Raw genomic sequence first — 57,671 nt, forward strand, 5'->3', positions numbered from 1 at the left:
TTTTAGTTAGCAATAAAAACGCTGAATGAGATATCATTCAGCGTTTTGTTATTCAGTATTTAAATTTCATATTGCCGAATTGGTGGTGGCGTATATTCTGCGATAAATTGTTCAATTTCCTGAAGATTATCTGAAAATAGCGTGTTATTTTGATCCGATTGACTTAAAAAGCCTTGAGCAACCATATGATTTAAAAAGTGTTTTAACGGCTGATAATAACCATCGCTATCAAATAAAATACAAGGATTATTATTTTGTCCAATTCTAGCCCAAGATATCACTTCACTGATTTCCTCTAAGGTTCCAAGACCACCAGCTAAAGCAATATAAGCGTCACCTAATTCAATCATTTTGAGTTTACGCTCTGACATTGAATTAACAATAACTAACTCGTTGAGACCATTGTGTGCTAATTCACGTTCTTGTAAGAATGTAGGTATAATCCCAATCACTTTACCACCATGTTCCAACACAGAATCTGCCAACAATCCCATTAATCCCGCTTTTCCTCCGCCATAAACCAACGTATGATTTTGCTCTGCAATCCATGTACCCAATGCCTTGGTTTTCTGTTGATGAATCGGATTATTACCTAAATTTGCACCGCAATAGACCGTAATATGCATTTTATTTCCTTCTTTGAGTTAAAGTAGCGCTCATATTAGCAAATCAACTAAGGGAATAAAAATGCATTTTTCCGATTATCAGCAATGGGTTCGCAACGCTATAGCAGTAATGAAAAGTAAAAGTGCGGTGCTTTTTTAGCTCATTTTACTTTTGTTGGGCAGCAATAACCGCTTGCCCTAAGCTTAAACCACCATCGTTCATTGGGAATTTATGACCAGTTAGCACATTAAAATCAGATAATTGCTGTTTTAATAAGCGGCGTAGTAGCTGGTTGTGCATCACACCGCCTGAGAACACGATTGTATCGCAGTCGTGGATTTCAGCTTGTTGTCTAGCAAGCGAAGCAAAGCCTTGAGCAAGTGCATAATGAAATATATAGGCTTTATCTGCAGGCTCGGCTTGTTCCTTTAACCAAGATTGCCAAAATACAGCTAAATCTAATTGATTATCTTTAATCGGCATTTTAACTTTAAAAATAGGCTGATTTTCCACCGCACTTTGATGACAAAATTGAGATTGGCTCGCTAATGCTTCCAATTGACAAGCAGCTTCACCTTCCCAAGAGAGATGTGTCGGTGCAATACCTAAACCATAAGCGACTGCGTCAAATAAGCGTCCAGTAGAGGAAATTAACGGTGAATTAATGCCTTTTTCTATCGCTTTACTGAGAGGCTCCCAAGGTAAATCAGCACAACTTTGTTGCATGATTTCTTGCCAATGAGGCACAAATTGTTGCAAATGAGCAAGCCAGTTACGCCATGGTTGTTTAGCTGCCAAATCGCCGCCTGCAATAGCAACTGCAGGCAATCCACCTAAATGTTTACACTCGGTTGTTGTGGCGAATAGACATTCTCCGCCCCATAGTTGCCCATTTTCCCCCATGCCAATTCCGTCCATCACAATGCCGATGACTTTGTTGTCACAATGATGTTCTGCCATTACTGCGACAATATGAGCATGATGATGTAATATTTCTATCTGTGGAATTTGATATTGTTGTGCCAATTGTTTGCCTAATTGGCTAGAAAAATAGCTTGCATGCTTATCAATGGCAATTTTATCTGCTTTGAATTGATAAATTTGTTCAAAGAGAGCGATATTTTGTTGTAATTGTTGTTGAATTTGTTCATTTGCTGTATCGCCAATATGCTGAGCAACGGTCGCTTTGTTCTGTCTTAACAAACAGAACGTATTTTTTAAGTCTGAGCCCATTGCTAGCACTGCATCTTCACTCATTTGTGAAAGTTGAATTTCATCAGGTACAAAACCTCTAGCTCGACGTATCGTTTCTAAACCATCAAAGGCAACACGCAAGATACTGTCATCAGCGCGTTGTAAAATATCTCGGTTATGACAAAGATAAAAATCAGCTAAATGTGCTAGATTTTTCACCGCACTTTGATTATCTAATTCGGGTGGTTGACCACTCGCATTGGCAGAAGTCATCACTAAGGGGATATTTATCTCGGCTAGCAACAAATGTTGCAATGGATTACTTGGTAACATCACACCAATTTCACGTAAGTTAGGCGCAATTTCATCACAAATAGACCGCACTTTATGTTTGGCTAACAAGACAATGGGGGCTGCTGAGCTTGTGAGTTGTTGCGTTTCTTCTGGCGTTAATTGCTGCAAAAAATGGTGATTTGGCACCATAATCGCTAAGGGTTTTGTGGGGCGATGTTTACGTTGGCGTAATAATTTCACCGCTTCTGAATTACTCGCATCACAGGCTAAATGAAATCCGCCCAATCCTTTAATGGCAACGATTTTTCCTTGTTGCAATAAAAGTGCGGTCTGTTTTAGTGCATTTTTTTGTGTGGCAATCTGATGTTCCTTATCTTGTAACCAAATTTGTGGGCCACACTGTGGACAAGCGTTGGGTTGCGCATGGAAACGGCGATCTGCTGGATTGTCATATTCTTGTTTACATTTTGTGCACAAAGGAAAATTTGCCATTGATGTGTTAAGGCGATCATAAGGAATGGCTTTTATAATGGTAAAACGTGGACCGCAATGGGTGCAATTTATAAAAGGATAGTAATAACGTGGGTTTTGTGGATCAAATAATTCCTTCAAACAATCGGGACAAGTCGCAGCATCAGGTACAATCTGCGTATTCATAACACTTTGTTCACTGTCTCGAATAATGAATGTATTCGTTGAAATTTGCGAAAATTGCACCGCACTTTGAATAACCTCATCAATAGTCGCTAGAGGAGGAAGGGTTGTTGTCAGCTCATTTAAAAACTGTTGTAAATGAGAAATATTAGGTTGATACAGTCGAATTAATACGCCTTGTCCGTCATTACAAACATCGCCATGAAACTGATATTTATTGGCTAATAGCCAAACAAAAGGGCGAAATCCAACCCCTTGAACTTTCCCTTTAATGCGTAATTCTATCCCTTGCATATCCTTGTTTTTCCTGTAAATAAAATAATAATTATTTTTATCTAAAACATTTTTTTTACATTAATAACGTTATTTTAACTTAATGATATTAAAAGAAAATTTCAATTTTGTTAAAAAAATATGAAAAGTAATTTTTTCATGATCTTAATCAAGGAAAAATAATTTTTCCGGTGAAATTTGGTAAATATTGGTAGTATCCTTACAAAAAAAGTGGACACTTGCGGTCAAACTTTTTTTGAATTTTATCACTAATTTTTAGTAGGGGGAAAACTATATGAACCGTTTTGTTATAGGCGATCCCAAAGACTGCATTGGCTGTAATACTTGTATGGCAGCTTGTAGTGAAGTGCATAAAGCCTTTGGATTGCAATCTTTTCCACGTCTTCAAGTGATGCGTAATGATGATGTGACTGTACCAATTTTATGTCGCCACTGTGATGATTCACCTTGTGAGACAGTTTGTCCAGTTCATGCAATTACGCACGAAGGAGATACTATTCAATTAAATGAAGGTCTATGTATCGGCTGTAAACTTTGTGGTATTGCTTGTCCGTTTGGTGCAATTACACAGCATGGTAGTGGTCCAATTGATGCACCGACCTATTACGAACATTTTACTTTTACTGATGCAGTAAAACGTGATGTTCGTGTTTCTCCAGATAATTCCAATGTTGGTAATATGTTAGCATGGCAGCCGGGTGTAAAAGCCATTGCGGTAAAATGTGACCTTTGTTACTTCCGTCCAGAAGGACCAGCTTGTGTACAAACTTGTCCAACGAAGACGCTATTTATTATTAGCGACGAAAGTATTGAAGAAGCTAATAAACGTAAACGTGAAATGGCAATGACCAGTTCGCCTGTAATTCCACGTTAATTGTTTCCAACTTTAATCAATGGAGTGACCTTATGAGTACCATAATTTTGCTCATCACTGCCTTGTTGATTTATGTCATCGGCGCGTTCATTTCTTTGTATATGAGTAAAAATGAACAGCTTTCGATCAATATATCTGGCGTGACCAGTATTTTGGGCGGAGTGTTAGGCATCTTAGCCGCAGCCCCTGTACTTATCAGCAACGAAACGGCAACCATGCTGTTTGAAACACCATTTTCTTTTGCGCCTTATTCTATCCGAGTGGATGGTTTAGCTGCATTTATGGTGTGTGTGATTTCCTTACTCGTCATTGTTACTGCGATTTATTCCTTCTCCTATGTACAAGAATATAAAGGGAAAGGTGCAGGAACAATGGGCTTTTTTATGAATATGTTTATTGCGTCAATGGTGGGATTGGCGACAACAGACAATGCATTCTTTTTCTTAGTCTTTTTTGAAATGATGTCGCTTGCTTCTTACTTCTTAGTATTAACAGAGCAAGATGATAATGCAACCAATGCAGGTTTATTATACTTCTTCATTGCCCATGCCGGTTCAGTGTTGATTATGATAGCCTTCTTTATTTTCTACTGCTACGCAGGTAGCTTTGAATTTGAAGCATTCCGTCAAACAAAACTTTCCCCAGTACTTAGTTTCATTGTCTTTATGCTTGCTTTCCTCGGTTTCGGTGCAAAAGCAGGTATGATTCCGTTACATGGCTGGTTACCAAAAGCTCACCCAGCAGCGCCTTCTCATGCGTCTGCATTAATGTCCGGTGTGATGGTTAAAATCGGTATTTTCGGTATCATTAAAGTAGGCATTGATTTACTTGGTGCAGATAACCTTTGGTTTGGTGTGATTGTTCTTGGTTTTGGTGCTGTGTCCTCTGTGTTAGGGGTACTTTACGCACTTGCAGAACATGATATCAAACGCTTACTTGCATACCATACAGTTGAAAACATCGGTATTATTATGATGGGTGTGGGTGTTGGTATGATTGGTATCGCAATTCAAAATCCAATTCTTGCAACTGTTGGTTTGTTGGGTGGTTTATATCACTTATTAAACCATGCGGTGTTTAAAGGTTTATTATTCCTTGGCGCAGGTTCTGTGATGTATCGCTTACATACTAAAGATATGGATTTAATGGGTGGCTTAGGCAAATTGATGCCTTACACCGCACTTTGCTTCCTAATTGGTACTATGGCGATTTCCGCATTACCACCATTTAATGGTTTTGTCAGTGAATGGTTTACCTATCAATCATTATTTACTTTAAGCCAAACTGATTCAGTGGTGCTCAAAATTGCAGGCCCCGTGGCAATTATTATGCTAGCGTTAACTGGTGCATTAGCGGCATTATGTTTCGTTAAAGTATATGGTATTAGCTTCGGTGGTGCGCCTCGTAGTGAAAAAGCCGCGCAAGCAAGAGAAGTCCCTCGCCCAATGTTAATCGCTATGGCGGTGCTTGCTGTATGCTGTGTGTTGTTAGGTATCGGTGCTTCAGTTATTACACCTGTAATTGCAAAAATTTCAACCGCACTTTCAGGTCTAAATGGTTTCCCTCTTGCAGAAAATGGTACTGTTGTTTCAAGTCCAGAACCATACACCGCACTTTCTACTCCTATGGTGGCTATTATGCTTATCGCGTTCTTCGCGGTACCTTTCGCGTTATATAGCTTCACCAAAGATAAACGTTTATCTGATAGTGCAAAAGGCAATCCTTGGGCTTGTGGTTATGCATATGAAGCCGAAATGGCAAGTTCAGCTGGCGGTTTCACCCGTCCATTAAGAACGATGTTTAAACCACTTTACACAATTCGTAAAACCTTTGACCCTGCACCATTAAGCCAAAAAGGTATTGATGCAGTGATTAAAGGTGCGACTCAAGCAGAGCCATTCTGGGAAGATAAAGTCACAATGCCAATTGCCCATTTTATTCCTCGTATAGCGTCTAAAATCCAAGGGCTACAAGGAGGTGACTTCCGTGTATATTGCGTTTATTTCGTAGTTGCACTGGTAATTTTATTGGCTGTAGCCGCATCTATGTAGGGGAGGGAGGATTATGATTAATTTACCTTCAGAAATTGCTACATCAGGTGGAATGTTTATTTTAGGATTAATTCAAGCGCTCATTTTGTTAGCCTTAGCGCCATTGTTTTCGGGTATTTCTCGAATGATTAGAGCTAGAATTCAATCCCGTCGTGGTCCTGGCGTATTACAAGATTATCGTGATATTGTTAAGTTGATGAAACGACAAAACATTTATCCTGAAAATGCAAGTTTAGTTTCAAAAGTAATGCCTTATGTTTTAATCAGTACTGTACTTGTAGTAGCAATGAGTTTGCCTATGTTTACTCACGCTTCTCCTTTTGGTGCTGGTGGCGACTTGATTACGGCTATTTATCTCTTTGCATTATTCCGTTTCTTCTTTTCTATTGCAGGGTTAGATAGCAACAGCTCTTTCTCTAATATTGGTGCAAGTCGTGAAGTTACTTTAGGTGTTCTTGTTGAGCCTATCTTAATGTTGTCTTTATTAGTTATCGCATTAGTTGCTGGTTCAACTAACTTTGGTGTGATTTCTACTGTATTAGGCACACAAACTTGGGGTTATCCAGGTGCAACTGTTGTTGCTCTTGTAGCCGCTGCCTTTGCTATCTTTATTGAGATGGGAAAAATTCCATTCGATTTAGCAGAAGCGGAGCAAGAGTTACAAGAAGGTCCTTTAACAGAATATTCAGGTCCAGCGTTTGCACTGATTAAAGTGGGTCTAAGCCTTAAATCAATGGTTGTTGCGTCAATCTTTGTGAGCGTATTACTTCCATTCGGTGCAGCTGAACAAATTACCATTAGCGGCGTATTTTTAGGTGCGATAGCTTTCTTCTTAAAATTAATCGTTGCTTTTGTATTGGCTTGTATATTTGAAAATACCCTTGCTCGTACACGTTTTATGTTAGCAGGACGTTTAACCATCATTGGCTTTAGCGTTTCCGTACTGGCATTTGTTTTCTATTTGATTGGATTGTAAGGAGGAAAAAATGGAAAATTTAGCTCTATTTACAATCATTCTTCCATTTATCGGTGCTTTTATCGTTGGATTGGTTAAAAATGAAAAACTTTTCCCTCGTCTAGCCGTTATTTTCTCTGCAATAGCAACGTTGGGGACTGTTATCTTAGCGTGCTTATGGAAAGGCGCTGCAACAAGCACCTTATCTATTGATGTATTGAAATTTGGCGATACAACTGTATGGGGTTTTACCTTTGATGCAGTGAGTACCTTAATTGGTTTTGTTGTGGTTGGTCTTGGGTTCTTAATTGTCCTTTATTCTTGTGGTTACTTAACAACTTTGAATAAAGAACATGCTCATGCACCAATGCCTCGCTTCTATGCTTTCTTGCTCATCTTCATCGGGGCAATGGCTGGATTGGTTTATTCATCAACTTTAATTGGTCAATTATTGTTCTTTGAAATTACCGGTGCTTGTTCTTGGTCATTAATCAGTTATTACCAAACACCAAAAGCGCAAGCTTCAGCGATGAAAGCGTTAATTATTACTCACGTCGGGGCAATTGGTTTATATATCGCAGCGGCCTTCTTGTTTAGCAAAACAGGCACATTCTCTATTATGGCGTTGGAGCAACTTGATCCAAGTGCGAAAACCATCGTCTTATTTGGTGTGATGTTTGCGGCTTGGGGTAAATCAGCACAATTACCAATGCAAATTTGGTTACCAAATGCGATGGAAGCACCAACACCTGTGAGTGCATATTTGCACGCTGCTTCTATGGTTAAAGTTGGGGTGTATATTTTTGCTCGCGCATTGATGTCAGCTGGTGATGTACCTGAAATCGTTGGTAATGTCGGTTTAATCATGGCAATGATTACCTTAATTTACGGTTTCTTAATGTACTTACCGCAAACCGATTTAAAACGCTTATTAGCTTATTCAACTATTACACAACTTTCTTATATCTTCATTGGGTTATCGCTTTTCGCCTTAGGTTCAAAATTAGCGTTGATTGCCGCAATTGCTTACATTTTCAACCATGCGTTCGCAAAAAGCTTATTCTTCCTTGTTGCAGGTTCTTTAGCTTATGCAACAGGTACACGCTCAATGCCAAGATTAAAAGGTATTATGCAAAAAATGCCATTAGTTGGTACGGGTTTTGGGATTGCCGCATTAGCAATTTCTGGGGTGCCGCCATTTAACGGATTCTTCAGTAAATTCCCATTATTCGCTGCCGGTTTTGAATTAGGTTCAGCACATAGTTGGATTGCATTCTTAATGGTGTTAGCACTCATTGAAAGTACAGCCACTTTTGTTTGGTTATTGTATAAATTTGGTCAATGTGTGGTAGGCAAACCGTCAGAAGAAGTAGAAAACGCACAGCCATTAACAACAACAATGAATATTGTATTAGTGGTATTAATGGTAATGTCTGTTTGCTCAAGCTTCATCGCGGCTTATTGGTTAGAAACCCCTTGGTTGAATTAAGGAGCGGATTATGTTGATGATAAATACGTTAGCTGGTTTGTTGATCCTGACTTCTCTTGCCGTCATTATGGAAAAAACGACGAAAAAAGCTACCGCACTTTATATGGCACAGTCTTTAGTGCTTGTGGGGACGTTTGTATTCCTAGCCGCAGAGATGGATGCCCATGAACTTTACATGTGGTCAATCAGTGCTTTTGTAACTAAAGTATTGATTGTACCAGCAATTTTATACTACACAGCGAAGAAAGTAGATGAAAGCACAGTTCCTACACTTTCATTGAATGCAGCATGGTTGTTACCAATTACAGCAGCAATTATTGTGCTATCTTACTTGGCAACAACTTCGGTTGAGCTCCCTTTGGCTGATAGTTTGAAACCTGCGTTGTCTGTATCATTGAGCCACTTTTTGATCGGTTTAATGTGCATTGTGAGCCAACGTAGCATTCTCAAACAGGTATTTGGCTATTGCTTAATGGAAAATGGTTCACATTTAACATTGGCATTATTAGCTAACAAAGCGCCTGAATTAGTCGAAATTGGTATTGCGACAGATGCCTTATTTGCTGTGGTTATTATGGCGATGTTAGTGCTTAAAATTTACCGTACTTTGCATACATTAGATGCAAAACAATTAACGGAATTACGGGGGTAACGCTATGTTGGAATGGATTAATGCGTTATTAATTATTCCCTTTTTAGTGGGATTGGCATTTTTCTTTGTTGCCAAAACAAAAAGTCATGTAATTTGTACCGCACTTCATATTACAGGATTAGGCTTAATGTTCATTTGTTCGCTCAAAGTGGTCTTTGGGGTGTTAAATGAACAAGTCCTTATCGCTTGGGGAAATTGGGTTTATATTGATAGTTTATCTGCATTGTTTGTCGGCATTATTGGTGTCGTTGGAACTTTAGCTGGTGTTTATTCTATCGGTTATATGAATACCGAATTGGAAGAAGGACATATTGATTTTAGAACCTATTCTTACTATTACGGTTTCTTGCATCTGTTCTTCGGTACTATGTTACTTGCAGTAACAACGAATAACATCATTTTAATGTGGGTGGCTATTGAGGCGACAACCTTAACTTCTGCTTTCTTAGTGGGTATCTATAACCAAAGAACTTCATTAGAAGCATCATGGAAATACATCATGATTTGTTCTGTTGGGGTAGCATTTGGTTTATACGGCACATTGTTGACTTATTCTAATGCAACGAACTTACTAACAGATCCAAGTCAGGCCATTTTCTGGTCTTCCATTAATACACAAGCTCAAGGCTTAAATCCTAACTTAATGTATTTAGCCTTTGCCTTTGTATTAGTTGGCTTTGGTACGAAATGTGGTTTATTCCCAATGCATACTTGGTTATCAGATGCACACAGTGAAGCGCCAAGCCCTGTGAGTGCGATTCTGTCAGGTATTTTACTAAACTGTGCAATGCTCGTTGTATTACGTTATTACACCATTATCTCTAAAACAGTTGGCTTTACTTATCCGCAAATGCTCATGCTTGTATTTGGCTTGCTTTCAGTGGCAATTGCGGCATTGTTTATTATCGTTCAATCAGATATTAAACGCTTATTAGCTTACTCAAGTATTGAAAATATGGGGTTAATTAGCTTTGCTTTTGGTTTAGGTGGTCCATTAGGTATCTTAGCAGGCTTATTGCATACAATTAACCATAGTTTAGCAAAAACCTTATTATTCTGTACTTCAGGGAATATCTTGTTGAAATATAAAACGCGAGATATGAACAAGATTAGAGGATTATGGAAAGTATCACCAATTACAGCCATTTTATTTGCTGCTGGCGCCTTAGCATTAGGTGGTATTCCGCCGTTTAATGTATTCGTTAGTGAATTTAGTATTGTGGTTGCGGGTATTTCGACTGAACATTTTTGGCTAATTACAATTTGTTTGATCTTGCTCACTATCGTATTGGCTGGTCTTGCTAGAATGGTACTGAAAACAGTATTAGGTAAACCAGATGATACTGTTGTTGTGGGGGATGGGAATAAGGCCTCTTTAGTTGCAATGGCATTGTTGTTATTAATCATGTTTATTATGGGCTTGCATATTGCAGAACCTATTTTACAACTTGTCAAAAACTCAGTAGGCATCATTCTTGGTCAAGATAATGTTTCTTTCGGTGATATGTTGGTATTGCCTTGGCAAGCATTAGGCAAATAACGCCGTAGGAGGAAAAAATGGAGTTAACAAAAAATAATTCAGTCAATTTGAGCCGCGCATTAGGTAAAAATTATATTGAAGCCATAAACCAAAAATTCCCAAATACTATTCTTGATGAAGAATGGTCTACGGAAAATCAAGTAACAGTTACAATTAAAACAAATATGTTACCTGATGTGGTGGAGTATTTATATTATCAGCATGAAGGTTGGTTGCCACTTGCTTTTGCTAATGATGAACGTTCTATTAACGGTCATTTTGCAGTGTACTATGTGCTTTCAATGGAAGGCATTGTAAAAAGCTTTGTTACAATAAAAGCATTAGTTGATCCCGTTAGCCTTGAGTTTCCATCTGTTACACCTCGTGTTAAAGCCGCGGTATGGGCAGAGCGTGAAATGTTCGATATGTTTGGCTTAAGAGCAGTAGGCTTACCAGACCAACGTCGTCTAGTGTTACCAGATGATTGGCCAGATGATCTTTATCCATTACGTAAAGATTCTATGGACTATCGTTTACGCCCAGATCCAACAACGGCAACAGAAACCTATGAGTTCGTCAATGATAAAGGCGAAGCTCGAGTTGTTCCTATTGGTCCATTACATATTACCTCTGATGAACCAGGGCACTTTAGATTATTTGTCGATGGTGAAGACATTGTTGATGCGGACTATCGTTTGTTCTATGTTCATCGTGGTATGGAAAAACTGGCAGAAACCAGAATGGACTACGATCAGGTTACTTTCTTAGCTGACCGCGTATGTGGTATCTGTGGTTTTACGCACAGTGTTGCTTATGCGAACTCAGTTGAAAATGCCTTAGGTATTGAAGTGCCAATTCGTGCTCAATGGATCCGCGCTATTTTATTAGAAGTTGAGCGCTTACACAGTCACTTGCTTAACCTAGGTCTTTCAAGCCACTTTACTGGGTTTGATACTGGATTCATGCAATTCTTCCGCGTACGTGAAAAATCCATGACATTAGCAGAAGTATTGACGGGAGCAAGAAAAACCTATGGTATCAACTTAATTGGTGGTATCCGTCGCGATATGTTGAAACATCAACGTGAGCAATGTCGTAAACTCATTGCTGAAATGCGTGTAGAAATTCAACAACTTTGCGATATTTTATTGAATACACCAAATATCGATCAAAGAACGAAAGGTGTTGGTATCTTAGATCGCCAAGTTGCTCGTGATTATAGCCCTGTTGGTCCAATGGTTCGTGGTAGTGGATTTGCACGCGATGTGCGTCGTGTCCATCCATTCTCAGGTTACGGCGATGTGCCATTTAATATCTTCACTGAAGAAAATGGTGATGTATTTAGTCGCGTAGCTGTACGTATCAACGAAACATTTGAAACCATGAACATCATTGATTATATGGTGGATAATTTACCATCAGGTGAATTATTGGTTGAAGGCTTCAACTATACACCGGGTCGTTTTGGTTTAGGTATCACAGAAGCACCACGTGGTGAGGATATTCACTGGTCAATGTTAGGGGATAACCAAAAATTATTCCGCTGGCGTTGTCGTGCGGCAACCTATGCGAACTGGCCAGTTTTACGCTACATGTTGCGTGGTAACACAGTTTCAGATGCACCATTAATTATTGGTAGTGTTGACCCTTGCTATTCTTGTACTGACCGCGTAACTGTTGTTGATGTGCGTAAACGTAAAGCTAAAACGGTTGATTATAAAGAAATTGAGCGTTACGGCATTGAACGTAAAAATTCGCCATTGAAATAGGGAGAGTGGATTATGTTTAAGTTATTAAAAACCGTCTTTAAAACAGGCGATGCTACAACAAAATATCCATTTAAACCATATGAAGTGGATCCTGATTTTCGTGGTAAACCTGAATTAAATTCCGATCAATGTATTGTTTGTGGTGCTTGTACTATTGCTTGCCCTGCAAATGCGTTAACGATGCGGACGAATCCAGAACAGGGTGATCGCACTTGGTCACTCTTTTTAGGACGTTGCATCTTCTGTGGTCGTTGCGAAGAAGTTTGCCCGACTAAAGCAATTCGTTTGACGCAAGAGTTTGAGCTTTCAGTGAAAAACAAACAAGATTTGTTCCAAGAAACAACTTTTGCAACGACAACTTGCCAACAATGTCATCAGCCATTTACTTCTTATAAAGAATTAAACTATGCAATTGACTTGTTGAAACAGCAAGCAGATAGTCCAGAGCAAATCAATCAAAAACTACATGTATTGCATACTTGCCCTGACTGTAAACGCCAAAATAGCTTGGAAAAAACAGCTAATATGGAACAAAAAATGAATGCAAAACTTATTGATTACAGTCATCAAAATATGTCGTTAGATTTGACCGCGCTTAAAGTAAAAGAAGCTGAATTAGTAGGGGGGGCAGAATAATGAATACGCAAATCCCAATGCCTGTAAATGGTATTTCTACGCCCTTTACCATTGATGAAAGCATTGCAAAAATGAAAGAAACATTGCTGAAAGATATTCAACGTTCAGCTTATGTTTATCGTGTGGACTGTGGTGGTTGTAACGGTTGTGAAATTGAAATTTTTAGTACAATCACACCAACCTTTGATGCGGAGCGTTTCGGTATTAAAGTGGTTGCGTCACCTCGTCATGCGGATATTTTATTGTTCACAGGTGCGGTAACTCGTGCAATGAGAACACCTGCAATGCGTGCTTATCAAGCAGCTCCAGATCCTAAAATTTGTATTTCTTACGGTGCTTGCGGTTGTGGCGGTGGTATTTTCCACGATCTTTATTGTGTATGGGGTGGATCAGATCAAATCGTACCAATTGATGTGTATATTCCTGGTTGTCCTCCAACGCCAACTGCAACAATTTATGGTTTTGCAATGGCGCTTGGTTTGCTCGATCAAAAATTAAAAGGTAAGCAAGAAATTGCTGATCCTTCAGCGGAAGCTAAAATTCGTTTCCCTGAAATTCCACATGATTTACGTGTTACCCTTGAACGTGAAGCTCGCCGTTTAGCTGGCTATCGTCAAGGTGGCGATATTGCTGATAAATTTATGGCAATGATGGTGGAAAAAGATCCTGTACCTTTTGGTGTGCGTATTGGTGAATTCTTAGAAAGAGAAGCTGATCCGCGTTTGAGCGAGATTATCAACCGCTTACATCGTATTAGCCAACCATTCTCAGGCTAGACACATAAATAATAGGTCATACTCAATAGCCCTTACTTGGTAAGGGCTATTTGAAAAGGTAAATAAAGACCAAAGCTGTATGTTAAGGAGTTCCAACTATGTCAAGCGATGTAATTTTTTATCTATTAAACCAACGTTTTGTTGAAAATGATGATCAAATGCCAACCGCAGCTCAAGAGGTGATGTATTACTCATTAGCCATCGGGCATCATGTTGGCGTTATTGATTGCTTTAAAAAATTGATTGTTGCTGATTATCAAGATTATCAACAATTTGTTGAAAGTTTCCCTGAAGGTGAAGCTCGCCGTAAATTAACCGGGTTAATAAAATTTGGGGAAATTGTCATTGATAGCAGCCATGTTAATTTATTAGCAAAAGCGTTAGATGAAAATAAGCAAAATTTCACCGCACTTCATTCTCAATGGGCTGAAATTTTGTTGGATACATTAGCTTCAATTCAACGTGAACCAGTGATGTATATCATGGTTAAACGTCGTGATAAATAGAGGGAACCGCAATGGATAATCTATTATTAGCCGTTGGTAATTCTATGATGGGCGATGATGCGGCAGGTCCTTATTTATTTCAATTAATGCAAGAGGATCCTATTGAAAATTGGGCTATTTTAGATGGTGGTTCTGCACCTGAAAATCATGCTCATACCGTTCGAGCAATGAAGCCAAAGCGTTTATTAATTGTGGATGCCACAGATATGGAGCAGGAGGTTGGAGCTATTCGAGTGATTGACAAGGAATTAATCGCCGATATGTTTTTTATGAGTACACATAATATGCCACTGAATTTTCTTATTGAACAATTAGAAGATGATATTGAAGAAGTGGTGTTTGTCGGTATTCAGCCGGATGTAGTGTCTTTCATGTTTCCTTTAACGGATAAAGTAAAAAGTGCGGTGAAAAATTTATACGTTTTAATCAAGGAAAATCAACTCGACAAAATAGAAAAATTATAGAAAAACTGTTTTGAATCAATAAAACCTTATTTTTTATGAGTGAATATAGTTAAAATTAGCGTATGATGTATTCGTAAGCTAAGCATTATTTGAGTGATTAACTTATTCTTTTATTTTTCGTTTAACAAGGGACAAGATTATGAAAAAAGTAATAACTGTCTGTCCGTATTGCGCTTCAGGTTGTAAGATCAATTTATTGGTCGAAAACAATAAAATTGTGGGTGCTGAAGGTGCAAACGGAAAAACCAATGAGGGTGAACTTTGCCTCAAAGGTTATTATGGATGGGATTTCGTCCATGATACAAAAATCCTAACTCCTCGTCTTACTCAACCAATGATTCGTTATAAACGTGGTGAACCGTTTACACCAGTAACTTGGGAAGAAGCCATTTCTTACTCAGCGAATCGTTTAAAAGAGATTCAACAAAAATACGGTAAAGAGTCGATTATGGTAACGGGTTCATCTCGTGGACCTGGTAACGAAGTAAACTACGTTATGCAAAAATTCGCTCGTGCTGTATTAGGAAATAACAACGTTGACTGTTGTGCGCGCGTTTGACATGGCCCATCTGTAGCAGGTCTGCTCAAGTCGGTCGGTAACGGCGCAATGTCCAACTCAATTGTTGAAATTGAAGATACAAAATGTCTCTTTATCTTTGGTTATAATGCTTCAACCTCACATCCAATTGTGGCGAGACGTATTAACCACGCGAAAGAAAAAGGCGCAAAAGTCATTGTTTGTGACCCTCGTAAAATTGAAACTGCTCGTATTGCGGATATTTATGCTCCGTTGGCGAACGGTAGTAACGTTGCATTCTTAAATGCAATGATGAACGTGATTTTAGAAGAAGGTTTACACGATCAAAAATTCATTGACGAACATACAGAGAACTTCGATTCTTTCTATGAAGTCGTTAAAAATTACACACCAGAAAGTACACAACATATCACAGGTATTGAGCCTGAAATGTTGCGTGAAATTGCCCGCACTTATGCTAAAGCTGAAACCGCAACTATCCTTTGGGGTATGGGGGTTTGTCAGTTCCGTCAAGGTGTTGAAACCGTACGTGCATTAGCAAGCTTGGCAATGTTAACTGGTAACTTAGGTAAACCAAATGTAGGCGTAAACCCTGTTCGTGGTCAAAACAACGTACAAGGCGCTTGTGATATGGGTGCGTTATATAACACATTACCTGGTTATCAAAGCTTAAGTGACCCAGAAGCGATGGCGAAATTTGCGAAAGCTTGGGGCGTGCCTGAATTAAATCCTAAACCAGGTGTGCCACTGAGTGAAGTACCACATGCGGTTCACGAAGGCAAATTAAAAGCATTCTATATTATGGGTGAAGACACCTTGCAAACTGAGCCAGATCTCAATGCAATGAAACAAACATTCAAAGATCTTGAATTCATCATTGTACAAGATATCTTTATGACTCAGACTGCAGCGGAAGCTGATGTTATTTTCCCAGCTACATCTTGCGCGGAACACGAAGGTGTTTATAGTGCAGCAGATCGCGGTTTCCAACGCTTCTATAAAGCAGTTGAACCAGTTGGCGATGTGAAAGATGACTGGCAAATTATTAGTGAAATGGCAACCGCAATGGGTTACCCAATGCACTATAATAACACCAAAGAAATTTGGGACGAATTACGTGAGTTATGTCCAATCTATAAAGGGGCGACTTACGAAAAAATGGAAGGCATGGGTTATATCCAATGGCCTTGCTATGATGAAGGTCCTGAAGATCAAGGTACACAATACTTGTATAAAGGCCAAGTGTTTGACCGTCCAAACGGTAAAGCGGATTTCTTTGCTTGTGATTGGGAACCACCAATGGAAGAAGTATCAGAAGAATTCCCTCTTGTACTTTCTACGGTTCGTGAAGTAGGTCACTATTCTTGCCGTTCAATGACTGGTAACTGCCGCGCATTAGCTGCATTAGCTGATGAACCAGGCTTTGTTCAAATGAATGATCAAGATGCGAAAGAACTCGGCATTAAGAACAATGACTTAGTTTGGATTGCCTCATCACGTGGTAAAGTTATTTCTCGTGCAGATGTAAGTACTCGTACTAACAGAGGCGCTTGCTACATGACTTACCAATGGTGGATCGGAAAATGTAACGAATTAACTGCAGAACATTTAAACCCAGGTTCAAGAACACCAGAGTATAAATATAGTGCAGTGAGAATCGAGAAAATTGAAGATCAAAACTGGGCAGAACATTATGTGGTAACTGAATACAGCAAACTGAAAGGTCGCTTAAAAGAAACCGCATTAGTGGCTTAATATAAAAATTATTAAAAATAGCACCGCACTTTTATTCAAGTGCGGTGTTTTTTGGTGAAGTTTTTTTAAGTATATTGTGTTAAAAAATTGTTTTTTTTTGTAAAGAATTATAATTTATTGCCTATTTGCTATCCTAAATAGGATGGAATTTTTTTATTTTTTATACAGGTTTGAATTTATGACATTTAATAAAACATCCGTAGCGATATTAGTTGCTACTATGCTTTCATCCTCAGTGCTTTATGCAAGTCCATTTACAACAGCTGAAGTGGATGAAATTAAGACATCTAACGTTTCAGAAGTAGATTTTCCTCATCCAGAGCATTATTTAAACTTCCCTCAATTTATTATTCCAGTATTAAGTGGTGATGGAAAAACCTTATTAATTAATACCCTTGGAAATGGGGAAGCTGAAGGGGCTATTTTTTACGGGGAAGGTTATTCTAACAAGCATAAAATAGGTGCTGGCGCCTTTGGCGTGCTAATGCCGAGTATTAGCGAAGATGGAAGTATTGCTATTGCGGATGAAGTAAGATTTAATAAATTTGAAAATGGTCAATGGAATGAACATCAGCTACAAAATGGTGATCTCATTATTGGCGTTGCTGGTAATGGTGCAATATATTCATCATCAGATAACCCTCTTGGCTCTCTTCCGAGAGACCCTTCTATTATCTATCGCTTAAGAGATCCTCAAAACCCAGATAATATTATTCGAGAAATAAATGCAGGCACAGCTTCTCTTACTCAAGTAAATCATGATGGCTCTGTTTGGTTATTTAATAACAATAATACACAATATAACAGTGATAGTGCGTTGGTTTATTATGGTAATAATTTAGCTTCAAATGTGGTATTAGACTTTTCTGAAGTAGTTGATCCTGAACATTTTTTTCCTAGTCTTTCTTATCCATTAGAAGCTAATGCTTTAATGAGTCCAGATGGAAAAGTTGTATATAAAGGTGGTTGGGGTAAAGCGATTCTTTATTCTGGTCAAGATTATGGTGTGAAATCTGAAATTTCAGGTCATGGTAAGAACGTATTTTTATATGCTTCAAACTATGATGGTTCTGTGTTAGGTGGTGCTATTGGTCGTGGTTGGGCAAATACATATCCCCGTATAGGCTTTAATGGGGAAGAGTTGGATTCTCTAGGTTTCCCGCTTGTTGATATGCGCCCAATAATTTGGTATGGCACAAACTGGCAACAAAGCAAAGATGTAGGAACTTTAGGTGGAAAAGTAAGTGATGGCGGCGTGATTTATTCAATGAGCTATGATGGTTCAGTCATGTCCGGTATGTCTGCTAACGCGGAAGGTAAATATGTACCAACCCTGTGGCGTGTAATCAAAAATCCAAAACCAGAGCCAGTACCTCAGCCAGAGCCAACTCCAGAAATAAAACCTGAAGAGCCATCGGTAATTATTTTAGATCCAAATAAAACCAAAGAAACAATTGCAAAAGTTGGTTTGGATAGTTTCAAAGCAATGGAGTTCCAACGTTATGGTTTAATCAGCCTGTTGAAAGGCTGTGATGTTGAACAAGGCGAAGGGCATTATTGTGTGTCTTTACGTTCAGGTTTAAGCGGTCAGGGCAAGTCACGTGATGTGCGAGTAGGGGTGAGCGCAGCTTATAAATTTACAGATAACCTTTCGGCAGGATTTGTTGTTGAACATTCTGTTTATAATCGTTTACAAGCAAGCTATGGACGTGCACATAACAATATTGGCGTAGGATTATATGCCGAATGGAAACATAAAGCGGATAACAGTGAATTCTATATTCGTCCAGCAGTAAGTTTCAGCCGCTATAATATGGATGTGCAACGTCAAGCCTTGGTTGGTACTGAATTTGCTGAAGGCAATACTAAATTAAAAGGTCGTATGTTATCTTTAACTTTGGGTCAAGAGCACAAGTTGAATGAGGACAAACTCGGTTGGTTCTTAGGTGTTCGTCATGGAAAAATTGCACAAAAAGGCTTTAGTGATAATGCGCAGGGTTTCCCAATTAGTTATGACAAAATGACTTATAAAGACACCGCACTTTTCGCAGGCGTGAACTATAATAAGGCAGTAACTGATAAATTAAATTGGTTAAGTTCTATTGAAGTGGAACAGCGTATTCACCAAGATAACCCAACTTTCCGCGCTTATAATCCTTATTTAGGTGAAGTGAAGTTGGATCACAAAATGCCAAAAACTGCTTTAACATTGGCTTCAGGCGTGGAGTATAAAATGAATGATACTTTCCGCGTATCTTTAATGCCAAGTATTACAAAAGCCTATTCAAGTCAATTATATTGGAATGTGGGTTTGAATTTAACCGGTCAATTCTAATTGTAAAACGAAGTAAAATAAAACCGCACTTTGATGAAAGTGCGGTTTTTTTATGCTTAGTTTTATTATTCGACAGCAATTTCTTTGATGCGTAATTCATTGCCTGTTTGAGCTTGTAAATGTGATGAGTTACAAATCGGGCAGCTATCATGATGTGCTTTAATTTCTACTAATTTAGCACATTGCCAACAATAAGCTTGAGCAGAAATGGGAATAAAATGTAGCTGGCAATTTTCCATTATGGTGCCTTGAGTGCTGACTTCAAAGCAAAATTCAATTGCATTTGGTTCAACACAAGAAAGTGGTCCGATTTCGAGCCAAATATCAGTCACTTTATTGGCATGATTTTCTTTACATTGTTGTTCAACAATTTCAATGATGTTTTGAGTAAGAGAGAGTTCGTGCATAGAATTCCTAGAAAATGAAATAAGATTGTGTTGATAGTATATATTAAATTCTTAATGCAATGTACAGTATGGTTAGCTTAAACTAAGCTCGTTTAAATTTTGTATTTGTGTTTTATTCAGAGGAGTATGATGAGACTTGTTAGATATTTGCTTGTTAGCTTGTGCCTTTCTATTTTTACATCTCAGTTTGTGATCGCAGCTACTGATAAAGAACAGATTGATCAAGGTAATGCCGCTTATCAGGATCAGGATTATCTTAAAGCATTAAAATTTTGGCAACCCTTGGCGGATAAAGGAATGAGTGTTGCTCAACATAATATTGGATTGCTGTACGATAGGGGAGAGGGTATCGAGCAGAATGATCAAAAAGCGATGTTATGGTATCAAAAGGCGGCAGAGCAAGGATACAGTATGTCTCAATATAATTTGGCTCTACTTTATGAAAAAGTAAAGAAAGATAGTTCAAAAGCAGCATATTGGTACCAAAAAGCAGCAGAGCAAGATTTCGCAATGGCGCAATATAATTTAGGGACAATGTATATTGAAGGAGATGGTGTTAAGAAAGACTATCTTGCTGCGGAGAAATGGTTTAGAAAAGCCGCTGAACATGGTATTCCAATGGCGCAACATAATTTAGCCGTTATGTATAAGAATGGAGTTGGTGTGAAACAGGATTTTCAACAGGCTATATTATGGTTTACAAAATCAGCTAACAACGGATTCGCAAATGCTCAGTATCAATTGGCGTTGATGTATGATGAGGGTGTTGGAGTTAAAAAAGATGTTCAACAGGCATTTCAATGGTATCAAAAAGCCGCTAAACAAGGAGTACCGTTGGCGCAATATAATTTAGCAATGTCCTATCTTTCAGGTGAAGGTGTAAAGCAAGATTATCTTGCTGCAGAGGAATGGTTCAGAAAAGCCGCGAAGCAAGGTGTCGTGATGGCTCAGCATAATTTAGCTTTTATGCTTGAGCAAGGATTAGGTGTCAACCAAGATTATCAAGAAGCTGCTGAATGGTATTACAAAGCCGCAGAACAGGGGCATACTAAAGCTCAGGTTAATTTGGGCATGATGTATAAAGCAGGTCAAGGTGTTAAACAAGATTATAAACAAGCGTTAAGTTGGTTTGAAAAAGCTGCGAGCCAAAATGATCCGAAAGGTTTAAAATTAGTTGGTATTGCTTATTTTTATGGTGAGGGAACGGACAAACAGATTCCATTAGCCAAAGATTATTTAAGACGTTCTTGTAAGGCGGGCGACGAATCGAGTTGTAAAGCACTTGAAATGATAGAAAGGAAAGGGATTAAATAACGTGAAGCTATTTTCTATTATTTCAAATAGATACTAATGAAATTAGTAACTGACCGAGGGTTAAATAAAAGGGCTGAATTATTTAATTCAGCCCTTAAAAGTGCGGTCAATTTTATTATGATTTATGTTTCATCGCTGGGAATAAAATCACATCGCGGATTGACGCGGCATTAGCAAATAACATTGCTAAGCGGTCAATACCTAAGCCTTCGCCTGCTGTTGGTGGTAAACCATGTTCTAATGCAACAACAAAGTCATCATCTTTAAACATGGCTTCATCATCGCCCGCATCTTTTGCGGCTACTTGTGCGTCAAAGCGTTCAGCTTGATCTTCAGCGTCATTTAATTCTGAGAAACCATTACCAATTTCACGACCGCCAATAAATAATTCAAAACGATCGGTCACTTCTGGATTTTCATCATTACGGCGCGCTAATGGCGAAATTTCAGCTGGATGAGCCATTAAGAATGTTGGTTGAATTAAGTGATGTTCAGCTACTTCTTCAAAAATCGCATTTACAATTGAGCCTAATCCCCAAGATTTTTGAACTTCGATTCCCAATTTATTTGCCAATGTTTTTGCACGATCCATATCATAAAGATCATCTTTTACAATGCCTTTATCTGCACCATATTTCAAGATCGCATCATGCATTGTGATACGCTCAAATGGTTTACCAAAATCAAATTCTAAATCGCCATAAGGCACAATGGTTGTACCTAAAATATCAATGGCTAATTTGCGTAATAATTCTTCAGTATTATCCATTAAATCATGATAATCCGCATAAGCTTGATAGTATTCTATCATAGTAAACTCAGGGTTATGGCGAACAGAAACCCCTTCGTTACGGAAATTACGGTTTAACTCAAACACACGCTCGAAACCACCAACTACTAAGCGTTTTAGGTAAAGCTCTGGGGCGATACGTAAATACATATCAATATCTAAAGCATTATGATGGGTAACGAATGGACGAGCTGCGGCACCACCTGGAATCACCTGTAACATTGGGGTTTCAACTTCAATAAAGCCTTTATTGATGAAATATTCACGAATACCTGCAATCACTTTTGAACGAATCACAAAAGTGCGGCGTGAATTTTCATTAGAAATCAAGTCTAAATAGCGTTGACGATAGCGGGTTTCTTGATCGCTTAAACCATGGAATTTATCTGGTAATGGACGTAATGCTTTTGTGAGCAATTCCACTTCGCTCACTTTTACTGTCAGCTCATTGGTTTTTGTTTTAAATAACGTACCTTTAACACCGACAATATCGCCTAAATCCCAGTTACCAACATCTTCAGCATAAACACCTTCTGCTAAATTATCACGTGCAACATAAAGTTGAATACGTCCACTCATATCTTGAATGGTGATGAAAGTTGCTTTACCCATAATACGACGGGTCATAATACGTCCAGCCACTGCAACTTCAATATGTTGTTCTTTTAATTGTTCGCCATCAGCTTCGTCATATTCAGTATGTAATTGTTGAGCTAATGCATCACGACGAAATGTATTTGGAAATGGATTGCCTTTTTGGCGTAACGCTTTTAATTTCTCTCTGCGTACCAACATTTCCCCATGAAAGTCTAATTCTTGATTTTGTTCTGTCATATTATTTCCTAATTTATAAAGCACAAATATTGTGCAAATTGATTATAATCCTGCTTTTAAACTGGCTTCGATAAAGCGATCTAAATCGCCATCCAATACAGCTTGCGTATTGCGATTTTCAACTCCAGTTCGTAAATCTTTAATACGTGAATCATCCAACACATAAGAGCGAATTTGGCTTCCCCAACCAATGTCAGACTTGCTGTCTTCCATCGCTTGTTTATCCGCATTTTTCTTTTGTAATTCAAGCTCATAAAGTTTTGCTTTAAGTTGCTTCATCGCTTGATCTTTGTTTTTGTGCTGTGAACGATCGTTTTGGCATTGCACGACAATTCCGCTTGGAATATGGGTAATTCGCACCGCACTTTCCGTTTTATTCACGTGCTGACCGCCTGCGCCTGAAGCACGATAGACATCAATACGTAAATCCGCTGGGTTGATTTCAATATCAATATCATCCTCAATTTCAGGATAGATAAATGCTGCAGCAAATGATGTGTGGCGACGGTTATTGCTATCAAATGGACTTTTTCGCACTAGACGGTGAATACCTGTTTCTGTGCGTAACCAACCAAATGCATATTCCCCTGAAACGCGAATAGTCGCAGATTTCAAACCTGCAACATCACCGTCAGAAACTTCCATTAATTCAGTTTTAAAGCCTTTGCTTTCTGCCCAACGTAAGTACATTCGCAATAACATTTCTGTCCAATCTTGCGCTTCTGTACCGCCAGAGCCCGCTTGTAAATCCACATAGCAATCGCAGGTGTCATGTTGACCACTAAACATACGACGGAATTCTAGCAATGCCAGCTTTTGTTCAAGTTCATCTAATTCTGCAACGGCTTCATCAAAAGTTTGTTGATCTTCGCCTTCAATGGCTAATTCTAATAAACCATCCACATCTTCTAAACCTTGCACAAGTTGCTTAATGGTATTGACTACCGCTTCTAAGCTTGCCCGTTCTTTGCCTAATGCTTGTGCTTTTTCAGGTTCATTCCATACATCAGGTTGTTCTAATTCTGCGTTGACTTCTTCTAAACGTTCAACTTTGCTATCGAAGTCAAAGATACCCCCTCAGTACGTGCGTACGCTCACTGAGATCGGCAATTTTATTTTTTATGGGATTAATTTCAAACATAAATTTGATTGAGTTTACATTGTAAAAATAAGGCGCAATTATAGGCTATTTCTGCCTTTTTTGCCACTAAGATTGTAGATGAATAGGGGGATATTTTGTGTTTTTTGCTTGCACTCTCACTTAATCATTCTATAATTCAACGTTTATACATTGATTTTATTAGGAACAAAGATGAAAAAAACAAGCAAAATATTGACCGCACTTTTTGTGGCAGCAGCTTCTAGCGCAGTTTTTGCTAATGATGCAGCGATCACCTCAAGCTTGAAAAAACTAGGTGCAACAGAGGTTGAAGTGATTGCATCGCCAGTAAAAGGTTTGAAAACGGTGATTACAAATGATGGCATTTTATATGCGAGCGAAGATGGCAGATATGTTTTGCAAGGTAAATTATTTGAATTAACAGACAAAGGCCCTGTTGATATTACAGCTAAGGCATTGATGTCAACCTTAGAAAGCTATAAAAACGAAATGATTGTTTATCCTGCGAAAAAGGAAAAACATGTGGTGACCGTATTTATGGATATCACTTGCCATTATTGTCATAAATTTCATGAACAAATTAAAGAATACAATGATTTAGGCATTACGGTGCGTTATTTAGCTTTCCCTCGTCGCGGTATGGATAAAACCGCTCAACAAATGGAAGCAATTTTTACTGCGGATGATAAAGCTCATGCATTAAACGAAGCAGAAAAAGGTAATTTACCAAAACAATTGAAAACACCTCATATTGTGGCGAAACATTATCAATTAGGTTTACAATTTGGTGTACAAGGCACACCAAGTATTATTACTGAAAATGGTGAAGTGATTGGCGGTTATTTAGCACCGAAATCTTTACTTGCCGCATTAGAAAATAATTAATTTATCGGGCGTGTTATCACGCCCAATTTGTATTTCCTCAACTTAATTCTTTGTGATTGTGAATAAAATAATTCAACGTCGAGAAGTGCCAACCGGCGATCCCTTATCTGATAATCCCTTATTAGACAGATTGTATCGCGCGCGCCATATCAAAAACACGCAACAATTAGACCGCACTTTACAGTCTATGTTATCGCCACATTTATTGCATGGCATTGAAAGTGCGGTGCAATTATTGGCAGATTCTCGCGATAAAAAAATTGTGATCGTGGGCGATTTTGATGCTGATGGGGCAACCAGTACCGCATTAGCCGTTTCAGCACTTCGTCAGTTAGGATTTACAGATGTAAATTATTTAATTCCTAATCGCTTTGAGCAAGGTTATGGCTTAAGTATTGCGGTAGCGGAAATCGCGATTCAACAAGGCGTGGAACTGTTAATTACTGTTGATAACGGCATTTCCTCATTGGAAGGCGTGGACTATTTGAAACAACGCAATGTGGCGGTGCTGATTACAGATCATCACTTAGCCCCTGAGCAATTACCGAATGCGGATGCGATTATCAATCCTAATTTGCCGCAATGCCAATTCCCTTCGAAATCTTTGGCTGGAGTGGGCGTAACATTTTATGTGATGTTAGCTTTACGTGCTAAATTGCGTGAATTAGGCGTATTTACCCCAGAAAACCAACCGAATTTTACTCAATTACTTGATTTAGTGGCATTGGGCACCATCGCAGATGTGGTGCCTTTAGATCAAAATAATCGCATTCTTGCACATCAAGGATTATTACGCATCAAGGCTGGCTATTGCTGTCATGGAATTCGTGCTTTAGCCGAAGTCGCAAACAAAGAACTCAACCGTTTGGAAGCCAGTGATCTAGGTTTTTCTATTGCACCACGTTTAAATGCCGCAGGACGTTTGGATAATATGTCTATTGGTGTGGAATTATTATTAGCCGATACTATTGAGCAGGCGCGTGCATTAGCATTAGATCTTGATAGTTTAAATCAAACGCGGAAAGAAATTGAACAAGGCATGAAGCTTGAGGCATTAGAAATTTGCCGAAATTTAACCGCACTTAAAAGCGAATTACCGCTCGGCGTGGCATTATATCAAGCGGATTGGCATCAGGGCGTACTGGGGATTTTAGCTTCTCGCATTAAAGATCAATTTCATCGTCCCATTGTGGCATTTGCGCAAGAAAGTAACGAAGTATTAAAAGGATCGGCGCGCTCTGTTGAAGGCTTGCATATGCGTGATTTATTGGAACGCATACATCAACGCTATCCTGACATGATATTAAAATTTGGTGGTCATGCCATGGCGGCGGGATTAAGTATTAAGGCGGATAAGTTTGAATTATTCCAAAAAGCCTTTAATCAAGCAGTGACCGACTGGATTGGCGATGATGAGTTAAAAGGCATTATTTGGACGGATGGCGAATTATCGCCTGCATTGTTAAATATCCAAACAGCTGAACAACTAAAACAGGCAGGTCCTTGGGGACAAGCTTTTCCTGAGCCTATGTTTGATGGTGAATTTAATGTGTTAGAACAACGTTTAGTTGCTAAACGTCATCTGAAAATGACGCTTATTTCTAAACAAGGTGGTGGATTAGTGGATGCTATTGCTTTTAATGTGGATACCCGTTATTACCCTGATCTATCAATAAAATCAGTAAGATTAGTGTATAAGCTCGCGATCAACGAATACCAAGGTGCACAACATATTCAATTATTAGTGGATTATATTGAACCTACGTCATAGAAAATGCGATATTTAGTGATTTTATGTCTCTTTTGGTCTGCTCAACTTTGGGCGTTAGAAGAGCAAGCAAATAAAACTGAATTTGAAGATGGCAAAGACTATTTTTCTTATAGCTCGCCGTTAAATGTGCCTTTGCCACAAGGAAAGGTATTGATTCAGTCTTTTTTTGATTACGATTGCCGCGTTTGTAGTAACACTCAAGATATTTTAACCTTGTATCGCGATCTTAACCCAAATAAAGTGGTGCTTGAAGAATTTCCCGTTGCCACCAAGGAATCTTATTTTTCTGCTCAAGTTTTTTCCACATTACAACATTTGAAACATAATGAGATCGCAGGATTACTATTATTTGAAACGGCTAATGTTGAGCAATTTAAGCATTTGTCCAAATTAGAAAATTTACATGCTTGGCTGGCAGAACATAAAGTTGACCCATTATCATTCGATAATGTTTTTCATTCTGAGCCTGTGACAAAAGAGGTTAACGCAAGTATTACAAGAACGGAAAAATATGGGGTGTTTACTTATCCTTTTGTGGTGATCAATGGGCAATATGTGTTGACGAATAGCACCTTGTATAATGATGATTATAGTTTTGCGGTATTAGATTATTTAGTGAATAAATTAACAATAAAGAGTAAATAATGAAAATTGGAATTGTTGGTGCAATGGCACAAGAAGTTGAAATGTTATTAAATTTAATGACAGAAAAAACACAAACTACAGTGGGAAGTGCGGTGATTTTTGAAGGAAAAATTGCGGGTAAATCTGTGGCTTTATTACAATCGGGAATTGGTAAAGTGGCCGCTGCAATTGGTACAACTGCGTTATTGCATTTAACTAAACCTGATGTAGTGATTAATACTGGTTCGGCTGGTGGTGTTGCGGAAGGACTGAATATGGGCGATATAGTGATTTCAACTCATACGGCTTACCATGATGCTGATGTGACTGCTTTTGGCTATGCTAAAGGTCAGCTGCCGAATTGCCCAGCTCGTTTTGCCTCTGATCCTCATTTAATTGAAGTAGCCGAAAAAATTGCTAAGCAGCAAGGACATCATGTCAAATTAGGTTTGATTTGTTCTGGAGATAGTTTTATTTCTTCGGAGCAAACATTGCTCCAAATCAAAACGGACTTCCCTGATGTCACAGCAGTAGAAATGGAAGCGGCTGCAATTGCCCAAGTCTGCCATTCTTTTGCTGTGCCTTTTGTGGTTGTACGTGCAATTTCAGATTCAGGCAATGGCGAAGCGAGTCTTTCGTTTGAAGAATTTTTACCTTTAGCTGCCAAAATGTCATCTCAAATGGTGGTGGGGATCCTAGAAACATTATAATTCAAAAAAGTGCGGTTAAAATTTCCCTTATTTTAATCGCACAAATCTACTGTGTTTCAATAGCGTACTCATAGCATTTTGTCCTTCAGCCTCTAAGCATTTTCTTTTTAATTCAATCAATTCCATACGCAAATGATCTAATTCATGAATCCGTTTCGCAATATCCTTGATATGTCTATCAAGTAATAGATTTATTTCTTGGGTTTGCTCAGCCGTGGCGTTATCCAAACTGAGTAATTGACGGATTTCAGCTAAAGAAATATCCAAAGTACGACAATAACAAATAAATGCAAGACGTTGTAAATGTTCGTTCGTATAGGTGCGGTAATTATTGCTGCTGCGCTGTGCTGGTTGGAGCAGTCCTTGTTTTTCATAAAAACGGATGGTTTCCACTGTGCAACCAGTGGTTTTGGCGAGTTGTCCAATTCTCATATTTTGTTAAATCATCATGATGAGCAAGAGTTGATCAATATGCCTATTAGACTATAATTTATGAAATAATTGCAATGGAACTTGCGTAAATAATATGAGGAAAAGAATGAAAAAACAGGCATTAGCGACCACTTTAGTTCATGCTGGACGACATAAACGTGTCACTCAAGGTAGTGTCAACCCTGTTGTGCAACGCGCTTCTTCTTTAGTATTCGACAGTATAGAGGATAAAAAGCAAGCAACAATCAAACGTGCGCAGCAAGCATTGTTTTATGGGCGTAGAGGTACATTAACACATTTTGCTTTGCAAGATTTAATGTGCGAAATGGAAGAGGGGGCTGGTTGCTATTTATATCCTTGTGGTGCTGCAGCTGTTACAAATAGCATTTTAGCTTTCGTCAAAACAGGTGATCATGTTCTTATGTCGGGAGCAGCTTATGAGCCAACACAGGATTTTTGCAATCATGTATTGAAACGTATGGGCGTGGAAGTGACTTATTATGATCCTATGTCGGGAGCGGATATTGCAAAATTGATGCAAAAAAATACTGCAGTTGTGTTTTTAGAAACACCTAGTTCGTTAACAATGGAAGTGCCTGATGTTCCGGCTATTGTGCAAGCAGTGAGACAGATTAATCCTGAAGTGGTGATTATGGCGGATAACACTTGGAGTGCGGGAGTTTTATTTAAGGCATTATCTTTTGGCATAGATATTTCTATCCAAGCAGGAACCAAATATTTGGTGGGGCATTCTGATGCCATGATTGGTACTGCAGTAGCGAATGCACGTTGCTGGGATCAGCTTCGAGAAAATAGTTATTTAATGGGACAAATGGTTGATGCTGATACAGCTTATACGACGGCGCGCGGTATTCGTACTTTATCTGTACGACTTAAACAACATCAAGAAAGCAGCATTGTCATTGCAAATTGGTTAGCCGAGCAACCAGAAGTAAAAGCGGTCTATCATCCTGCTTTAGTGTCTTGTCCTGGACATGAATTCTTTGTTCGAGATTTTAGTGGATGCTCAGGTTTATTTTCTTTTGAATTGAAACAAAAATTAACAACTGAACAACTTTCCGCATTTATGGACAATTTCCAATTGTTCTCTATGGCATATTCTTGGGGTGGTTTTGAAAGTTTAATTTTATATAATCAACCTGAAGAAATTGCTAAAATCCGTCCGAATATTGACCGCACTTTAACCGGCACCCTGATTCGATTACACATTGGTTTTGAAGCGGTCGATGAATTAATTGCAGATTTGAAAGCTGGATTGGCACGATTAAATTTATAAAAATATTATGAAAATGTTAAAATTTGATTATTAATTGCTCAATCTACCTCTTTTTATTTGTTTTTTTGAATTTTGGCGTGCTTCAATTTCATTAATGACTTAGAATATAACAAGTTAAAGGCTTATTTAAACTGAGTAAGCTTTAGTCTTTGAAACCTAAAATAGAGGATTTATTATGTACTCAAAAGATGTTGAAATTACAGCTCCTAGCGGTTTACACACTCGTCCAGCAGCACAATTTGTAAAGGAAGCAAAAGCATTTGCATCTGATATTACTGTGACTTCTGCTGGTAAAAGTGCTAGTGCGAAAAGCTTATTTAAGTTACAAACTTTAGGTTTAACCCAAGGTACAGTAATTACTATTTCTGCTGAAGGTGAAGATGAGCAAGCCGCTGTAGAGCACTTAGTTGCATTAGTACCTACTTTAGAATAACTATTCTCTAACCATAAAGCGCAATTTTGATCATATATATGACGAAAGCGGTGTTTTATGGTTATTTATTTTTTGTACCCCATTCAATTTAGAAGGTGAATTATGATTTCAGGAATTCTAGCTTCTCCAGGCATCGTTTTAGGTAAAGCACTTGTTCTTAAAGAAGAAAAAATTGTGCTTGATACAAGCAAAATCACAGATGAACAAGTTGATACAGAAATTGCTCGTTTTTATGATGGACGTAAAGCAGCAGTTGAACAATTAAGCTCAATTCGCGATCGTGCATTAAAAACATTAGGTGAAGACAAAGCGGAAATCTTTGAAGGTCACTTAATGATTTTAGAAGATGAAGAATTAGAAGAAGAAATTATTGATTATCTTCGTACCCATAAAGTGAATGCTGCCGTCGCTGCAAGCAAAATTATTGATCAGCAAGTTGCTGTTTTATCAGATATTGATGATGAATATTTAAAAGAACGTGCCGGTGATATTCGTGATATTGGTAATCGTCTAGTCAAAAATATTTTAGGTATGAATATTATTGATTTAGGGGATATTAATGAGGAAGTGATTTTAGTTGCTTACGATTTAACACCATCTGAAACTGCACAATTAAATTTAGATAAAGTGCTTGGTTTTGTGACAGATATTGGCGGTCGTACATCCCATACTTCTATCATGGCGCGTTCATTAGAGTTACCAGCAATTGTTGGTACAAATAATGTTACTGAATTAGTAAAATCAGGTGATATGTTGATTTTAGATGCGGTTAATAATGAAGTTCATATTAATCCAAGTGAAGAAAAAATCACCGCACTTAAAGTAGCTCAAGAAAAATTAGCACAAGAAAAAGCTGAATTAGCGAAATTAAAAGATTTACCTGCGGTAACAACTGATGGTCATCAAGTTGATGTGGTAGCGAATGTTGGGACGATTCGTGATTGCGATGGTGCGCATCGTAATGGAGCTGAAGGTATTGGTTTATATCGTACAGAATTTTTATTCATGGATCGCGATGCGTTACCAACTGAAGAAGAACAATTCTTAGCTTATAAAGAAGTTGTTGAAGCAATGAATGGTCGTATCGTTATTTTACGTACCATGGATATTGGTGGTGACAAAGAATTACCATATTTAAATTTACCAAAAGAAATGAACCCATTCTTAGGATGGCGTGCAATTCGTATTGCTTTAGATCGTCGAGAAATCTTAAATGCACAATTAAGAGCAGTATTGAGAGCGTCAGCCTTTGGTAAATTGGCAATGATGTTCCCGATGATTATTTCTGTAGAAGAGATTCGCCAATTGAAAGAAATTCTTGAAACCTTGAAGCAAGAATTACGTAACGAAGGCAAAGCATTTGATGAAAATATTCAAATTGGTGTAATGGTGGAAACCCCATCTGCTGCAGTAAATGCAAAATTCTTAGCGAAAGAAGTGGATTTCTTCAGTATTGGTACCAATGACTTAACACAATATACTTTAGCAGTGGATCGCGGCAACGAAATGATTTCACATTTATATAATCCGTTATCTCCTTCAGTGTTAAATTTAATTAAACAAGTGATTGATGCTTCACATTCTGAAGGTAAATGGACTGGTATGTGTGGTGAATTAGCCGGTGATGAACGTGCAACTGTTTTACTGCTTGGTATGGGCTTGAATGAGTTTAGTATGAGTGCGATGTCTATACCTCGTATTAAGAAAATCATTCGTAATGTAACTTATCAAGAAGCAAAAGAATTAGCAGAAAAAGCGTTGCAATTACCAACTGCTTCAGAAATTGCTCAATTAGTTGACGATTTTTTACACCAAAAAGCATTTAATTAAATACAAGGCAGAAATTTTACGTTAGAATACGTAAGATTTCTGTTTATCATTTTTAGGAGAGTAAAAATGGGATTTTTTGATAAATTATTTGGTGCTAAAGAAAGCAAGGCAGTTGAAGTGAAAATTTATGCACCACTTTCAGGGGAAATTGTTGATATTGAAGATGTACCAGATGTGGTTTTCTCTGAAAAAATCGTTGGAGATGGTGTTGCTATTCGTCCAAATGGCAATAAAATTGTCGCTCCTATTGATGGTGTGATTGGCAAAATTTTTGAAACTAACCATGCTTTTTCAATGGAATCCAAAGAAGGTGTTGAGTTATTTGTTCACTTTGGTATTGATACAGTTGAATTAAAAGGTGAAGGTTTCACAAGAGTAGCCCAGGAAGGACAAGAAGTTAAATGCGGTGATACAGTTCTTGAATTCGATTTGTCTTTATTAGAACAAAAAGCGAAATCTGTATTAACACCAATTGTCATTTCAAATATGGATGAAATTAGTAACATTACTAAGCATACAGGTGAAGTTGTTGCTGGTGAATCTGTCGTCTTAGTATTGAAAAAATAATGATTTTATAAAAAGCTCGCTTTGGCGAGCTTTTTTATTCTTTTTAATTTAATTTTCTGAATTTGTCGTTATACCAGTTAGTATTTTTAGTCAAAATACAGCACTTTATAGTAAAAGTGCGGTCAAAATTTTAGACAAAATCAGGAAAAGTAAAAATAATGTTAATTTTTCCTATCTTTGACTAAAAAAATCTAATAAAATTTACAGAATTTGTTTGTGTGGCTGGAAGTAAGTCTTTCATTCATTCAACAGTATAAGAATTTAGTTATCAATTCGTTGTTTAACCTAAGGTTAAACGTATTTTATTCATTTACTAAATAAGGAAAAGACTATGTCAGATATCGTGAAGAATGACGTAGATCCAATCGAAACTCAAGATTGGCTATTAGCTATTGATTCAATTATTCGTGAAGAAGGAACTGAGCGTGCGCAATTTATTATCGAGCAGTTAATGCAGCATGCACGTACTCAAGCTGTTTCATTACCAATGGGGATTACAACTGATTATGTAAATACTATCCCTGTTTCTGAACAACCGACTTATCCGGGTGATAAAGCTATTGAGCGTCGTATTCGTTCTGCGGTACGTTGGAATGCAATTGCAATGGTTCTACGTAGTCAGAAAAAAGATCTTGATCTTGGCGGACATATTTCAACTTTCCAAGCAGCAGCAACGATGTATGAAGTTTGTTATAACCACTTCTTCAAGGCTGCAACAGAAAAAGATGGCGGTGACTTAATTTATTCTCAAGGTCATGCTGCACCAGGACTTTATGCTCGTGCTTATCTTGAGGGCCGTTTAACAGAAGAACAAATGGATAATTTCCGCCAAGAAGCGTTTGTTGATGGTTTATCTTCTTACCCGCATCCAAAATTAATGCCTGAATTCTGGCAATTTTCAACCGTATCTATGGGGTTAGGTCCTGTAAATGCGATTTATCAAGCCCGTTTCTTAAAATATTTACATAACCGCGGTATTAAAGATACAACAGGTCAAAAAGTGTATGCTTTCTTAGGCGATGGTGAGATGGATGAAATCGAGTCTAAAGGTGGATTACTTTTAGCTTCTCGTGAAAATTTAGATAACTTAATTTTCGTAATTAGTTGTAACCTGCAACGTTTAGATGGCCCAGTAAATGGTAACGGTAAAATTGTTCAAGAATTAGAAGGTTTATTTACTGGTGCTGGTTGGGAAGTTATCAAAGTACTATGGGGTAGCAACTGGGATAAATTATTTGCTAAAGATACAACAGGTAAATTAGCTCAATTGATGATGGAAGTGGTTGATGGTGACTACTTAACATTTAAATCCAAAAATGGTGCTTATGTTCGTGAACATTTCTTTGGTCGTTATCCAGAAACCTCAGCATTAGTTGCAGATATGACTGATGATGAAATTTGGGCATTACGTCGTGGTGGTCATGATAGCGAGAAAATGTTTGCTGCATTTGAACGTGCACAGAAATCAAACAAACCAGTTGTTATCTTAGCTCAATTAATTAAAGGTTATAAGATTCCTGAAGCGGAAAGTAAAAACATTGCTCACCAATCTAAGAAAATGTCATTAGAGAGCTTAAAAGGTTTCCGCGATCATTTCCATTTACCATTAACAGACGAGCAAGTTGAGAACTTAGAATATATCAAATTTGCAGAAGGATCTGATGAATACAACTATATTCATGGTCATCGTAAAGCATTAAATGGTTACGTTCCTGCTCGTAAGCCTAAGTTTACTGTTGAATATAAAGTGCCTGCATTGTCTGAGTTCCAAGCATTATTAGAGGAACAACCTCGTGGTATTTCAACAACAATGGCGTTCTCTCGTGTGTTAAATACGCTATTAAAAGATAAAAATATTGGTAAAACCATCGTACCTATTATTGCGGATGAAGCTCGTACTTTCGGTATGGAAGGTTTATTCCGTCAAATTGGTATTTACAATCCACATGGTCAAAACTATGTACCTTCAGATCGTGATTTAGTTGCTTACTACCGCGAAGCGATTGATGGGCAAGTTTTACAAGAAGGTATCAATGAGTTAGGTGCAACTTCATCTTGGGTTGCTGCTGCAACTTCATACTCAGTGAATAACCAACCGATGATCCCATTCTTTATTTACTACTCAATGTTTGGTTTCCAACGTGTAGGCGATATGATGTGGTTAGCGGGCGACCAATTAGCACGTGGCTTTATGATTGGTGGTACTTCTGGTCGTACAACATTAAATGGTGAAGGTTTACAACACGAAGATGGTCACAGCCATATCCAAGCGGGTGTTATTCCTAACTGTGTAACCTATGATCCAGCATTTGCTTATGAAGTTGCAGTTGTTGTTCAAGATGGTATTGAGCGTATGTATGGTGAGAAACAAGAAGACGTGTTCTACTACATTACGACCTTGAATGAAATTACAGAACAACCAGCAATGCCTGCAGGTGCAGAAGAGGGTATTCGTAAAGGTTTATACAAATTCGAAACCGTTGAAGGTAAAGGTAAAGGTCATGTTCAGTTATTAGGTTCTGGTGCAATTATGCGTCATGTTCGTGCAGCAGCTCAAATTTTAGCGAATGATTATGGCGTAACCGCAGATGTATTCTCTGCGCCGTCTTTCAATGAATTAGCGCGTGATGGTCATGATGCTGCTCGTTGGAATTTATTACACCCAACTGAAACGCCACGAGTTCCTTATGTTGCTCAAGTATTAGCGGATTTACCAACAGTTGCTTCTACTGACTATATGAAACTTTATGCAGATCAAATTCGCGCATTTGTACCAAGCAAACATTACCATGTATTAGGAACTGATGGCTTTGGTCGTTCAGATAGTCGTGATAACTTACGCGAACACTTTGAAGTGAACGAATATTATGTGGTTGTAGCGGCATTATCTCAATTAGCGAAAGAAGGTGTTGTGTCAACACAGGTTGTTGCTGATGCGATTGCTAAATTTGGCTTAAATGTAGATCGTATTAATCCGTTATACGCATAATTTAAGTGAAATCATCGAACACAGTTGTTCGATAATAAAGAAGTGGGTGCATAAACGCACCCCTAACCTGATTTCAAAGAAAGGATAATTAAAATGTCAAAACAAATTCAAGTGCCAGATATCGGTAGTGATGAAGTTACAGTAACCGAAGTGATGGTCAAAGTCGGTGATACTGTTTCAGTAGATCAATCAATTATCAATGTAGAAGGTGATAAAGCTTCAATGGAAGTTCCTTCACCAGAAGCGGGTGTTGTTGAGCAAATCTTAGTAAAAGTGGGCGATAAAGTATCTACAGGCACGCCAATGTTTGTATTAGCCGCAGCAGGCGCAGCGCCAGCTGCTGAGCCGGCAAAAGTTGAAGCTGCTCCAGCAGCCGTTGCTTCAGCTGTAGTAGAAGTGAATGTGCCAGATATCGGTTCTGATGAAGTGAATGTAACCGAAATTATGGTTAAAGTAGGCGATAAAGTTGAAGTTGATCAATCAATTATCAATGTAGAAGGTGATAAAGCTTCAATGGAAGTACCTGCCCCTGTTGCTGGTATTGTTAAAGAGATCTTAATCAATGTTGGCGATAAAGTCGCTACAGGCAAATTGATTATGAAATTTGAAACAGCAAGTGCAGCACCTGTAGCTGCTGCTCCTGCTACACAACAAGCTGCACCAGCTCAAAGTGCGGTTAAAGATGTGAATGTTCCAGATATCGGTGGCGATGAAGTTAATGTTACTGAAATTATGGTTAAAGTTGGTGATAGTGTAGCAGAAGAGCAATCATTAATTACAGTTGAAGGTGATAAAGCTTCAATGGAAGTACCTGCGCCGTTTGCTGGTGTAGTAAAAGAAATTTTAGTGAAATCAGGCGATAAAGTATCTACAGGTTCACTCATTATGCGCTTTGAAGTTGAAGGTGCCGCACCTGTAGCTGCGTCAGCACCAGCAGCGCAACCTGCATCAGCTCCGGCTCCAGCCGCAGCGCCAGCACAATCATTAGCGCCAGTTAATCAAGATGCGGTAACTTCAAGTTCAACCTTCGCTCATGCAACTCCTGTAGTTCGTCGCTTAGCACGTGAATTTGGCGTGAACTTAGATAAAGTGAAAGGTACAGGACGTAAAGGTCGTATCTTAAAAGAAGACGTTCAAGAATACGTGAAGAATGCCTTAAAAGCATTAGAAAGCGGTGCAGCTTCTACTGGTGCGGCAAATGGAGCTGGTCTAGGTCTATTACCATGGCCAAAAGTTGATTTCAGCAAATTTGGTGAAACAGAAGAAGTTGAATTAGGTCGTATTCAAAAAATCTCTGGTGCAAACTTACATCGCAACTGGGTAATGATTCCACATGTTACTCAATGGGATAAAGCGGACATTACTGATTTAGAACAATTCCGTAAAGAACAAAATGCGTTATTAGAGAAAACGAAACAAGATGTTAAAGTAACGCCATTAGTGTTTATTATGAAAGCGGTAGCGAAAGCATTAGAAGCATATCCTCGTTTTAACAGTTCAATCTCAGAAGATGCACAACGTTTAACATTGAAAAAATATATCAACATTGGTGTTGCAGTTGATACGCCAAATGGGTTGGTTGTGCCAGTATTCAAAGATGTGAATAAGAAAGGCATTATTGAACTTTCTCGTGAGTTGGCTGAAGTATCGAAAAAAGCACGCGCTGGTAAATTAACCGCTTCTGATATGCAAGGTGGTTGTTTCACAATTTCAAGTTTAGGCGGTATTGGTGGTACCCACTTTACTCCTATCGTGAATGCGCCAGAAGTTGCAATTTTAGGTGTATCTAAATCTGAAATGACACCAGTTTGGAATGGTAAAGAATTTACACCACGCTTAATGCTTCCATTGTCATTATCTTATGATCACCGCGTCATTGACGGTGCAGATGGTGCACGTTTCATTACGTTTATTAATGGTGTATTGTCTGATCTACGTCGTTTAGTGATGTAATATATTCCGCAAAGTGCGGTGAAAAATCCGCACATTTTTGAGAAGGAAAAGAAATGAGCAAAGAAATTAAAACGCAAGTTGTGGTACTAGGTGCTGGTCCTGCTGGTTATTCTGCCGCATTCCGTTGCGCTGATTTAGGTTTAGAAACCGTTTTAGTGGAACGTTACTCTACATTAGGTGGTGTTTGTTTAAACGTAGGTTGTATCCCTTCAAAAGCTTTATTGCACGTTGCTAAAGTGATTGAAGATGCAAAACATGTTGAACATCATGGCGTGGTATTTGGCGAGCCAACCATTGACTTGGATAAAATTCGTGAAGGTAAAGAAGGTGTTATTAACCGCTTAACAACAGGTTTAGCGGGTATGGCGAAAATGCGTAAAGTGACTGTTGTGGAAGGTTTAGCTAAATTTACTGACAGTCATACAATGGTCGCTAAAGATCGCGAAGGTAACCCAACAACAATTAAATTTGATAATGCTATTATTGCAGCGGGTTCACGCCCAATTCAATTACCATTTATTCCACATGAAGATCCTCGTGTATGGGACTCAACTGATGCATTAGCGTTACGTGAAATTCCAGAACGTTTATTAGTGATGGGCGGTGGTATTATCGGGTTGGAAATGGGAACCGTATATAGTGCGTTAGGTTCTGAAATTGATGTAGTTGAAATGTTCGACCAAGTTATTCCAGCTGCGGATAAAGATATTGTTAAAATCTATACTAAGCAAATTGAGAAAAACTTTAATCTTTTATTAGAAACCAAAGTGACAGCTGTTGAAGCGAAAGAAGATGGCATCCATGTTTCTATGGAAGGTAAGGGCGCAAACGAAACTCGCGTTTATGATGCAGTATTAGTTGCTATTGGTCGTACGCCAAATGGTAAATTAATTGATGCTCACTTAGCGGGTGTTGAAGTTGATGAGCGTGGATTTATCCGTACCGATAAACAAATGCGTACAAATGTACCGCACATTTTTGCTATCGGCGATATTGTTGGTCAACCAATGTTAGCGCATAAAGGGGTTCATGAAGGTCATGTTGCAGCTGAAGTTATTGCCGGCAAAAAACATTATTTCGATCCGAAAGTGATTCCATCAATTGCTTATACTGAGCCTGAAGTTGCTTGGGTGGGTAAAACTGAGAAAGAATGTAAAGCTGAGAATCTCAATTATGAAGTAGCAACATTCCCTTGGGCTGCTTCAGGTCGAGCAATTGCATCTGATTGTGCTGAAGGTATGACTAAATTGATTTTCGATAAAGACAGTCATCGCATTTTAGGTGGTGCTATTGTTGGTACTAACGCAGGTGAATTATTAGGTGAAATTGGTTTAGCCATTGAAATGGGATGTGATGCAGAAGATATCGCATTAACAATTCATGCTCACCCAACCTTACATGAATCTGTTGGCTTAGCCGCAGAGGTATTTGAAGGCTCAATCACTGATTTACCAAATCCAAAGGCGAAGAAAAAATAATTCTTCGCATGGTTTATGTAAGCCTCTCTGAGTTAAGGGAGGCATTTTTATTGCATAAAAATGCGATTTTTATCACAAAATTTGCATAAAATGACAATAAAACTGGTAATTATGCAAAAACTCAGGTAGGATGACTGGGTTTTTAATTTGTAGTAATAATGAATATGTTAAAAAAGATTTTTATTTTAGCAGGCGCAATTTTATTAACTGCCTGTGCACATAGTCCCAGGAATGTTCAAACGTTGGGAATAACAGCAAAAGATGATACACAATTAACCGCATTGATTGGTAGTTTAAAAACGAATAAACCTCAGATGACGGTATTAAAGGGATCTTCAAATTCATCTGTTGAATACAAAAAGTTAATGAATTTATATAATCAATGGGCGGGAACTCGTTATCGTTTAGGTGGGACAGGATCTCGTGGAATTGATTGCTCCGCATTAATGCAAGAAGTGTTCGAGCAAGCCTATGGTATTTCATTGCCTCGCTCAACTTCTGAACAAAAATCAGTTGGAAGACAAATTAATAAGCATCAATTAAAAGAGGGCGATTTGGTTTTCTTTAGAGGAAATCGTCATGTGGGTGTTTATTTAGGAAATGGTCGCTTCATGCATGCGAGTTCTAGTCAAGGGGTCACGATTAGTTATTTGAGTGAAAACTATTGGGCAAGAACCTATACTCAAGCAAGACGAATTTTATAATTATTCAGTGATTAAAAGTGCGGTTAAAACTTTAGTTGTTTTGACCGCACTTTGTATTTTAAGCCGCAAATCTCATGGTATTTGCACGAGATTTAATTTGATGAATAGTATTTGTTACTGTTCCGATGATATCTAATTTTGTCCAATCTCTTGTTTTAATATTTTGTGCCTTGGAGCTAAGTGGAAAGAAAATAAATTCATCATTGCTATGGGTAATAAATTCATAGATTTCCATTGTGCCTTCATTATCAATTACAACTAAATCCCCAATACTTAAATTATCTTGCTTTTCAACAACTAACATATCATCTTTTTCAATTCCCCATGCTAGCATATCAGGATTAGTTACCCGAATAAAACAAGTTTGCTGTGGGCGCTTAATGCAATATAAATTAAGATCAAGTTTGCGACTGTAATTCAATGTCGTCGATTGACGATCTTCAAAATACGGCATTGGGTGGTAAGAGAAATCATTACAGATAATTGCATCATTGTTAAATTGAGTTGAGTTGATTGCATAGTTCATAATAATTTACCTTATATACATGATTATTTTTATAGCTGTATAATACTGTAAATAAAAATAGTGTGTCAACAGTATTTTTAGATATTTTTTAATTATTGTAATAAAAATATGATTTTTTCTTGTCTGTATATTTCTTTTCGTTGCAATTTCAGATATCTTTACTCGGCATAGTTGGATCTTCAGATCTGTGTGATTAACAGGGCAGGCAATCGCTTGCGTAATATAGTGAATTATTATGAAAACATCTCCTTTATTGTCATTTTTTTTCCAAGGAAGTCTGGTTAAACGCATTTCTATCGGTTTGCTCCTTGGTATTATTGTTGCAGTGATTTCACCTAGCTTGGAACCAACGTTAGGTATGAACTTAGCAGAACAATTCAATATTTTAGGTACACTTTTTGTACGCGCATTGCGTGCGGTTGCACCAATTCTTGTATTTGTATTAGTGGTTTCAGCTATTGCAAATCGTAGTATTGGTACCAAAAGTAATATGTCAACCATTATTCTGCTTTATGTTTTAGGTACTTTCCTTGCAGCTTGTACAGCGGTAATTGCAAGCTTTATGTTCCCTGTTGAAATTCCATTAACAACGGCTGAGAATTCATTAACACCTCCAGGATCAATCAGTGAAGTATTAACAACTGTTATTCTTAATATTTTTGATAACCCAATTGTAGCTTTATCAAAAGGTAACTTCATCGGCATCTTAGCTTGGGCGATTGCATTAGGTTTAGTATTACGTCACGCGAGAGAAAATACTAAAAGCGTATTTAATGATATTTCAGATGCGATTTCTAAAATTGTGCATTTAGTTATTAATTTAGCGCCATTTGGTGTGTTTGGCTTAGTTACTTCAACCCTAGCTGATAAAGGCTTAGGCGCTTTATGGGATTATGCACGTTTACTAGCGGTATTACTTGGCGCAATGGCCTTTGTGGCATTTGTGATTAATCCAATTATGGTGTATTGGAAAATTCGTCGTAACCCATATCCATTAGTTTGGGAATGTATCCGCGTGAGTGGTTTAACCGCATTCTTTACTCGTAGTTCAGCAGCAAATATTCCAGTAAATATGGAATTAGCAAAACGTTTAGAACTCGATGAAGAAACCTATTCTGTATCTATTCCATTAGGTGCAACCATCAACATGGCGGGTGCTGCAATTACTATCACTGTATTAGCTTTAGCAGCGGTAAATACTTTGAATATTGAAGTGTCTATCCCAACATCTATCTTATTAAGCGTGGTAGCGAGTGTTTGTGCTTGTGGTGCTTCAGGTGTTGCTGGTGGTTCATTATTATTAATTCCATTAGCTTGTAGCTTATTCGGTATTTCAGAAGATGTGGCTGCTCAAGTGATTGCGGTAGGTTTCGTTATTGGTGTGTTACAAGACTCAGCGGAAACTGCATTAAACTCATCAACTGACGTATTATTTACTGCGGCAGCTTGTTTAGCAAAAGATGCTAAATAATCGAGATTAAATATAAAAAAGCGACCAATTCGGTCGCTTTTTTTGTAAAAGTGCGGTGAAAAATTAGGCTTTCTTCTTTGCCAGCATTGTAACAAATTTCATCTTAATGCGATTGCCATTTTCATCGGTTTTATGCAATTCACCCATTTCTTCATTGTATTTTAATAGTTCCCAATCGGCATAATATTGCTTCAACTCATTTTCTTTAAAGGTAAATGAAAAAGGAATTGGACAAGGTACATCATCAGTATCCATTGCAGAAACAATTAAATTGTAGCCTCCTTTATTGGTATGCGACTGCATATTTTGAATGATATGAGGCACCGCTTCTCGTTTTAAGAACATAAACACAACGGTAGAAAGGATAAAGTCGTAATTCTCTTGAATATTGGCGCTGTTAATATCATAAAGTGCGGTGTTCATTTCGAGATTTTCTTTTTCCTTGGTTTCATTTAAGAAAGCCAAACTATTTTGATTATGATCCCAAGAGGTGACATCATAGCCTAATAAGCTTAAGAACAAAGAGTTCCGACCTTGCCCACAGCCTAAATCAAGCACTTTACAAGGTGAAATACTTTCTACGGCCGATTTCACTTCTGAATGTGTGGCGGTCATATTATATTTTTTAGAAAAGTAATCTTCTTTTTTACAATAAAATTCTAAGTAACATTCTAAATCATCAGATATAGCTTCGATTTTATGCCAAACTTGCGGCTCGATAAAAGTGGTATCGTTGCTGCTAAAAACAGACTCGCTAAGAATATCGCCATTTTCATCCAGCTCATAAAAATTAAGCTGACCTTTTAGAATAGTTAATTTTCCCCAAGTGCCCACCTTAGTATTATGCTTTTGCTGGAACATTTGCGGTAAACTTTCTTTTGTCCAAATAGGCATACGTTTATAACAAATTAATTCGTTTTTCATCCGTCTCATCCTTTGCTTTATAAAGTTGAGTTTGATACTAGGGTATTTGTATTTTCTATGCAATAAAAAAGGCTCAAAAATTTGAGCCTTGTCATAATTTAGTTAATTATTTTAATGAACCGACCATATCTTCCGGTCTTACCCATTCATCAAATTGTTCAGCAGTCACTAAGCCCAAGTTGATTGCTTCTTCTTTTAATGTTGTGCCATTTTTATGGGCTGTTTTAGCGATTTTCGCTGCATTTTCATAACCGATATGGGTATTAAGTGCGGTTACTAACATTAAAGAATCATCCAATTGTTTCTTAATGCGAGGGTAGTTAGGTTCAATACCTACAGCACAATGTTCATCGAATGATACGCAAACATCTGCTAATAATTGTGCTGATTGTAAGAAGTTGGCTGCCATAACAGGTTTAAACACATTTAATTGGAAATGACCTTGTGTTCCCGCAAAAGAAATCGTGGTGTCATTACCTAATACTTGTGCACAAACCATGGTCATTGCTTCGCATTGGGTTGGGTTTACTTTACCTGGCATGATTGATGAACCTGGTTCATTTTCAGGGATTAAAATTTCACCGATACCAGAACGAGGACCTGATGCTAATAAACGAATGTCATTGGCGATTTTGTATAAAGAAACCGCTAATTGTTTTAATGCGCCATGAGTTTCAACAACTGCATCATGAGTTGCTAAAGCTTCAAATTTATTTTCTGCGGTCACAAATGGTAAGCCAGTGAATTTTGCAATGTAATCTGCTACTTTTACATCATAGCCTTTTGGTGTATTTAAACCCGTACCTACCGCAGTACCACCTAAAGCTAATTGTGCTAAATGTGGTAAGGTATTTTTCAATGCACGTAAGCCAAAATCTAATTGTGCAGCATAAGCGCTGAATTCTTGACCTAATGTTAATGGTGTTGCGTCCATTAAATGAGTACGACCAATTTTCACTACATCTTTAAAGGCTTCTGCTTTTTGTGCGAAGGTTTTTTGTAAACGCTCTACGCAAGGAATGGTCACTTCAACTACTTTTTTATAAGCCGCAATGTGCATTGCAGTTGGGTAGGTGTCATTTGAAGATTGGGACTTATTCACATCATCATTTGGGTGAATAATAGATTTCTCGCCAAGTTTTCCACCATTTAACACATGTGCGCGATTTGAAATCACTTCGTTAAGGTTCATGTTTGATTGTGTACCAGAACCTGTTTGCCAAATGACAAGTGGGAATTGATCATCTAATTTGTTTGCTAGAATTTCATCACAAGCTTGTGCAATTAAATCACGTTTTTCGACTGCTAACACACCTAATTCATGGTTGGCATAAGCCGCTGCTTTTTTCAAATAACCAAAAGCTTCAATAATTTCTTTTGGCATAGAGGCTTCAGGACCAATTTTGAAATTATTACGAGAACGTTCAGTTTGTGCTGCCCAGTATTTATCTGCTGGTACTTGAACTTCGCCCATGGTGTCTTTTTCAATACGAAATGCTGTCATAGAAATAATCCTCATGAATATAAATAAACTACATGGAGTTTACCACTTGCGAGGTAGGAAGTGAATGTTAGAAGAAGGTTAAATTTCCGTTTTGTGATTTAGATCATAATAAAAGTGCGGTGTATTTTTATCGATTTTTATAACGATTAAAAATACACCGCATTTTAATTTTAACAACTGGTTTTATGTTACTCAGAACAGTCGATTATTCTTCCGAATTTTCCACCGCGCTTTCACCATCAAATTCATCTTCTTCTGGTTCAGCTACGCGTTCTAAGCTAACAACTTGTTCGTTTTCTGCAGTACGAATTAAGCGAACACCTTGCGTGTTACGTCCAATAATATTGACTTCACTCACACGAGTGCGCACAAGCGTTCCCGCGTCTGTAATCAACATAATTTGGTCTGTTTCTTCCACTTGTGTTGCAGCAACTACTTTGCCATTGCGTTCGCTTACTTTAATGGAAATAACACCTTTGGTATTACGTGATTTCGTCGGATATTCTTCTAATTTTGTACGTTTACCATAACCGTTTTGAGTTGCAGTCAGAATTTCGCCATTATTTTTTGGTACCACAAGGGAAACCACTTTGTCGATATTTAAATCTAAACTGTCTTCTACGTTATCGTCAGAAACGTCTTCAATTTCCACCGCACTTTCATCATCAGACATCTCTAAGGTAAGCGCAAGTTTGATTCCACGAACACCTGTTGCGGTTCTCCCCATTGCTCGAACAGCATTTTCACTGAATCTGACCACGCGACCTTGAGCAGAGAACAACATGATTTCATTGCTACCATCGGTGATATCTACGCCAATTAACTCATCTTCATCACGTAAATTTAATGCAATGATACCATTTGAACGTGGGCGACTAAATTCGGTGAGGGCAGTTTTCTTCACAATACCGCCAGCGGTTGCCATCACCACGAATTTATCTTCATCGTAGTTGGCTACTGGTAAAATAGCGGTAATACGTTCATTTTCTTCTAATGGTAGAATATTCACAATTGGACGTCCACGTGAACCGCGGCTTGCTTGTGGTAATTGGTAGACTTTCAACCAATAGAGGCGACCGCGACTTGAGAAGCATAAAATAGTGTCATGAGTATTTGCCACTAATAAACGCTCAATGAAATCTTCTTCTTTCATTTTGGTCGCAGATTTTCCTTTACCACCGCGACGCTGTGCTTCATAGTCAGTTAATGGCTGATATTTCACATAGCCTTCGTGAGAAAGGGTAACAACCACATCTTCCTGTGCGATGAGATCTTCTAAATTAATATCGCCAGAAGCAGCAGTAATTTCTGTTCGACGAGCGTCATTGAAATTTTGTTTAACTAATTCTAATTCTTCGCGAATCACTTCACGCAAACGATCTGTGCTGGTCAGAATGTGTAATAATTCGCCAATTTGAACTAAGATTTCTTTATACTCATCAACAATTTTTTCATGTTCTAAACCGGTTAAACGGTGTAGACGTAATTCTAAAATTGCACGAGCTTGCGCATCTGAAAGATAGTATTCGCCATTGTGAATACCACATTCTTTTGGTAAGTCGTCAGGACGTGAAGCGTCAACGCCTGCGGCTTCTAACATTGGCGCAACATTACCTAATTGCCAAGGTTGTGCTAATAAGCCTTCACGAGCTTCTTCTGCTGTTTTTGAGGCACGAATTAAATTGATAACAGGATCAATATTAGCGAGAGCAATTGCTAAACCTTCTAAAATATGTGCGCGCTCGCGAGCTTTGCGTAATTCAAACACTGTGCGGCGAGTAACGACTTCACGACGATGTTTGACGAAGGCTTCAATAATTTGTTTTAAGTTGAATAAACGCGGTTGACCATGATCTAAAGCGACCATATTGATACCGAAGGTGACTTGCATTTGTGTCAGCGCGTAAAGATGATTTAAGACCACTTCGCCGACCGCATCGCGTTTAATATCAATTTCGAGGCGGATCCCTTCTTTACTTGAGAGATCAAGCACATTAGCGATACCTTCAATTTTCTTTTCACGCACTAATTCAGCAATTTTTTCTACTAATTTTGCTTTATTGACTTGATAAGGAATTTCGGTAATAACAATTTGCTCACGTCCTTTATCATTTACTTCAACTGTCGCTTTCGCACGAACGTAAACTTTACCGCGGCCTGTTTTATATGCTTCTTCAATACCTCGACGACCATTAATCAGTGCAGCAGTTGGAAAGTCAGGACCTGGAATAAATTGCATGAGTTCATCAATGCTGATATCTTCGTTATCAATGTAAGCAAGACAGCCATCCATCACCTCGCCTAAATTATGCGGAGGAATATTGGTTGCCATACCCACAGCAATACCTGATGAACCATTGACTAAAAGTGCTGGAATCTTCGTTGGTAACACATCAGGAATCATTTCTTTGCCATCGTAGTTTGGCGAGAAATCAACGGTTTCTTTGTCTAAATCAGTTAATAATTCCTGTGTGATTTTTTGCATACGTACTTCGGTATAACGCATTGCAGCCGGCGCATCGCCATCAATTGAACCGAAGTTACCTTGACCATCCACAAGCATATAGCGTAAAGAAAAGGGCTGAGCCATACGCACAATGGTGTCATAAACCGCACTATCGCCATGTGGGTGGTATTTACCGATAACATCGCCCACAACACGCGCCGATTTTACATAGGATTTATTATGTGTATTGCCGCTTTGATCCATTGAAAAAAGAACGCGTCGGTGTACAGGTTTTAAACCATCGCGCACATCGGGTAACGCACGTCCAACAATGACCGACATGGCATAGTCAAGATAAGAAGATTTTAGTTCTTCTTCAATGCTCACAGGGATAATATCTTGTGTTAATTCAGACATTGATAATTTCCTAATCTGTATAAAAAAATTAGCGAAATTATAGCATAAAAAGGGCAATTTCGCCTAAAGGTAATTGGCTTTTTTAGGCAAAAAATAAGAAAAAAGTGCGGTGTTTTTCACCGCACTTTTGGGAGGAATTTATTTCTCACATTTGTTAATATCAGTACATTTTCCATAGAGATATAAACTGTGGTTTTCCAGTTGAATACCATGTTCTTTGCTGATCGCTTTTTGGCGTTCTTCAATGATAGTATCATTGAATTCAAAGACTTTTCCGCAATCCACACAAATGATGTGATCATGGTGTTCTGTCGGGGCTAATTCAAAGATCGATTTGTTGCCTTCAAAGTTATGACGAACCAAAATTTTTGCTTCATCAAATTGGTTTAATACACGATAAACGGTCGCTAAACCAATTTCTTCACCTTTCTCTAACAACATTTTGTATACATCTTCAGCAGAGAAATGTTCCATCTTATGCTCTTGCATAAGGGCTAAAATGGTTAAGCGAGGCTCAGTGATCTTTAACCCAGCTTTTTTTAATAGTTTGATATTTTCTTCGGACATATTAACATTCCTTATGCTAATTCAGCTAAACACATTTCATCGTAAACTTGTTTAACCCAGGTTTCAACACGAGCGGCAGTTAATTCCGGTTGACGATCTTCATCAATACATAAACCTACAAAGGTATTTTCATCTAATAATGCACGTGAAGATTCGAAACTATATCCCTCTGTTGACCAATGACCTACCACGATTGCGCCATGTGGTTCGATAATTTCACGAACAGTACCCATGGCATCGCAGAAATAATCTGCATAATCTTCTTGGTCACCACAACCGAAAATCGCGACTAATTTGTCTGTGAAATCAATTTCTTCTAAAGTTGGGAAGAAATCATCCCAATCACATTGTGCTTCGCCATAATACCAAGTCGGAATACCGAACATTAAAAAATCATATTTTTCAATGTCTTCTTTGCTACTTTTGGCGATGTCACGAATATCAACTAATTCGCTGCCTAGTTGCTTTTGGATCATTTTCGCAATATTTTCTGTGTTGCCTGTGTCACTACCGTAAAATAAACCAACAATAGCCATGTTATTTACCTATTTCCTTGAATATTGAAGTAATCTTGTAAGATGTTTTCGATCATTTCAGATCGACTTATATTATTAATTGAAGCGAGTTCTTCTAATTGCTGCACTAATTCGAGGTGTAATTTTAATTCGACACGTTTTAAACCACTTGAGCGATCGCGGCGAAGTTGATTACGTTTATTTACCCGAATTTGTTGTTCACGACTAAGTGGATTTGTTCTTGGTCTTCCTACTCGACGTTGATCAGCAAAGAGATCTAATGTAATGCAATCTGCATCTTGCTTTGCCATGTTTTAATTCACTGTTTAATTTCATACTAACAATCATGCCATTAATAATGAGAATGATTGACTACTAGAGAAAATTTGTTGAACTATACCATAATTCCACAATAAATTAAATGTTAAAAACGATTAATCTGATTGTAAAAAACGTTGAATTGCTCGAATGACAAACTCCGGTTTTTCTGCATGCACCCAATGTCCCGCGCCATTAATGGTAAATGAGGTGGCAAGAGGAAATTGCGCAAGAACAGCATTTGTATCTTGCTCTGAAATGTAGTTGGATAAACCACCTTTAATAAAGAGTGTTTTTACTTTTGTGGCAACTTGATTATCCCAGCCCATAATCTCATCATAATGCTGATAAAGTGCGGTGAAATTAAAGCGAAATTTTTGTGTAGAATTGATATCAAAAGATTTCAGCATAAATTGCTGTACGCTTTCATCTTCAATATATTTTGCCAAAATTGGTTTTGCTTGTTGGCGTGTTTCTGCGTTGCTTTCAGCGACCGCAAACAATCCTGCAAACACCTTATCATGCCAGCGATGAGAGTAAGCCACAGGCGCAATATCAATTACAACTAACTTTTCTATGAGTTCAGGAATTAGCGTCGCCACTTTCATTGCGGTTTTTCCGCCCATGGAATGACCAATCAAAATCAGCTTATCTAATTGTAAATGTTCAACTAATTTCACGATATCTTGTGCCATTGCCTCATAGTTCATTTCATCGCTATGAAAACTCTGTCCATGATTGCGCAAATCAACCCGCAAAATAGGGTAGTGATCGCTAAAAGCTCGCGCAAGCACGCCGAGATTATTCATATCGCCGAATAATCCATGAATAAAGACTAAGGTAGGTTGTTTGCTGTTTTCACAAGGTGTAAATTGGTAGTGAAGTAATTGTTGAATTGACATTATTTTTTACATGGAGAATTTACAAAGATGCGGGTATAATGCGAGAAATCCTTATTTGAATCAAGTTTTGTGAGAAGCATAAATGAAAATTATTGAAGTTGATGAAGAATTATACCAATACATTGCTAGTCATACCCAATCTATTGGCGAAAGCGCCTCCGATATTTTACGTCGTTTATTACATTTATCTTCTTCAAGTGTGAGTTCTACTGCGTTAGAAGTGACACCTGTTGTTGAGCCTGAACCCGTTCCAACTCAAACGGAAGTCAAACCTGTTGAGCAAATGGAAATGCGCTTGGAAAGTGCGGTGCAAAATCAACAAGATTTAGGTAACGACAAGGTATTATCTGATCAAAATACCTTAAATCCTATTTTGCAATTATTGGCATCAGAAGCTTTCAAACAAGAGAGTAAAGGCGTGTTACGTTTCCTTTCACTTTTAACTGCACTTTATCAAATCAACCCAACAGCCTTTGCTAATGCTATTGCTTCTGAAAATGTGCAAGGAAGAACGCGTCTTTATTTTGCGCAAGATGAGAAAACATTATTACAAGCGGGCAATCATACCAAACCGAAAGCGATTCCTAACACGCCTTATTGGGTGATTACCAATAATAATAGCGGTCGTAAAATGATCATGTTAGAAGCTGTTATGCGCGAAATGAAATTGCCACATGAAGTGATTGAAGAGGTTAAAAACGCATTCGTTGGCGGTTAATCGTGACAGATTTGTTCCCTTGGCAACAATATGCCAGCACATATCCACATAAGATTGCCTTGCGAGATTTTTCGCAGGGCATTGCTTTTACTTGGTCAGCACTGAATGAGCAAATTGCGCAAAAAGTCGCTATTCTAAAGCAATTGCCTGATTCAACTGGCTTTGCTATTGCAATTTCAGGCAAAAATAGTTTCGCCTTGTTGAGTTATTATCTCGCAGCATTGCAATGCGAAATGCCCGTATTATTGCTTAATCCTGCCTTTCCTCAAGCTAAAATCGCTACATTATGTGAGCAGAATGGCATCCGCTATTGGATCGATTGTCAATCCGATCGTATTATTCAACAATGGAACAATCCTCAATTTTCAGCGCAAAGTTTAACTTTAACGCTGACTTCAGGATCAACAGGCACCCCAAAAGCTATTATTCATCTTATGCAAAACCATTTGGATAATGCGAAAGGCGTGTGTGAGTTAATGCACTTTAGCACTGAAGACAGTTGGTTGTTTTCTTTGCCTTTATATCATGTGTCAGGACAGGGCATTGTGTGGCGTTGGTTGTTACAAGGGGCTGAGCTGATTTTGCCTAGTGATAATTTTTATGCAGATTTATTCCGCTCAACTCATGCATCTTTAGTACCAACCCAAGCGCAGCGTTTATTGGATTATTGGCAGCAACATCCGCAAAGTGCGGTGCAAATTCGCTCAGTTTTATTGGGGGGCTCACATATTCCCGCAGAATTAACGCAAAATTTAACCGCACTTGGTATCCAAGCTTATTGTGGTTATGGCATGACAGAAATGGCTTCTACAGTATTTGCAAAAAAATGTGATTCGACTTCTGGTGTGGGAAATTTATTGCAAGGGAGAGAGTTCCAAATTGTTGATAATGAAATTTGGTTAAAAGGTGCGGGATTAGGTTTGGGGTATTATGCTCAAGGAAAAATTCAACCATTAACGAATTCGCAAGGCTGGTTACAGACTAAAGACAAAGGTTATTGGAACGGTGAGGAACTTTATATCCAAGGTCGTTTGGATAATATGTTTATTTCTGGTGGTGAAAATATTCAACCAGAAGAAATTGAAAACCTCATTTTGTGTCATCCTCAAGTGAAGCAGGTATTTATTTTACCTAAAGCTGATGAAGAATTTGGTTATCGCCCAGTAGCTTTTATTGTTTTTTCCACTGAATTTTCCACCGCACTTGTAGATGAACTCAAATTATGGTTAAGTAATAGAATTGAAAAATTTAAACAACCAGTTTGTTATCTTCCGCTGCCACAACAAGTAGGTGAACAGGGCGCAATTAAAATATCAAGGGCTGCTTTAGCCAAGGAATTAACACGTTTATTAGGATAATTTTATGAATAAATTTTTAACAATCCGCCAGTTATTTTTACTCTTTACGGTGTTTATGGCATTGCCAAGCATCAGTTTTGCTGATTTGCCAACGGAGGCGGATATTCAGTCGCAGTTGAAAACTGCACAATCGGCAGATCAAAATGATCCTAATAATAAAATTGTGGTGCAAAATTTAGAAGAAACGCTGAATTTTTTAACTAGAATTAGTCAACAAAAAGCAGAAATTAAACAGCTTGAAGATAAAATTAATAATGCTCCTAGCCTAACGCTTAAAACGCAGCAGCATTTAGATAGTTTAAAGAAGACAGTTGCGACTTCTGTAGATTTGACGAAACTCAGCACAGCTGAAATGCAAGCTAAGTTAACCTCGGCACAGCAAGAATTGCAGCAAATTCAAAATGTGCTTACCACATTAAATTCTGATCTTACGATGATTAGAACTGCGCCTGAACGAGCGCAAGCCACATTAAATGCCAACTTAACGCGTACACAAGAAATTAATAAAGCCTTAGCGAATAGCACGCTCACTTCAGCCGAGAAAGTGCGGTTAGAAACAGAGCTCGTTTTTATTGAACTGCAAAACAACTTCAATAAATTGGCTTTACAAGGAAATAATGCCATCACCTCCCTTTATTCTATCCAATTAGAAGATAAAAATTTGGAGCAAACTCAGTTACAAGCGCAAGTTGCAGCGTTACAGGATGCGATTAACCAAAAATATCTTGATGAATCTAAACTGCAAGCGGATCAGCTGACCAAACAACAAGACAAAACAGATGTGAGTAATCCTTTGCTTGCGGAACAGTTAGAGCTGAATGTGAAGCTAAGCCAAGAATTAGTTCAGCAAACCACATTAATGAATACTTTATCGCAAGATAATATCCGTATTAAAAATGTGTTAGATAATTTACAGCAAACACAGCGCAACATTGATGATCAAATTAGTGCATTACAAGGCACATTGGTGTTATCTCGCATTATCAATAAGCAAAAAAATTTATTGCCGCAAGATCAAATGATTAGCGGTTTATCTAAACGTATTACCGATTTACGCGTGAAAATTTTTGATGTAACGGAAGAGCGCGATAATCTTTATGATATCCAAACTTATATTGCGAATTTAGAAGCAAAAAGTAAAACGACCTTTACTACAGCAGAAAAAACACAGTTAGGCCCAGTATTACAAGAGCGTCGTAAACTCTTATCAGATATTGTGAATTCGTTAAATAATCAATTAAATTTAGCGATTACCATTGAATTAAACCAAAAACAAGTGACAGCAATTAGTGATGAATTGCAGGGTAAATTACAACAACAGAGTTTCTGGGTAAGAAGTAATGCGCCTATTGATTTAGATTGGTTTGCTAATTTTTTGCCTGCGCTACAGCTTGAATTAACTGAAATTGTTAAATTAATTGATTTTTCCAATTGGCGTAATGATTTTATTTCAACCGGTGCATTAATTGTGGTGCTATTGGCGGTGGCATTCTTTATTCGCTCACAAAAACAAAAGATTGGTAAACATTTGCAAGAAATTGCTAAACGAGTGAATACACTTAATTCTGATAGCCATTGGAACACGCCTAAAGCCATTGCATTGGTGCTTATATTATGCTTACCAAGCACTTTATTTTTTATAGCCAGTTTATTCTTTGCCGCTTATGTGTGTTTAAAAGATCCATTCGTGGTTTTCCCTTGGATTCTGCAAATGGGGATCTATTGGTGGTTCTTCGCTTTTATGCTCGCCATGTTACATCCTGATGGCATTGCTTATCGTCATTTCAATATGCCGAAAGAAAGTGTAGAAACCTTCCATAAAGTACTTAAACGTTCAGTATGGATCTCTGCATTATGGATTAATGCTTCAATTTTCACTCATTTAGAAACAGGGATTCCAAATGATGTGATTGGTCAGGTAATGACGATCTCAGTCTTGATCATTTCGTTATTTATCATTGGGTTGCGTATGCAAAGTGCGGTGAAATCTTATGGTAATTCGGCGAAGGCACAAGAAAGCAAAACAATCCATTGGATATTCCATATTATTCGCATTTTATTAGTGATTTCGCCGATTGTACTCACTGTACTGGTAGCAATGGGCTATTATTACACCGCGCTTAATTTGATGGATCATCTGATGTCCTCTTATTTCGTGTGCGTGATTTGGTTAGTATTACGTAATGTGATTTATCGCGGTTTAGGCGTTTCTTCTCGTCGTTTAACCTATCAACGTTTTAAAGAAAAACGTGAGCAACAAGCTTTAGCGCGATCTGAATCGGAGGAAGAATTAGGCTTAAGTGTTGATTTACAACAAAATGAAAGCTTAGGCATCGCACAGGTGAAAGATCAAATCTTACGTATGACAGATTTGATTTTAATGGTCGTTCTATTTGCGATGTTATATTGGGTTTGGGCCGATTTAATTGGCGTTGCTTATTATTTACAAGGCGTGACACTTTGGCAGCAAGCCGTCGTAACGGAAACTGGCACCGTTTTAGAATCCATCACCTTACTTAATCTGCTACTGGCGATTATTATTGTGATGGTAACTTATGCCTTAGTGCGTAATATTGGCGGTATTTTGGAAATTTTAATTTTCTCTCGCTTTGATTTTTCACAGGGAACGCCTTATACCATCACCACATTATTAACCTATTTTATTATTGCATTTGGTGCGAGTTTAGCCTTTTCGACCTTGGGAATGTCTTGGTCAAAATTACAATGGCTTTTCGCTGCACTTTCTGTTGGTTTAGGTTTCGGTTTACAAGCGATTTTTGCGAATTTTGTTTCGGGCATTATTATCTTATTTGAACGTCCCGTCCGAGTCGGGGACGTAGTGACCATTGGCGAATACTCAGGTACCATTTCAAAAATTCGTATTCGTTCAACCACTATTATTGATTTTGATCGTAAGGAAGTGATTATTCCTAACCAGTCTTTCGTTACAGATCGCATTGTGAACTGGGCATTAAATGATTCAGTAACTCGAGTGGTTATTCAAGTGGGGGTCGCTTATGGCTCCGATTTGGAATTAACTAAGCAACTTTTATTACAGGCGGCAAGTGAATGTGATCGTGTACTCAAAGATCCAGAACCTGTCGTGTATTTCTTAACCTTTGGGGCAAGCACCTTAGATCACGAATTGCGTTTATATGTGGGTAAGTTAAGTGATCGTAACCCGACGGTTGATTTCTTAAATCGTCGTGTGAATGAGTTATTTAACCAAAATAATATTGATATTGCCTTTAATCAGTTGGATGTCTTTATTAAAAACAATACAACGAATGAAGAAATTAAAGTATCAGAAACCAAATTAACATTACCAAATTAAGGGAATAATATGGCAGGAAATAGTATTGGGCAGTTGTTTCGTGTAACGACTTTTGGTGAATCGCATGGTATTGCATTGGGCTGTATCGTTGACGGTGTGCCACCGGGAATGAGCCTTTCTGAAGCAGATATTCAACCCGATTTAGATCGTCGTAAGCCGGGAACATCTCGTTATACCACACCGCGTCGTGAGGATGACGAAGTGCAGATTTTGTCTGGTGTGTTTGAAGGTAAAACCACTGGCACCAGTATTGGTATGTTAATCAAAAATGGGGATCAGCGTTCGCAAGATTATGGCGAAATTAAAGATCGTTTCCGCCCAGGGCATGCTGATTTTACTTACCAACAAAAATACGGTTTGCGTGATTATCGTGGTGGTGGTCGTTCTTCTGCTCGAGAAACTGCAATGCGTGTGGCAGCAGGCGCCATTGCTAAAAAATATTTGCGTGAACAATTTGGTATTCAAATTCGTGGCTTTTTATCTCAAATTGGCGATATTCAAATTGAGCAACAGCAGTTAGAGAAAATTGATTGGAATTATGTAAATAGTAATCCCTTCTTCTGTCCGGATCAAAGTGCGGTGGAAAAATTCGATGAATTGATCCGCACTTTGAAAAAAGAAGGCGATTCAATTGGGGCGAAACTTACCGTTGTAGCAGAGAATGTGCCAGTGGGGTTAGGCGAACCTGTTTTTGACCGCCTTGATGCGGATCTTGCCCATGCATTAATGGGGATTAATGCAGTGAAAGCAGTTGAAATTGGCGATGGTTTTGCTGTGGTGGCACAACGAGGTTCAGAACATCGCGATGAAATGACACCACAAGGCTTTTTGTCAAATCATGCAGGAGGCATTTTAGGGGGGATTAGCTCGGGTCAACCGATAATTGCAACCATCGCATTAAAACCGACTTCCAGTATTACTATCCCTGGGCGCTCAGTAAATCTGAATAATGAAGAAGTTGAAGTGGTGACCAAAGGCCGTCATGATCCTTGTGTGGGCATTCGAGCAGTACCTATCGCAGAAGCGATGGTCGCAATTGTGTTATTGGATCATTTGTTACGTTTTAAAGCACAATGTAAATAATGAATAACTTATTTAAACTGGTATAAAATGAAAAAATTATATAAAACCTCTCTTTTTTTAACCGCACTTTTAGCAGCAACAATGGTATCTGCCTCACCAGTGGACTGGCAACGCGTAAAACGTCCTATTCCTACTGAAAATGGAAAAGCAGAACCAGTGGGAACTTATACCAATGGTTGTATTATTGGTGCGCAAGCATTGCCTTATAAAGGCGATGGCTATCAGGTGATCCGTATGAATAAAAACCGTTATTATGGTCATCCTGATATGATTCAATATTTACAACGCCTAGGTAAACGTGTGAAAAATGCGGGCTTGCCAAAAATGTTGGTGGGCGATATTGCTATGCCAGGTGGTGGACGTTTTTTAACGGGGCATGCTAGTCATCAAATGGGATTGGATGCAGATATTTGGTTACGCATGGGCGAAATGTCGGACTCTGACGCTTTAAATTCTGATGGTAAAGGGTTACTGGTTGTTAATCGTGCAGCGCAACGAGTGGATGAGAATATTTGGAATCAAAACCATTTTACTTTAATTAAATTAGCGGCTCAGGATCCCAAAGTGACGCGTATTTTCGTTAACCCAGCGATTAAAGTGAAACTTTGTCAGTCTGAACGAGCAGAGCGCGGTTGGTTACAAAAAATTCGTCCTTGGTATGGACATGATAGCCATTTCCATGTGCGTTTAGCTTGTCCACAGGGGGCAGCTTATTGTGAAGATCAAGCTGCGGTTCCTGCTGGCGATGGTTGTGGTGCGGAGCTTTATTCATGGTTTGAACCGAAAAAGCCATCCACTGCGTCAACTAAACCAAAAGTAACGCCACCTGAACCATTTTTATGTCAACAAATTTTAAATTCGCCAAAACGTAGCGAGTGGTTGGAATAATAGGAAAGTGCGGTGGAAATTGCTTTAGAATTAATAGCGCTTTTATTTGCAGTGGCATTTATTGCCGGCTTCATTGATGCAATTGCTGGGGGCGGAGGTTTAATTACCATTCCTGCATTATTAATGCTGGGAATTCCGCCTGCGATAGCATTAGGCACGAATAAGCTGCAGGCTTGCGGTGGTTCTTTTTCCGCTAGCTTGTATTTTATTCGTCAGAAAGCCATTAATGTAAAAGAAGTTTGGCTATTGATTGTGATGACATTTATTGGATCGTTATTAGGCAGTATTTTGATCCAACTTATTGATAGTTCGGTGATAAAAAAAGTCTTACCTTTTTTAATTCTCACCATTGGTCTGTATTTTTTATTCACTCCAACATTGGGGGAAAACGACAGACAAAAACGTATTTCTTATTCCGCTTTTGCTTTTACTATTGGCTTTGGCGTCGGATTTTATGATGGTTTTTTTGGACCTGGAACAGGATCCATTTTTAGTTTAGCCTTTGTAATGTTGCTTGGTTTTAACTTAACTAAAGCCACAGCTCATGCGAAAGTGATGAATTTTACATCAAATATTGCTTCTTTATTGGCATTTTTAGCCAGTGGGAAAATTTTATGGACGGTGGGTTTTGCCATGATGGCAGGGCAAATTATCGGCGCAAATTTAGGTGCAAAAATGGTGCTAAGTAAGGGAAAAGCCCTCATTCGTCCAATGGTTGTGCTTATGTCTTTTATCATGACGATTAAAATGGCGTTTGATCAAGGTTGGTTTAGTTAATGGATACACAACAAAATGTGCGATTAACTGCACGTGTGGGCTATGAGCCACAATTTTCATGGTCTTATTTAAAACCAAAATATTGGGGAATTTGGTTGGGAATGGCGTTCTTGGCGCTATTGGCTTTTATTCCTTATAAATTACGCGATAAATTGGCGGCTAAAATCGGTGTCATTGTAGCGCGTAAAGCGAAAAAACAAGCACACCGAGCTAGAGTAAACTTGCAATATTGTTTTCCTCAGTGGACTGAGCAATATCGCGAACAAGTGATTAATGAGATGTTTGTTACTTTAGCGCAAGTCATGCTTGGTATTGGCGAAATCGCATTAAGATCTAAAGCGCATTTACATCGTCGTAGTGAATTTATTGGTTTAGAATATATCCAACAAGCAAAGCAAGCAGGGCATAATATTATTCTGATGGT

General features: G+C 38.2%; 48 protein-coding genes (1 of these 48 running past the window's edge). 34 read left to right on the forward strand and 14 right to left on the reverse strand.

Translation table 11 applies throughout. From position 1 onward, the window contains the following. Nucleotides 1-59 precede the first annotated feature (59 nt). Both ACT2CV_RS01525 and hypF read right to left on the reverse strand, forming a co-directional pair. Nucleotides 60-626, reverse strand: a complete 567-nt coding sequence (locus tag ACT2CV_RS01525) for an LOG family protein (RefSeq protein ID WP_464972777.1) — start codon at nucleotides 624-626, stop codon at nucleotides 60-62. Between the two features lie 145 nt (nucleotides 627-771). Further along, entirely contained in the window at nucleotides 772-3,042 is a 2,271-nt protein-coding gene (hypF, locus tag ACT2CV_RS01530; RefSeq protein ID WP_464972776.1) for a carbamoyltransferase HypF, read from the reverse strand. A gap of 274 nt (nucleotides 3,043-3,316) precedes the next feature. Between hypF and ACT2CV_RS01535 the strand changes: the two genes are divergently transcribed. The 13 genes from ACT2CV_RS01535 (at nucleotide 3,317) to ACT2CV_RS01595 (ending at nucleotide 19,361) form a co-directional block, all read left to right on the forward strand. Then, nucleotides 3,317-3,916: a 4Fe-4S dicluster domain-containing protein gene (locus tag ACT2CV_RS01535; protein ID WP_464972775.1), complete on the forward strand. Its 600-nt coding sequence runs from the start codon at nucleotides 3,317-3,319 to the stop codon at nucleotides 3,914-3,916. Between the two features lie 32 nt (nucleotides 3,917-3,948). Continuing rightward, nucleotides 3,949-5,967, forward strand: a complete 2,019-nt coding sequence (gene hyfB / locus ACT2CV_RS01540; RefSeq protein ID WP_464972774.1) for a hydrogenase 4 subunit B — start codon at nucleotides 3,949-3,951, stop codon at nucleotides 5,965-5,967. Nucleotides 5,968-5,980: 13 nt separating this feature from the next. Then, nucleotides 5,981-6,943 (forward strand): respiratory chain complex I subunit 1 family protein, encoded by a 963-nt coding sequence (locus ACT2CV_RS01545; protein ID WP_464972773.1) that lies wholly within the window; start codon nucleotides 5,981-5,983, stop codon nucleotides 6,941-6,943. Between the two features lie 10 nt (nucleotides 6,944-6,953). Further along, on the forward strand, nucleotides 6,954-8,411 hold the full coding sequence (locus tag ACT2CV_RS01550; RefSeq protein WP_464972772.1) for a hydrogenase 4 subunit D: 1,458 nt from the start codon (nucleotides 6,954-6,956) through the stop codon (nucleotides 8,409-8,411). Between the two features lie 10 nt (nucleotides 8,412-8,421). After that, nucleotides 8,422-9,063 carry a hydrogenase 4 membrane subunit gene (hyfE, locus tag ACT2CV_RS01555; RefSeq protein ID WP_464972771.1) on the forward strand — a complete coding sequence of 214 codons (642 nt, stop codon included), beginning with the start codon at nucleotides 8,422-8,424 and terminating at the stop codon, nucleotides 9,061-9,063. A 4-nt stretch (nucleotides 9,064-9,067) separates the two neighbouring features. Next, a complete protein-coding gene (locus tag ACT2CV_RS01560) occupies nucleotides 9,068-10,603 on the forward strand; it encodes a hydrogenase 4 subunit F (protein WP_464972770.1) in 1,536 nt (511 codons plus the stop codon). A gap of 17 nt (nucleotides 10,604-10,620) precedes the next feature. Continuing rightward, nucleotides 10,621-12,351, forward strand: coding sequence for a hydrogenase large subunit (locus ACT2CV_RS01565; protein ID WP_464972769.1), 1,731 nt, complete (start codon nucleotides 10,621-10,623; stop codon nucleotides 12,349-12,351). A gap of 12 nt (nucleotides 12,352-12,363) precedes the next feature. Next, complete coding sequence (locus ACT2CV_RS01570) at nucleotides 12,364-12,987, forward strand: formate hydrogenlyase complex iron-sulfur subunit (protein ID WP_464972768.1); 624 nt, start codon at nucleotides 12,364-12,366, stop codon at nucleotides 12,985-12,987. Beyond that, a complete protein-coding gene (locus ACT2CV_RS01575; protein WP_464972767.1) occupies nucleotides 12,987-13,763 on the forward strand; it encodes an NADH-quinone oxidoreductase subunit B family protein in 777 nt (258 codons plus the stop codon). The genes ACT2CV_RS01570 and ACT2CV_RS01575 overlap by 1 nt, the downstream gene beginning before the upstream one ends. A 98-nt stretch (nucleotides 13,764-13,861) precedes the next feature. After that, nucleotides 13,862-14,269 carry a formate hydrogenlyase maturation HycH family protein gene (locus ACT2CV_RS01580; protein ID WP_464972766.1) on the forward strand — a complete coding sequence of 136 codons (408 nt, stop codon included), beginning with the start codon at nucleotides 13,862-13,864 and terminating at the stop codon, nucleotides 14,267-14,269. An 11-nt stretch (nucleotides 14,270-14,280) separates the two neighbouring features. Beyond that, entirely contained in the window at nucleotides 14,281-14,733 is a 453-nt protein-coding gene (hycI, locus tag ACT2CV_RS01585; RefSeq protein WP_464972765.1) for a hydrogenase maturation peptidase HycI, read from the forward strand. A 139-nt stretch (nucleotides 14,734-14,872) separates the two neighbouring features. Continuing rightward, the gene (gene fdhF / locus ACT2CV_RS01590) at nucleotides 14,873-17,026 is read left to right on the forward strand and encodes a formate dehydrogenase subunit alpha (protein WP_464974023.1); all 2,154 of its coding nucleotides are present in this window, start codon (nucleotides 14,873-14,875) and stop codon (nucleotides 17,024-17,026) included. A gap of 178 nt (nucleotides 17,027-17,204) precedes the next feature. Further along, complete coding sequence (locus ACT2CV_RS01595; RefSeq protein ID WP_464972764.1) at nucleotides 17,205-19,361, forward strand: autotransporter outer membrane beta-barrel domain-containing protein; 2,157 nt, start codon at nucleotides 17,205-17,207, stop codon at nucleotides 19,359-19,361. Nucleotides 19,362-19,426: 65 nt separating this feature from the next. On the opposite strand, the gene hypA is transcribed toward ACT2CV_RS01595, so the two are convergent. Continuing rightward, complete coding sequence (gene hypA / locus ACT2CV_RS01600; protein ID WP_464972763.1) at nucleotides 19,427-19,768, reverse strand: hydrogenase maturation nickel metallochaperone HypA; 342 nt, start codon at nucleotides 19,766-19,768, stop codon at nucleotides 19,427-19,429. Nucleotides 19,769-19,894: 126 nt separating this feature from the next. Here hypA and ACT2CV_RS01605 point away from each other — a divergent pair, with 126 nt between their 5' ends. Continuing rightward, nucleotides 19,895-21,082: an SEL1-like repeat protein gene (locus ACT2CV_RS01605; RefSeq protein WP_464972762.1), complete on the forward strand. Its 1,188-nt coding sequence runs from the start codon at nucleotides 19,895-19,897 to the stop codon at nucleotides 21,080-21,082. A 115-nt stretch (nucleotides 21,083-21,197) separates the two neighbouring features. Here the strand turns inward: ACT2CV_RS01605 and lysS are convergent, their stop codons facing one another. Both lysS and prfB read right to left on the reverse strand, forming a co-directional pair. Then, nucleotides 21,198-22,706: a lysine--tRNA ligase gene (lysS, locus tag ACT2CV_RS01610; RefSeq protein ID WP_464972761.1), complete on the reverse strand. Its 1,509-nt coding sequence runs from the start codon at nucleotides 22,704-22,706 to the stop codon at nucleotides 21,198-21,200. Between the two features lie 42 nt (nucleotides 22,707-22,748). Then, a protein-coding gene (gene prfB, locus ACT2CV_RS01615; protein ID WP_464972760.1) for a peptide chain release factor 2 occupies nucleotides 22,749-23,847 on the reverse strand; the annotation gives its coding sequence in 2 pieces (ribosomal slippage) (nucleotides 22,749-23,771 and nucleotides 23,773-23,847; 1,098 coding nt in all). Nucleotides 23,848-24,018: 171 nt separating this feature from the next. On the opposite strand from prfB, the gene dsbC reads away from it, so the two are divergent. The 4 genes from dsbC to ACT2CV_RS01635 are packed head-to-tail and all read left to right on the forward strand — an operon-like array spanning nucleotide 24,019 to nucleotide 27,816. Next, the gene (gene dsbC / locus ACT2CV_RS01620; RefSeq protein WP_464972759.1) at nucleotides 24,019-24,711 is read left to right on the forward strand and encodes a bifunctional protein-disulfide isomerase/oxidoreductase DsbC; all 693 of its coding nucleotides are present in this window, start codon (nucleotides 24,019-24,021) and stop codon (nucleotides 24,709-24,711) included. A 58-nt stretch (nucleotides 24,712-24,769) separates the two neighbouring features. Then, nucleotides 24,770-26,482 carry a single-stranded-DNA-specific exonuclease RecJ gene (recJ, locus tag ACT2CV_RS01625; RefSeq protein WP_464972758.1) on the forward strand — a complete coding sequence of 571 codons (1,713 nt, stop codon included), beginning with the start codon at nucleotides 24,770-24,772 and terminating at the stop codon, nucleotides 26,480-26,482. A gap of 3 nt (nucleotides 26,483-26,485) precedes the next feature. Continuing rightward, the gene (locus ACT2CV_RS01630; protein ID WP_464972757.1) at nucleotides 26,486-27,127 is read left to right on the forward strand and encodes a thiol:disulfide interchange protein DsbA/DsbL; all 642 of its coding nucleotides are present in this window, start codon (nucleotides 26,486-26,488) and stop codon (nucleotides 27,125-27,127) included. Next, nucleotides 27,127-27,816 (forward strand): 5'-methylthioadenosine/adenosylhomocysteine nucleosidase, encoded by a 690-nt coding sequence (locus tag ACT2CV_RS01635; RefSeq protein ID WP_464972756.1) that lies wholly within the window; start codon nucleotides 27,127-27,129, stop codon nucleotides 27,814-27,816. The genes ACT2CV_RS01630 and ACT2CV_RS01635 overlap by 1 nt, the downstream gene beginning before the upstream one ends. 27 nt (nucleotides 27,817-27,843) lie before the next feature. Here ACT2CV_RS01635 and ACT2CV_RS01640 read toward each other — a convergent pair whose 3' ends face one another. After that, nucleotides 27,844-28,248, reverse strand: coding sequence for a Cd(II)/Pb(II)-responsive transcriptional regulator (locus ACT2CV_RS01640; RefSeq protein WP_464972755.1), 405 nt, complete (start codon nucleotides 28,246-28,248; stop codon nucleotides 27,844-27,846). Nucleotides 28,249-28,354: 106 nt separating this feature from the next. Here ACT2CV_RS01640 and metC point away from each other — a divergent pair, with 106 nt between their 5' ends. From metC to ACT2CV_RS01680, 8 genes are all read left to right on the forward strand, one after another. After that, complete coding sequence (metC, locus tag ACT2CV_RS01645) at nucleotides 28,355-29,545, forward strand: cystathionine beta-lyase (RefSeq protein ID WP_464972754.1); 1,191 nt, start codon at nucleotides 28,355-28,357, stop codon at nucleotides 29,543-29,545. A 175-nt stretch (nucleotides 29,546-29,720) separates the two neighbouring features. Beyond that, complete coding sequence (gene ptsH / locus ACT2CV_RS01650; protein WP_464972753.1) at nucleotides 29,721-29,978, forward strand: phosphocarrier protein Hpr; 258 nt, start codon at nucleotides 29,721-29,723, stop codon at nucleotides 29,976-29,978. A 102-nt stretch (nucleotides 29,979-30,080) separates the two neighbouring features. Next, nucleotides 30,081-31,808, forward strand: a complete 1,728-nt coding sequence (gene ptsI, locus ACT2CV_RS01655; RefSeq protein WP_464972752.1) for a phosphoenolpyruvate-protein phosphotransferase PtsI — start codon at nucleotides 30,081-30,083, stop codon at nucleotides 31,806-31,808. A gap of 66 nt (nucleotides 31,809-31,874) precedes the next feature. Beyond that, a complete protein-coding gene (crr, locus tag ACT2CV_RS01660; protein WP_464972751.1) occupies nucleotides 31,875-32,375 on the forward strand; it encodes a PTS glucose transporter subunit IIA in 501 nt (166 codons plus the stop codon). A 331-nt stretch (nucleotides 32,376-32,706) separates the two neighbouring features. Next, nucleotides 32,707-35,364 (forward strand): pyruvate dehydrogenase (acetyl-transferring), homodimeric type, encoded by a 2,658-nt coding sequence (gene aceE / locus ACT2CV_RS01665; RefSeq protein WP_464972750.1) that lies wholly within the window; start codon nucleotides 32,707-32,709, stop codon nucleotides 35,362-35,364. A 93-nt stretch (nucleotides 35,365-35,457) separates the two neighbouring features. Continuing rightward, entirely contained in the window at nucleotides 35,458-37,317 is a 1,860-nt protein-coding gene (gene aceF, locus ACT2CV_RS01670) for a pyruvate dehydrogenase complex dihydrolipoyllysine-residue acetyltransferase (RefSeq protein WP_464972749.1), read from the forward strand. A 53-nt stretch (nucleotides 37,318-37,370) separates the two neighbouring features. Continuing rightward, nucleotides 37,371-38,795, forward strand: a complete 1,425-nt coding sequence (gene lpdA, locus ACT2CV_RS01675; RefSeq protein WP_464972748.1) for a dihydrolipoyl dehydrogenase — start codon at nucleotides 37,371-37,373, stop codon at nucleotides 38,793-38,795. 164 nt (nucleotides 38,796-38,959) lie between these two features. Continuing rightward, the gene (locus tag ACT2CV_RS01680) at nucleotides 38,960-39,499 is read left to right on the forward strand and encodes an NlpC/P60 family protein (protein WP_464972747.1); all 540 of its coding nucleotides are present in this window, start codon (nucleotides 38,960-38,962) and stop codon (nucleotides 39,497-39,499) included. 58 nt (nucleotides 39,500-39,557) lie between these two features. On the opposite strand, the gene ACT2CV_RS01685 is transcribed toward ACT2CV_RS01680, so the two are convergent. Beyond that, the gene (locus ACT2CV_RS01685; RefSeq protein WP_464972746.1) at nucleotides 39,558-40,025 is read right to left on the reverse strand and encodes a LexA family protein; all 468 of its coding nucleotides are present in this window, start codon (nucleotides 40,023-40,025) and stop codon (nucleotides 39,558-39,560) included. 235 nt (nucleotides 40,026-40,260) lie between these two features. On the opposite strand from ACT2CV_RS01685, the gene sstT reads away from it, so the two are divergent. After that, on the forward strand, nucleotides 40,261-41,496 hold the full coding sequence (gene sstT / locus ACT2CV_RS01690; RefSeq protein WP_464972745.1) for a serine/threonine transporter SstT: 1,236 nt from the start codon (nucleotides 40,261-40,263) through the stop codon (nucleotides 41,494-41,496). Between the two features lie 63 nt (nucleotides 41,497-41,559). On the opposite strand, the gene tehB is transcribed toward sstT, so the two are convergent. The 7 genes from tehB to ACT2CV_RS01725 form a co-directional block, all read right to left on the reverse strand. After that, complete coding sequence (gene tehB, locus ACT2CV_RS01695) at nucleotides 41,560-42,420, reverse strand: SAM-dependent methyltransferase TehB (RefSeq protein ID WP_464972744.1); 861 nt, start codon at nucleotides 42,418-42,420, stop codon at nucleotides 41,560-41,562. A 106-nt stretch (nucleotides 42,421-42,526) separates the two neighbouring features. After that, nucleotides 42,527-43,924 (reverse strand): class II fumarate hydratase, encoded by a 1,398-nt coding sequence (fumC, locus tag ACT2CV_RS01700; protein WP_464972743.1) that lies wholly within the window; start codon nucleotides 43,922-43,924, stop codon nucleotides 42,527-42,529. Between the two features lie 205 nt (nucleotides 43,925-44,129). After that, nucleotides 44,130-46,787, reverse strand: coding sequence for a DNA topoisomerase (ATP-hydrolyzing) subunit A (gene gyrA / locus ACT2CV_RS01705; protein WP_464972742.1), 2,658 nt, complete (start codon nucleotides 46,785-46,787; stop codon nucleotides 44,130-44,132). A gap of 138 nt (nucleotides 46,788-46,925) precedes the next feature. Further along, entirely contained in the window at nucleotides 46,926-47,354 is a 429-nt protein-coding gene (fur, locus tag ACT2CV_RS01710; protein ID WP_464972741.1) for a ferric iron uptake transcriptional regulator, read from the reverse strand. Nucleotides 47,355-47,365: 11 nt separating this feature from the next. Further along, the gene (gene fldA, locus ACT2CV_RS01715) at nucleotides 47,366-47,890 is read right to left on the reverse strand and encodes a flavodoxin FldA (protein ID WP_464972740.1); all 525 of its coding nucleotides are present in this window, start codon (nucleotides 47,888-47,890) and stop codon (nucleotides 47,366-47,368) included. A gap of 5 nt (nucleotides 47,891-47,895) precedes the next feature. Next, nucleotides 47,896-48,180 carry a LexA regulated protein gene (gene ybfE, locus ACT2CV_RS01720; protein ID WP_464972739.1) on the reverse strand — a complete coding sequence of 95 codons (285 nt, stop codon included), beginning with the start codon at nucleotides 48,178-48,180 and terminating at the stop codon, nucleotides 47,896-47,898. Nucleotides 48,181-48,303: 123 nt separating this feature from the next. Continuing rightward, the gene (locus ACT2CV_RS01725) at nucleotides 48,304-49,089 is read right to left on the reverse strand and encodes an alpha/beta fold hydrolase (protein WP_464972738.1); all 786 of its coding nucleotides are present in this window, start codon (nucleotides 49,087-49,089) and stop codon (nucleotides 48,304-48,306) included. 82 nt (nucleotides 49,090-49,171) lie between these two features. Between ACT2CV_RS01725 and seqA the strand changes: the two genes are divergently transcribed. The 7 genes from seqA to lpxM all read left to right on the forward strand — a co-directional run. Further along, nucleotides 49,172-49,807 (forward strand): replication initiation negative regulator SeqA, encoded by a 636-nt coding sequence (gene seqA / locus ACT2CV_RS01730; protein ID WP_464972737.1) that lies wholly within the window; start codon nucleotides 49,172-49,174, stop codon nucleotides 49,805-49,807. An 11-nt stretch (nucleotides 49,808-49,818) separates the two neighbouring features. Continuing rightward, nucleotides 49,819-51,165 carry an o-succinylbenzoate--CoA ligase gene (menE, locus tag ACT2CV_RS01735; protein WP_464974022.1) on the forward strand — a complete coding sequence of 449 codons (1,347 nt, stop codon included), beginning with the start codon at nucleotides 49,819-49,821 and terminating at the stop codon, nucleotides 51,163-51,165. Between the two features lie 4 nt (nucleotides 51,166-51,169). Further along, entirely contained in the window at nucleotides 51,170-54,499 is a 3,330-nt protein-coding gene (gene mscK, locus ACT2CV_RS01740) for a mechanosensitive channel MscK (RefSeq protein ID WP_464972736.1), read from the forward strand. Nucleotides 54,500-54,508: 9 nt separating this feature from the next. After that, nucleotides 54,509-55,582: a chorismate synthase gene (gene aroC / locus ACT2CV_RS01745; protein ID WP_464972735.1), complete on the forward strand. Its 1,074-nt coding sequence runs from the start codon at nucleotides 54,509-54,511 to the stop codon at nucleotides 55,580-55,582. 81 nt (nucleotides 55,583-55,663) lie between these two features. Next, nucleotides 55,664-56,470, forward strand: coding sequence for a penicillin-insensitive murein endopeptidase (mepA, locus tag ACT2CV_RS01750; protein WP_464974021.1), 807 nt, complete (start codon nucleotides 55,664-55,666; stop codon nucleotides 56,468-56,470). A gap of 12 nt (nucleotides 56,471-56,482) precedes the next feature. After that, nucleotides 56,483-57,247, forward strand: coding sequence for a TSUP family transporter (locus ACT2CV_RS01755; protein ID WP_464972734.1), 765 nt, complete (start codon nucleotides 56,483-56,485; stop codon nucleotides 57,245-57,247). Beyond that, nucleotides 57,247-57,671 carry the start of a lauroyl-Kdo(2)-lipid IV(A) myristoyltransferase gene (gene lpxM / locus ACT2CV_RS01760; RefSeq protein WP_464972733.1) on the forward strand. Its footprint extends 532 nt past the window's final position, so the window shows 425 of its 957 coding nt (coding positions 1-425); its start codon is at nucleotides 57,247-57,249; its stop codon lies off the right edge, out of view. The genes ACT2CV_RS01755 and lpxM overlap by 1 nt, the downstream gene beginning before the upstream one ends.

The organism is Reella acinonychis, from assembly GCF_052384575.1.
Lineage (GTDB): Bacteria > Pseudomonadota > Gammaproteobacteria > Enterobacterales > Pasteurellaceae > JBQSUQ01.

Bases quoted from the DNA above. Each gene is read 5' to 3' on its own strand.
- ACT2CV_RS01525 (WP_464972777.1), bottom strand. From the start codon at position 626: ATGCATATTACGGTCTATTGCGGTGCAAATTTAGGTAATAATCCGATT.
- hypF (WP_464972776.1), bottom strand. From the start codon at position 3,042: ATGCAAGGGATAGAATTACGCATTAAAGGGAAAGTTCAAGGGGTTGGA.
- ACT2CV_RS01535 (WP_464972775.1), top strand. From the start codon at position 3,317: ATGAACCGTTTTGTTATAGGCGATCCCAAAGACTGCATTGGCTGTAAT.
- hyfB (WP_464972774.1), top strand. From the start codon at position 3,949: ATGAGTACCATAATTTTGCTCATCACTGCCTTGTTGATTTATGTCATC.
- ACT2CV_RS01545 (WP_464972773.1), top strand. From the start codon at position 5,981: ATGATTAATTTACCTTCAGAAATTGCTACATCAGGTGGAATGTTTATT.
- ACT2CV_RS01550 (WP_464972772.1), top strand. From the start codon at position 6,954: ATGGAAAATTTAGCTCTATTTACAATCATTCTTCCATTTATCGGTGCT.
- hyfE (WP_464972771.1), top strand. From the start codon at position 8,422: ATGTTGATGATAAATACGTTAGCTGGTTTGTTGATCCTGACTTCTCTT.
- ACT2CV_RS01560 (WP_464972770.1), top strand. From the start codon at position 9,068: ATGTTGGAATGGATTAATGCGTTATTAATTATTCCCTTTTTAGTGGGA.
- ACT2CV_RS01565 (WP_464972769.1), top strand. From the start codon at position 10,621: ATGGAGTTAACAAAAAATAATTCAGTCAATTTGAGCCGCGCATTAGGT.
- ACT2CV_RS01570 (WP_464972768.1), top strand. From the start codon at position 12,364: ATGTTTAAGTTATTAAAAACCGTCTTTAAAACAGGCGATGCTACAACA.
- ACT2CV_RS01575 (WP_464972767.1), top strand. From the start codon at position 12,987: ATGAATACGCAAATCCCAATGCCTGTAAATGGTATTTCTACGCCCTTT.
- ACT2CV_RS01580 (WP_464972766.1), top strand. From the start codon at position 13,862: ATGTCAAGCGATGTAATTTTTTATCTATTAAACCAACGTTTTGTTGAA.
- hycI (WP_464972765.1), top strand. From the start codon at position 14,281: ATGGATAATCTATTATTAGCCGTTGGTAATTCTATGATGGGCGATGAT.
- ACT2CV_RS01595 (WP_464972764.1), top strand. From the start codon at position 17,205: ATGACATTTAATAAAACATCCGTAGCGATATTAGTTGCTACTATGCTT.
- hypA (WP_464972763.1), bottom strand. From the start codon at position 19,768: ATGCACGAACTCTCTCTTACTCAAAACATCATTGAAATTGTTGAACAA.
- ACT2CV_RS01605 (WP_464972762.1), top strand. From the start codon at position 19,895: ATGATGAGACTTGTTAGATATTTGCTTGTTAGCTTGTGCCTTTCTATT.
- lysS (WP_464972761.1), bottom strand. From the start codon at position 22,706: ATGACAGAACAAAATCAAGAATTAGACTTTCATGGGGAAATGTTGGTA.
- dsbC (WP_464972759.1), top strand. From the start codon at position 24,019: ATGAAAAAAACAAGCAAAATATTGACCGCACTTTTTGTGGCAGCAGCT.
- ACT2CV_RS01630 (WP_464972757.1), top strand. From the start codon at position 26,486: ATGCGATATTTAGTGATTTTATGTCTCTTTTGGTCTGCTCAACTTTGG.
- ACT2CV_RS01635 (WP_464972756.1), top strand. From the start codon at position 27,127: ATGAAAATTGGAATTGTTGGTGCAATGGCACAAGAAGTTGAAATGTTA.
- ACT2CV_RS01640 (WP_464972755.1), bottom strand. From the start codon at position 28,248: ATGAGAATTGGACAACTCGCCAAAACCACTGGTTGCACAGTGGAAACC.
- metC (WP_464972754.1), top strand. From the start codon at position 28,355: ATGAAAAAACAGGCATTAGCGACCACTTTAGTTCATGCTGGACGACAT.
- ptsH (WP_464972753.1), top strand. From the start codon at position 29,721: ATGTACTCAAAAGATGTTGAAATTACAGCTCCTAGCGGTTTACACACT.
- ptsI (WP_464972752.1), top strand. From the start codon at position 30,081: ATGATTTCAGGAATTCTAGCTTCTCCAGGCATCGTTTTAGGTAAAGCA.
- crr (WP_464972751.1), top strand. From the start codon at position 31,875: ATGGGATTTTTTGATAAATTATTTGGTGCTAAAGAAAGCAAGGCAGTT.
- aceE (WP_464972750.1), top strand. From the start codon at position 32,707: ATGTCAGATATCGTGAAGAATGACGTAGATCCAATCGAAACTCAAGAT.
- aceF (WP_464972749.1), top strand. From the start codon at position 35,458: ATGTCAAAACAAATTCAAGTGCCAGATATCGGTAGTGATGAAGTTACA.
- lpdA (WP_464972748.1), top strand. From the start codon at position 37,371: ATGAGCAAAGAAATTAAAACGCAAGTTGTGGTACTAGGTGCTGGTCCT.
- ACT2CV_RS01680 (WP_464972747.1), top strand. From the start codon at position 38,960: ATGTTAAAAAAGATTTTTATTTTAGCAGGCGCAATTTTATTAACTGCC.
- ACT2CV_RS01685 (WP_464972746.1), bottom strand. From the start codon at position 40,025: ATGAACTATGCAATCAACTCAACTCAATTTAACAATGATGCAATTATC.
- sstT (WP_464972745.1), top strand. From the start codon at position 40,261: ATGAAAACATCTCCTTTATTGTCATTTTTTTTCCAAGGAAGTCTGGTT.
- tehB (WP_464972744.1), bottom strand. From the start codon at position 42,420: ATGAAAAACGAATTAATTTGTTATAAACGTATGCCTATTTGGACAAAA.
- fumC (WP_464972743.1), bottom strand. From the start codon at position 43,924: ATGACAGCATTTCGTATTGAAAAAGACACCATGGGCGAAGTTCAAGTA.
- gyrA (WP_464972742.1), bottom strand. From the start codon at position 46,787: ATGTCTGAATTAACACAAGATATTATCCCTGTGAGCATTGAAGAAGAA.
- fur (WP_464972741.1), bottom strand. From the start codon at position 47,354: ATGTCCGAAGAAAATATCAAACTATTAAAAAAAGCTGGGTTAAAGATC.
- fldA (WP_464972740.1), bottom strand. From the start codon at position 47,890: ATGGCTATTGTTGGTTTATTTTACGGTAGTGACACAGGCAACACAGAA.
- ybfE (WP_464972739.1), bottom strand. From the start codon at position 48,180: ATGGCAAAGCAAGATGCAGATTGCATTACATTAGATCTCTTTGCTGAT.
- ACT2CV_RS01725 (WP_464972738.1), bottom strand. From the start codon at position 49,089: ATGTCAATTCAACAATTACTTCACTACCAATTTACACCTTGTGAAAAC.
- seqA (WP_464972737.1), top strand. From the start codon at position 49,172: ATGAAAATTATTGAAGTTGATGAAGAATTATACCAATACATTGCTAGT.
- mscK (WP_464972736.1), top strand. From the start codon at position 51,170: ATGAATAAATTTTTAACAATCCGCCAGTTATTTTTACTCTTTACGGTG.
- aroC (WP_464972735.1), top strand. From the start codon at position 54,509: ATGGCAGGAAATAGTATTGGGCAGTTGTTTCGTGTAACGACTTTTGGT.
- mepA (WP_464974021.1), top strand. From the start codon at position 55,664: ATGGTATCTGCCTCACCAGTGGACTGGCAACGCGTAAAACGTCCTATT.